The sequence below is a fragment of the Pseudomonas sp. E315 genome, assembly GCF_055406205.1.
The window spans coordinates 115,197-171,610 of record NZ_JBUZPJ010000009.1; the positions used below are offsets into that span (position 1 = coordinate 115,197).

Annotated in this window: 55 protein-coding genes (2 of these 55 cut by a window edge); 22 read left to right on the top strand and 33 right to left on the bottom strand. The window is 57.5% G+C overall.

All coding sequences use genetic code 11. The features are described from left to right. The 3 genes from rsmB to def form a co-directional block, all read right to left on the bottom strand. On the bottom strand, positions 1–32 hold the 5' end (the start) of the coding sequence (gene rsmB / locus ACZRJQ_RS14325) for a 16S rRNA (cytosine(967)-C(5))-methyltransferase RsmB (protein ID WP_463978983.1). The gene continues 1,279 nt to the left of window position 1, outside the view; only the first 32 of its 1,311 coding nucleotides appear in the window; its start codon is at positions 30–32; its stop codon lies beyond the left edge, outside the window. Then, positions 29–979, bottom strand: coding sequence for a methionyl-tRNA formyltransferase (gene fmt, locus ACZRJQ_RS14330; protein WP_463978984.1), 951 nt, complete (start codon positions 977–979; stop codon positions 29–31). Before fmt ends, rsmB begins: the two co-directional genes overlap by 4 nt. Positions 980–1,186: 207 nt before the next feature. After that, positions 1,187–1,693, bottom strand: a complete 507-nt coding sequence (def, locus tag ACZRJQ_RS14335; protein WP_463978985.1) for a peptide deformylase — start codon at positions 1,691–1,693, stop codon at positions 1,187–1,189. A 395-nt stretch (positions 1,694–2,088) separates the two neighbouring features. Between def and dprA the strand changes: the two genes are divergently transcribed. Then, entirely contained in the window at positions 2,089–3,186 is a 1,098-nt protein-coding gene (gene dprA / locus ACZRJQ_RS14340; protein WP_463978986.1) for a DNA-processing protein DprA, read from the top strand. Positions 3,187–3,221: 35 nt separating this feature from the next. Then, positions 3,222–3,779, top strand: a complete 558-nt coding sequence (gene tsaC / locus ACZRJQ_RS14345; RefSeq protein WP_463978987.1) for an L-threonylcarbamoyladenylate synthase type 1 TsaC — start codon at positions 3,222–3,224, stop codon at positions 3,777–3,779. Positions 3,780–3,886: 107 nt separating this feature from the next. On the opposite strand, the gene ACZRJQ_RS14350 is transcribed toward tsaC, so the two are convergent. Further along, on the bottom strand, positions 3,887–4,864 hold the full coding sequence (locus ACZRJQ_RS14350) for an NADPH:quinone reductase (RefSeq protein ID WP_463978988.1): 978 nt from the start codon (positions 4,862–4,864) through the stop codon (positions 3,887–3,889). A 162-nt stretch (positions 4,865–5,026) separates the two neighbouring features. Between ACZRJQ_RS14350 and hemF the strand changes: the two genes are divergently transcribed. Further along, positions 5,027–5,941: an oxygen-dependent coproporphyrinogen oxidase gene (gene hemF, locus ACZRJQ_RS14355; RefSeq protein WP_463978989.1), complete on the top strand. Its 915-nt coding sequence runs from the start codon at positions 5,027–5,029 to the stop codon at positions 5,939–5,941. A 22-nt stretch (positions 5,942–5,963) separates the two neighbouring features. Continuing rightward, positions 5,964–6,785, top strand: coding sequence for a shikimate dehydrogenase (gene aroE, locus ACZRJQ_RS14360; protein WP_463978990.1), 822 nt, complete (start codon positions 5,964–5,966; stop codon positions 6,783–6,785). An 81-nt stretch (positions 6,786–6,866) separates the two neighbouring features. Here aroE and ACZRJQ_RS14365 read toward each other — a convergent pair whose 3' ends face one another. Further along, positions 6,867–8,435, bottom strand: a complete 1,569-nt coding sequence (locus ACZRJQ_RS14365) for a SulP family inorganic anion transporter (protein ID WP_463978991.1) — start codon at positions 8,433–8,435, stop codon at positions 6,867–6,869. A gap of 245 nt (positions 8,436–8,680) precedes the next feature. Here ACZRJQ_RS14365 and ACZRJQ_RS14370 point away from each other — a divergent pair, with 245 nt between their 5' ends. The 4 genes from ACZRJQ_RS14370 to betT all read left to right on the top strand — a co-directional run bounded on the left by ACZRJQ_RS14370 (position 8,681) and on the right by betT (position 13,195). Then, positions 8,681–9,007 carry a DOPA 4,5-dioxygenase family protein gene (locus ACZRJQ_RS14370; RefSeq protein WP_463978992.1) on the top strand — a complete coding sequence of 109 codons (327 nt, stop codon included), beginning with the start codon at positions 8,681–8,683 and terminating at the stop codon, positions 9,005–9,007. Between the two features lie 188 nt (positions 9,008–9,195). Next, entirely contained in the window at positions 9,196–9,915 is a 720-nt protein-coding gene (locus ACZRJQ_RS14375) for a hypothetical protein (protein ID WP_463978993.1), read from the top strand. Positions 9,916–10,062: 147 nt separating this feature from the next. Beyond that, positions 10,063–10,809: a hypothetical protein gene (locus ACZRJQ_RS14380; RefSeq protein ID WP_463978994.1), complete on the top strand. Its 747-nt coding sequence runs from the start codon at positions 10,063–10,065 to the stop codon at positions 10,807–10,809. A gap of 421 nt (positions 10,810–11,230) precedes the next feature. Next, positions 11,231–13,195: a choline transporter BetT gene (gene betT / locus ACZRJQ_RS14385; protein ID WP_463979056.1), complete on the top strand. Its 1,965-nt coding sequence runs from the start codon at positions 11,231–11,233 to the stop codon at positions 13,193–13,195. Positions 13,196–13,436: 241 nt separating this feature from the next. Here the strand turns inward: betT and ACZRJQ_RS14390 are convergent, their stop codons facing one another. The 13 genes from ACZRJQ_RS14390 to ACZRJQ_RS14450 form a co-directional block, all read right to left on the bottom strand. Next, positions 13,437–14,177: an SDR family oxidoreductase gene (locus ACZRJQ_RS14390; protein WP_463978995.1), complete on the bottom strand. Its 741-nt coding sequence runs from the start codon at positions 14,175–14,177 to the stop codon at positions 13,437–13,439. A 144-nt stretch (positions 14,178–14,321) separates the two neighbouring features. Continuing rightward, on the bottom strand, positions 14,322–17,384 hold the full coding sequence (locus ACZRJQ_RS14395; protein WP_463978996.1) for an efflux RND transporter permease subunit: 3,063 nt from the start codon (positions 17,382–17,384) through the stop codon (positions 14,322–14,324). Next, positions 17,381–18,448: an efflux RND transporter periplasmic adaptor subunit gene (locus tag ACZRJQ_RS14400; RefSeq protein ID WP_463978997.1), complete on the bottom strand. Its 1,068-nt coding sequence runs from the start codon at positions 18,446–18,448 to the stop codon at positions 17,381–17,383. Before ACZRJQ_RS14400 ends, ACZRJQ_RS14395 begins: the two co-directional genes overlap by 4 nt. Further along, positions 18,445–19,536 carry an efflux RND transporter periplasmic adaptor subunit gene (locus ACZRJQ_RS14405; protein WP_463978998.1) on the bottom strand — a complete coding sequence of 364 codons (1,092 nt, stop codon included), beginning with the start codon at positions 19,534–19,536 and terminating at the stop codon, positions 18,445–18,447. Before ACZRJQ_RS14405 ends, ACZRJQ_RS14400 begins: the two co-directional genes overlap by 4 nt. A 164-nt stretch (positions 19,537–19,700) precedes the next feature. After that, positions 19,701–20,666, bottom strand: coding sequence for an RHS repeat-associated core domain-containing protein (locus ACZRJQ_RS14410; RefSeq protein ID WP_463978999.1), 966 nt, complete (start codon positions 20,664–20,666; stop codon positions 19,701–19,703). Positions 20,667–20,813: 147 nt separating this feature from the next. Continuing rightward, positions 20,814–21,596 carry a MetQ/NlpA family ABC transporter substrate-binding protein gene (locus ACZRJQ_RS14415; RefSeq protein WP_463979000.1) on the bottom strand — a complete coding sequence of 261 codons (783 nt, stop codon included), beginning with the start codon at positions 21,594–21,596 and terminating at the stop codon, positions 20,814–20,816. Between the two features lie 299 nt (positions 21,597–21,895). Further along, positions 21,896–22,792: a sigma 54-interacting transcriptional regulator gene (locus ACZRJQ_RS14420; RefSeq protein WP_463979001.1), complete on the bottom strand. Its 897-nt coding sequence runs from the start codon at positions 22,790–22,792 to the stop codon at positions 21,896–21,898. A 50-nt stretch (positions 22,793–22,842) separates the two neighbouring features. Further along, on the bottom strand, positions 22,843–23,424 hold the full coding sequence (locus tag ACZRJQ_RS14425; RefSeq protein WP_463979002.1) for an alpha/beta hydrolase: 582 nt from the start codon (positions 23,422–23,424) through the stop codon (positions 22,843–22,845). A gap of 201 nt (positions 23,425–23,625) precedes the next feature. Further along, positions 23,626–24,027: an ExbD/TolR family protein gene (locus ACZRJQ_RS14430; RefSeq protein ID WP_463979003.1), complete on the bottom strand. Its 402-nt coding sequence runs from the start codon at positions 24,025–24,027 to the stop codon at positions 23,626–23,628. A 1-nt stretch (position 24,028) separates the two neighbouring features. Next, the gene (locus tag ACZRJQ_RS14435) at positions 24,029–24,742 is read right to left on the bottom strand and encodes a MotA/TolQ/ExbB proton channel family protein (protein ID WP_463979004.1); all 714 of its coding nucleotides are present in this window, start codon (positions 24,740–24,742) and stop codon (positions 24,029–24,031) included. Between the two features lie 32 nt (positions 24,743–24,774). Beyond that, positions 24,775–25,569: an energy transducer TonB gene (locus ACZRJQ_RS14440; RefSeq protein WP_463979005.1), complete on the bottom strand. Its 795-nt coding sequence runs from the start codon at positions 25,567–25,569 to the stop codon at positions 24,775–24,777. Positions 25,570–25,587: 18 nt separating this feature from the next. Then, positions 25,588–26,931, bottom strand: coding sequence for an aryl-sulfate sulfotransferase (locus ACZRJQ_RS14445; RefSeq protein ID WP_463979006.1), 1,344 nt, complete (start codon positions 26,929–26,931; stop codon positions 25,588–25,590). Positions 26,932–26,950: 19 nt separating this feature from the next. Continuing rightward, positions 26,951–29,323 (bottom strand): TonB-dependent receptor, encoded by a 2,373-nt coding sequence (locus ACZRJQ_RS14450; protein ID WP_463979007.1) that lies wholly within the window; start codon positions 29,321–29,323, stop codon positions 26,951–26,953. A gap of 155 nt (positions 29,324–29,478) precedes the next feature. Between ACZRJQ_RS14450 and ACZRJQ_RS14455 the strand changes: the two genes are divergently transcribed. Beyond that, a complete protein-coding gene (locus tag ACZRJQ_RS14455; RefSeq protein WP_463979008.1) occupies positions 29,479–30,426 on the top strand; it encodes a LysR family transcriptional regulator in 948 nt (315 codons plus the stop codon). Positions 30,427–30,561: 135 nt separating this feature from the next. Beyond that, entirely contained in the window at positions 30,562–32,169 is a 1,608-nt protein-coding gene (locus tag ACZRJQ_RS14460) for an alkaline phosphatase family protein (protein ID WP_463979009.1), read from the top strand. Positions 32,170–32,289: 120 nt separating this feature from the next. Here ACZRJQ_RS14460 and ACZRJQ_RS14465 read toward each other — a convergent pair whose 3' ends face one another. Further along, a complete protein-coding gene (locus ACZRJQ_RS14465) occupies positions 32,290–33,195 on the bottom strand; it encodes a TauD/TfdA dioxygenase family protein (RefSeq protein WP_463979010.1) in 906 nt (301 codons plus the stop codon). A 41-nt stretch (positions 33,196–33,236) separates the two neighbouring features. Beyond that, on the bottom strand, positions 33,237–34,259 hold the full coding sequence (locus ACZRJQ_RS14470) for an ABC transporter substrate-binding protein (RefSeq protein ID WP_463979011.1): 1,023 nt from the start codon (positions 34,257–34,259) through the stop codon (positions 33,237–33,239). Positions 34,260–34,567: 308 nt separating this feature from the next. Between ACZRJQ_RS14470 and ACZRJQ_RS14475 the strand changes: the two genes are divergently transcribed. Further along, complete coding sequence (locus ACZRJQ_RS14475; protein ID WP_463979012.1) at positions 34,568–36,166, top strand: ABC transporter permease; 1,599 nt, start codon at positions 34,568–34,570, stop codon at positions 36,164–36,166. Next, positions 36,163–36,978: an ABC transporter ATP-binding protein gene (locus tag ACZRJQ_RS14480; protein WP_463979013.1), complete on the top strand. Its 816-nt coding sequence runs from the start codon at positions 36,163–36,165 to the stop codon at positions 36,976–36,978. Before ACZRJQ_RS14475 ends, ACZRJQ_RS14480 begins: the two co-directional genes overlap by 4 nt. A gap of 88 nt (positions 36,979–37,066) precedes the next feature. Here ACZRJQ_RS14480 and ACZRJQ_RS14485 read toward each other — a convergent pair whose 3' ends face one another. Continuing rightward, on the bottom strand, positions 37,067–37,711 hold the full coding sequence (locus tag ACZRJQ_RS14485) for an HAD family hydrolase (protein WP_463979014.1): 645 nt from the start codon (positions 37,709–37,711) through the stop codon (positions 37,067–37,069). A gap of 20 nt (positions 37,712–37,731) precedes the next feature. After that, positions 37,732–38,292, bottom strand: coding sequence for a gamma carbonic anhydrase family protein (locus tag ACZRJQ_RS14490; RefSeq protein ID WP_463979015.1), 561 nt, complete (start codon positions 38,290–38,292; stop codon positions 37,732–37,734). A gap of 102 nt (positions 38,293–38,394) precedes the next feature. Here ACZRJQ_RS14490 and prlC point away from each other — a divergent pair, with 102 nt between their 5' ends. Together prlC and ACZRJQ_RS14500 are read left to right on the top strand one after the other, a co-directional pair. Then, on the top strand, positions 38,395–40,446 hold the full coding sequence (prlC, locus tag ACZRJQ_RS14495) for an oligopeptidase A (protein ID WP_463979016.1): 2,052 nt from the start codon (positions 38,395–38,397) through the stop codon (positions 40,444–40,446). Then, a complete protein-coding gene (locus ACZRJQ_RS14500; protein ID WP_463979017.1) occupies positions 40,443–40,721 on the top strand; it encodes a YheV family putative zinc ribbon protein in 279 nt (92 codons plus the stop codon). The genes prlC and ACZRJQ_RS14500 overlap by 4 nt, the downstream gene beginning before the upstream one ends. Positions 40,722–40,775: 54 nt before the next feature. On the opposite strand, the gene ACZRJQ_RS14505 is transcribed toward ACZRJQ_RS14500, so the two are convergent. The 5 genes from ACZRJQ_RS14505 to oscA all read right to left on the bottom strand — a co-directional run bounded on the left by ACZRJQ_RS14505 (position 40,776) and on the right by oscA (position 44,822). After that, entirely contained in the window at positions 40,776–41,756 is a 981-nt protein-coding gene (locus ACZRJQ_RS14505; RefSeq protein WP_463979018.1) for a sulfate/molybdate ABC transporter ATP-binding protein, read from the bottom strand. Between the two features lie 3 nt (positions 41,757–41,759). Beyond that, on the bottom strand, positions 41,760–42,632 hold the full coding sequence (gene cysW, locus ACZRJQ_RS14510) for a sulfate ABC transporter permease subunit CysW (protein WP_463979019.1): 873 nt from the start codon (positions 42,630–42,632) through the stop codon (positions 41,760–41,762). A gap of 13 nt (positions 42,633–42,645) precedes the next feature. Further along, a complete protein-coding gene (gene cysT, locus ACZRJQ_RS14515; protein ID WP_463979020.1) occupies positions 42,646–43,464 on the bottom strand; it encodes a sulfate ABC transporter permease subunit CysT in 819 nt (272 codons plus the stop codon). A 92-nt stretch (positions 43,465–43,556) separates the two neighbouring features. After that, on the bottom strand, positions 43,557–44,570 hold the full coding sequence (locus ACZRJQ_RS14520; protein ID WP_463979021.1) for a sulfate ABC transporter substrate-binding protein: 1,014 nt from the start codon (positions 44,568–44,570) through the stop codon (positions 43,557–43,559). A gap of 69 nt (positions 44,571–44,639) precedes the next feature. Further along, entirely contained in the window at positions 44,640–44,822 is a 183-nt protein-coding gene (gene oscA, locus ACZRJQ_RS14525; RefSeq protein ID WP_463979022.1) for a sulfur starvation response protein OscA, read from the bottom strand. A gap of 440 nt (positions 44,823–45,262) precedes the next feature. Here oscA and ACZRJQ_RS14530 point away from each other — a divergent pair, with 440 nt between their 5' ends. Further along, positions 45,263–45,532 (top strand): TIGR02647 family protein, encoded by a 270-nt coding sequence (locus ACZRJQ_RS14530; RefSeq protein WP_463979023.1) that lies wholly within the window; start codon positions 45,263–45,265, stop codon positions 45,530–45,532. Between the two features lie 183 nt (positions 45,533–45,715). Then, a complete protein-coding gene (locus ACZRJQ_RS14535) occupies positions 45,716–48,565 on the top strand; it encodes a class I adenylate cyclase (RefSeq protein WP_463979024.1) in 2,850 nt (949 codons plus the stop codon). A 3-nt stretch (positions 48,566–48,568) separates the two neighbouring features. Here the strand turns inward: ACZRJQ_RS14535 and rnk are convergent, their stop codons facing one another. The 3 genes from rnk to cyaY form a co-directional block, all read right to left on the bottom strand. Further along, entirely contained in the window at positions 48,569–48,982 is a 414-nt protein-coding gene (rnk, locus tag ACZRJQ_RS14540; RefSeq protein WP_463979025.1) for a nucleoside diphosphate kinase regulator, read from the bottom strand. A gap of 204 nt (positions 48,983–49,186) precedes the next feature. Then, positions 49,187–49,396, bottom strand: a complete 210-nt coding sequence (locus ACZRJQ_RS14545) for a DUF1289 domain-containing protein (protein ID WP_463979026.1) — start codon at positions 49,394–49,396, stop codon at positions 49,187–49,189. 2 nt (positions 49,397–49,398) lie between these two features. Next, positions 49,399–49,731, bottom strand: coding sequence for an iron donor protein CyaY (gene cyaY, locus ACZRJQ_RS14550; protein WP_463979027.1), 333 nt, complete (start codon positions 49,729–49,731; stop codon positions 49,399–49,401). 204 nt (positions 49,732–49,935) lie between these two features. Here cyaY and lptM point away from each other — a divergent pair, with 204 nt between their 5' ends. The 6 genes from lptM to ACZRJQ_RS14580 are packed head-to-tail and all read left to right on the top strand — an operon-like array spanning position 49,936 to position 54,489. Continuing rightward, entirely contained in the window at positions 49,936–50,085 is a 150-nt protein-coding gene (gene lptM, locus ACZRJQ_RS14555) for an LPS translocon maturation chaperone LptM (protein ID WP_463979028.1), read from the top strand. A 9-nt stretch (positions 50,086–50,094) separates the two neighbouring features. Continuing rightward, entirely contained in the window at positions 50,095–51,342 is a 1,248-nt protein-coding gene (gene lysA / locus ACZRJQ_RS14560) for a diaminopimelate decarboxylase (protein WP_463979029.1), read from the top strand. 4 nt (positions 51,343–51,346) lie between these two features. Next, on the top strand, positions 51,347–52,177 hold the full coding sequence (gene dapF, locus ACZRJQ_RS14565) for a diaminopimelate epimerase (protein ID WP_463979030.1): 831 nt from the start codon (positions 51,347–51,349) through the stop codon (positions 52,175–52,177). A gap of 13 nt (positions 52,178–52,190) precedes the next feature. Further along, complete coding sequence (locus tag ACZRJQ_RS14570; protein ID WP_463979031.1) at positions 52,191–52,907, top strand: DUF484 family protein; 717 nt, start codon at positions 52,191–52,193, stop codon at positions 52,905–52,907. Positions 52,908–52,909: 2 nt separating this feature from the next. Then, a complete protein-coding gene (gene xerC / locus ACZRJQ_RS14575; protein WP_463979032.1) occupies positions 52,910–53,806 on the top strand; it encodes a tyrosine recombinase XerC in 897 nt (298 codons plus the stop codon). After that, positions 53,803–54,489 (top strand): HAD family hydrolase, encoded by a 687-nt coding sequence (locus ACZRJQ_RS14580; protein ID WP_463979033.1) that lies wholly within the window; start codon positions 53,803–53,805, stop codon positions 54,487–54,489. Before xerC ends, ACZRJQ_RS14580 begins: the two co-directional genes overlap by 4 nt. 527 nt (positions 54,490–55,016) lie before the next feature. On the opposite strand, the gene sutA is transcribed toward ACZRJQ_RS14580, so the two are convergent. From sutA to ACZRJQ_RS14595, 3 genes are all read right to left on the bottom strand, one after another. After that, positions 55,017–55,340 carry a transcriptional regulator SutA gene (gene sutA / locus ACZRJQ_RS14585; protein ID WP_463979034.1) on the bottom strand — a complete coding sequence of 108 codons (324 nt, stop codon included), beginning with the start codon at positions 55,338–55,340 and terminating at the stop codon, positions 55,017–55,019. 99 nt (positions 55,341–55,439) lie between these two features. After that, on the bottom strand, positions 55,440–55,865 hold the full coding sequence (locus ACZRJQ_RS14590; protein WP_463979035.1) for a secondary thiamine-phosphate synthase enzyme YjbQ: 426 nt from the start codon (positions 55,863–55,865) through the stop codon (positions 55,440–55,442). A gap of 212 nt (positions 55,866–56,077) precedes the next feature. Next, on the bottom strand, positions 56,078–56,414 hold the 3' end of the coding sequence (locus tag ACZRJQ_RS14595) for an ammonium transporter (RefSeq protein ID WP_463979036.1). The gene runs 1,001 nt beyond the window's last position; the window shows 337 of its 1,338 coding nt (coding positions 1,002–1,338); the start codon falls outside the window, past its right edge — the gene reads right to left on this strand; it ends in the stop codon at positions 56,078–56,080.

A 56,414-nucleotide genomic window follows, 5' to 3' on the forward strand; every position in this document is an offset into this window, starting at 1 on the left:
AGTGCCTTGGCGGCGGCCAAACGCGGGTTCATTGGGCGGCGCCCAGAACAGTACCGATGGCAAATTTCTCACGGCGGCTGTTGAAGAAATCACTGAAATTAAGCGCTTTGCCTCCGGGTAATTGAAGGCGCGTCAGACACAACGCGCCTTCGCCGCAGCCGACGATCAGGCCGTCTTTGCTGGCAGCCAAAATGTGCCCCGGAGCGCCTTTGGCGTCGGCCACAGTAGCGGCTAGCACTTTCAACGCTTCGCCATTGAGCGTGCTGTGGCAGATCGGCCAAGGGTTGAAGGCGCGGATCAAGCGCTCCAACTCCACGGCTGGGCGGCTCCAGTCGATGCGTGCTTCGTCTTTGTTCAGCTTGTGGGCATAGGTTGCCAGGCTATCGTCCTGGACTTCGCCTTGCAGCGTGCCAGCGGCCAAACCGGCGATGGCCTCAATCACTGCTGGTGGGCCTAGCTCGGCCAAACGGTCGTGCAAGCTGCCGCCGGTGTCTTCGCCCGTGATGGGGGTGACGGCCTTGAGTAACATGGGGCCGGTGTCCAAACCCGCCTCCATGCGCATCACGGTCACGCCGCTTTCGGTATCGCCCGCTTCAATGGCGCGCTGGATGGGCGCCGCCCCACGCCAGCGTGGCAGCAAGGACGCATGGCTGTTGATGCAGCCCAGGCGTGGAATATCCAGCACCACTTGCGGCAGGATCAGGCCGTAAGCCACCACCACCAGCAAGTCAGGTTTGAGCGCGGCCAGTTCGGCTTGAGCCTCTGGCGCACGCAGGGTTGGCGGCTGCATCACAACAATGTTGTGCTCTAGCGCCAGCTGTTTAACTGGGCTTGGCATCAGCTTTTGCCCGCGCCCGGCCGGACGATCCGGTTGGGTGTAGACCGCAACGATCTCGTAGGGGCTGTCGAGCAGCGCCTTGAGGTGTTCGGCGGCGAATTCGGGGGTGCCAGCAAAGACGATGCGCAATGGCTCAGTCATGGATTACTCACTTGGAATAGGGGGGAGGATGGTCCTGTGAGCCTGTGTGGTCGCTGCCCAGGCACGAAGGCTGCGAATCGGCTGCGTGGCAGCCGTAACCCAGGAGCCATCAATCGGTCAGATACACCGCGTTGTTCTGTTTTGCGACGGCTGCGCCGTCGACTCACCGTGGCCCAGCCTCGCCAGCAACTCCTGGCGCTCTCAGGATCAAGCGTTCTGACGGTGCAGTTTTTCAAGCTTCTTTTTGATCCGGTCACGCTTAAGCGTAGACAGGTAATCGACGAACAGCTTGCCGTTGAGGTGGTCGCATTCGTGCTGAATGCACACAGCCAGCAGGCCTTCGGCGATCATTTCGAAGGGCTTGCCATCACGGTCTAGCGCTTTGATTTTTACGCGCTGCGGGCGGTCAACGTTTTCGTAGTAACCCGGCACAGACAGGCAGCCTTCTTGATACTGGCCCATCTCGTCAGTCAGGGTTTCGAACTCGGGGTTGATAAACACCATCGGTTCGCTGCGGTCTTCGCTCAGGTCCATGACCACGATACGTTTGTGTACGTTGACCTGAGTGGCGGCCAAGCCGATACCCGGTGCTTCGTACATGGTTTCAAACATGTCATCGATCAACTGACGGACTTCGTCGTCCACAACCGCCACGGGCTTGGCGATGGTGCGCAGACGGGAGTCTGGGAATTCGAGGATGTTTAAAATGGCCATAATTTTGATTGATGCACTGTGTGAAAGATTCAAAAACGGTTGGCAGGCGGTCCTGAGGACTCGGGCAACCTGTGCAAAACGTCTCCTTCAGAGAGAACCCGCTCGGGCTCTGGCGTTTCACGCGAACGCACATAATAAAGGGATTCACCCACGGATGAAACGACTAGCTGCCGGGCTGCACGTGCCGTGTGCAGCCATTGCGCGTAGCAGTTTGAAACCAATGGGCGCTGCCTGCGTGAAACCTTGAACTAAGGTTGGGTTTCTACCGGCGATTTCAAGGCCCGACCCGGGCACTCAACTTCACCGGCTTCACTGTTTGCTAAACAACTTGTTAACAGAGTTATCCACAGCTTGTTCCTGTCGTAAAGGTATTGAAACAGATCAAGGATGATCCCATGTCGCTGTCTGATATTTCCCCTGCTGAGCTAGAAGCTCGCCTGCGTTTACATCGTTTGCCTGAGGTTGGGCCGCGGCGTTATTACACGTTGTTTAATGCCTTCGGCTCGGCCAGTTCAGCGCTCAGTGCGCCAGCCAGTGCCTGGAGCGCTCTGGGGCTGCCGGCCGTCTGCGCCCAAGCCCGGCGCAGCCCCGAAGTTCGAGACGGCGCAAGCGCTGCATTGCGCTGGCTTGAGGGCTGCCAGCAACATCTGCTGTTACACGATCAGCACAATTACCCGGCGTTACTGGCCGAACTTGGCGATGCTCCACCGCTGCTATTTGTGGCGGGCAACCCAAATATTCTGGAAAAACCACAGCTGGCTATGGTCGGCAGCCGACGCGCATCAAGGCCGGGGCTGGACACCGCTGCCGCGTTTTCGCGCAGCCTGGCAGGTGCAGGTTTTGTCATTACCAGTGGCTTGGCGCTGGGCGTAGACGGGGCTGCGCATCAGGCGGCATTAGATGTGGGTGGGCTAACCGTCGGGGTGCTGGGCACCGGCCTTGAAAAACTTTATCCACAGCGCCACCGAGGCTTGGCCGAGGCCATGATTGCCAGCGGCAGCGCGGTGGTTTCGGAGTTCCCACTGGATGCTGGCCCCTTGCCCGCCAACTTTCCGCGTCGCAACCGCATCATCAGCGGTTTGTCGCTGGGCGTGCTGGTGGTTGAGGCCAGTGTGGCCAGCGGCTCACTGATTACAGCGCGATTGGCTGCCGAACAGGGCCGCGAGGTGTATGCGATGCCGGGTTCAATCCATCACCCCGGCGCACGGGGCTGTCACCAACTGATTCGCGACGGCGCCACCTTGGTTGAAACCGTTGACCACATTCTTGAGGGGTTGCGAGGGTGGCGCTCGATGCCCTTAACCACGGGCGATTTGTTTACGCCAAGCTGTCATCCATTAGTGCAATTGTTGCAGGCAGCCCCTCACACCAGTGAAGCCTTGGCCAGTGCCAGCGGCTGGGATTTGCCGCCATTGCTCGCCGCCCTGACCGAGCTGGAGCTGGAAGGGCGCGTGGTGTTGGAGGGTGGACGTTGGTTTGCTCGCGCCAGCTAAGTACACTGCGCGCAGCACATATCTGGAGACACTCAATGATCAGCACCTGGCGCGTCCAACAAGCTGCAAGAGCCATTCGCGCAGGCGCGGTGATTGCCTATCCCACGGAAGCTGTTTGGGGTTTGGGCTGCGACCCGTGGGATGAAGACGCGGTCGAACGCTTATTGGCGATCAAGTCGCGACCTGTGGATAAAGGCCTGATTCTGATTGCCGACAACATTCACCAGTTCGACTTTTTGTTTGAAGACTTCCCGCAGGATTGGCTCGACCGCATGGCCAGCACTTGGCCTGGCCCCAATACATGGCTGGTGCCGCATCAAGGTCTGCTGCCGGAATGGATCACCGGTGTTCACGACACCGTGGCCTTGCGTGTGAGCGATCACCCGCAAGTGCGCGAGCTGTGTTCGCTGGTGGGGCCGTTGGTATCGACCTCGGCCAACCCGGCAGGCTTACCGGCTGCGCGTACGCGGTTAAAAGTTGAGCAGTATTTCCGTGGGCAAATTGACCACGTATTGGGCGGTAACCTGGGCGGCCGGAAAAATCCGAGTTTGATTCGTGATTTGGCGACCGGCAAGGTGGTACGCCCGGCCTAAGCGCTTAGTTCTTGTAGGAGCAAGTTTGCTCGCGATGCAGGCAGCGCGGTCTGTGTGAAACATGCGTGACGCATTCGCGAGCAAGCTCACTCCTACAAAGGGCGCCGTTAGGGCAGTAAAATCGTCGAGCCCGTGGTGCGGCGGGACGATAACTCGGTCTGGGCCTTGGCGGCATCACTCAGCGCAAAACGCTGGCTGATATCGACCTTGATATCACCGCTGCGGATCATCCCGAACAACTCGTCAGCCATCTTTTGTAGGCTTTCAGCGTTATTGGCGTAGGTCGCCAGCGTTGGCCGAGTGACGTACAGCGAACCCTTTTGCGACAAGATCCCCAGATTGACCCCCGTCACAGCCCCCGACGCGTTGCCAAAGCTGACCATCAGCCCGCGCGGTGCTACGCAGTCGAGCGAGGTGAGCCAAGTGTCCTTGCCGACCCCGTCGTAGACCACCGGGCACTTTTTGCCGTCAGTCAGCTCCAGTACTCGCTGGGCCACATCTTCGTGGCTGTAATCAATGGTTTCCCATGCACCCAAAGCTTTGGCGTGAGCGGCTTTTTGTGCGGAACTGACGGTGCCGATCAACTTCACGCCCAGCGCTTTGGCCCATTGGCAGGCCAGCGAACCCACACCGCCGGCTGCGGCGTGGAACAGAATGGTTTCTCCCCCTTTGAGTTCATAGGTCTGACGCAGCAAATACTGCACGGTCAGGCCCTTGAGCATTACGGCGGCGGCTTGCTCGAACGAGATGTCGTCCGGCAGTTTCACCACGTTAGCCGCAGGCAGCACATGCAATTGGCTGTAGGCACCCAGCGGCCCTGTGCCGTAAGCGACGCGGTCTCCGACGCTCAGATGGTGCACTTCGCTGCCCACCGCATCGACTACGCCCGCCCCTTCGTTGCCCAGCCCGGAAGGCAGTTCGGGCAGCGGGTACAGGCCACCACGGTAATAGGTATCAATGAAATTCAGACCGATGGCCTGATTGCGTACTCGCACCTGTAATGGGCCCGGCTCGGCGGGTTGGAAGTCCACATACTCAAGTACTTCAGGGCCGCCGTGGGCCCGAAACTGGATACGTTTAGCCATCTGCACTGTCCTCGCTCATTTCACGAAGGCTCCATCCAACGCTTAAGCGTGATCTTCGTCAACTGCGATGAGGTGGAGGGCGGTGTTATGCTAGCGGCCCTTTGCCGCCGGCCCTGCTCAGAACGAAGTGCCGCGTAGCTTTGACCTATTTAAGGTGATGTCATGACTACCCGCACCGAGGCCGTTAAAGCCTACCTGCTCGACCTTCAAGACCGCATTTGCTCTGCTCTGGAAACCGAAGATGGCGGTACGCGCTTCGTTGAAGATGCTTGGGAACGCCCAGCGGGCGGCGGCGGTCGTACCCGCGTGATCGAGAACGGCAACGTAATCGAAAAAGGCGGCGTTAACTTTTCTCACGTGTTCGGCAGCGGCCTGCCACCGTCCGCCAGTGCCCATCGCCCTGAACTGGCGGGCCGTGGGTTTGAAGCATTGGGCGTGTCATTGGTGATTCACCCGCACAACCCGCATGTGCCGACTTCCCACGCTAACGTGCGCTTTTTCATCGCAGAAAAAGAAGGCGAAGAGCCGGTCTGGTGGTTCGGTGGCGGTTTTGACCTCACCCCTTACTATGCCGTTGAAGAAGACTGCGTACACTGGCACCGCATTGCCGAGCAGGCTTGCGCGCCATTTGGTGCTGACGTTTACCCGCGCTACAAAGCCTGGTGTGACACCTATTTCCACATCAAACATCGCAACGAGCCGCGTGGCATCGGCGGCCTGTTCTTTGATGACCTGAACGAGTGGGATTTCGACACCTGTTTTGCCTTCATTCGTGCCATCGGCGATGCGTACATCGACGCCTACTTGCCGATTATTCAGCGCCGCAAAGCCGACGAATACACCGCCAAGCAGCGTGAATTTCAAGAGTTCCGCCGTGGCCGCTACGTTGAGTTCAACCTGGTATACGACCGTGGCACCCTGTTCGGCCTGCAATCTGGCGGTCGCACGGAGTCCATTCTGATGTCGTTGCCGCCGCAAGTGCGCTGGGGCTACGACTGGAAAGCGGAGCCGGGTAGCGAAGAAGCGCGTCTGACCGACTACTTCCTGCAAGACCGCGACTGGTTGGCCAACGCCTGATATTGCTCAAGGAGCTTGCCTGATGGATCGTTACGTCGTTTTCGGTAACCCAATTGCCCATAGCAAGTCGCCGGTGTTGCACCGTCTGTTTGCTGAGCAAACGGGGGAGTCGATGCAGTACGACACCTTGCTCGCCCCGCTGGAAGGTTTTGCGCCGTGTGCGTCGGCGTTTTTTCAGGAGGGGCGCGGGGCTAATGTGACTGTGCCGTTCAAGGAAGACGCTTACCGCTTGGCCAACAGCCTTACCCCCCGGGCGCAAAGGGCTGGCGCAGTCAATACCTTGAGCAAATTGGCGGATGGCAGTTTGCTTGGGGATAACACCGACGGTGCAGGTCTGGTGCGTGATCTGACGGTCAACGCGGGGTTCAGCCTTAAGGGCAAGCGCATTCTGATATTGGGCGCAGGCGGCGCAGTGCGTGGGGCGCTGGAGCCGCTATTGGCCCAAGGCCCGACTTCAGTGACTATCGCCAACCGCACCGTTGAAAAAGCCGAAATGTTGGTTGAGCTGTTCAGCGACTTGGGCCCGGTGGCCGCCAGTGGCTTTGACTGGCTGCGCGAGCCGGTGGATCTGATCATCAATGCCACTTCAGCCAGTTTGGCCGGGGCGTTACCACCGATTGCCAGCAGCCTGATCGAGCCGGGTAAAACCCTGTGCTACGACATGATGTATGGCAAAGAGCCAACGCCGTTTTGCGTCTGGGCCACTGAGCATGGCGCGGGCCAGGTCATGGATGGCTTGGGCATGCTGGCCGAACAGGCCGCAGAAGCGTTTTATCTGTGGCGTGGCGTGCGCCCGGATACGGCACCGGCGCTGGCTGAGTTGCGCAGATTGCTGGCGCAATAACGCGTGTAGGAGCTGACGCAGGCTGCGATTTTTTAAAGAATTAAAAGATCGCAGCCTGCGCCAGCTCCTACGCGATTGTTGTCAGCTTTCGAACGTTATCGGGCAGTTATTCGCGCCTTCCAGTTTGTTCAATTCCTCAATCACTTGTGGCCGCGCCCGACGCAGGGTCAAGCTTCGTCCTAAGCTCTTTAAGCGCCGCGCCTCTTGATGCAGCATCTCAACGCCTGAGTAATCAATGAAGTTGATGTGCTGAGCATCAATCACCACCCGCTGGCCTTGAGTGCGCTGCAAGCGCACTTGCAGGTAGTGGCTGGCACCAAAAAAAATCGAGCCTCCCACCCGTAACACTTCATCATCGCCCTCGCGCCATTGCTGAATACGCGGCCGCGAAGTGCGTTTGAGGTAGAAGAACAGCGAGGCCAGCACCCCGGCGTAAATTGCTGTTTGTAGCTCCAACAACAAGGTCGCGACGCACGTGAGTGCCATCACTGCAAACTCAGCCCGACTGACCCGCCACAGCGCCCGAATGCCCTGTGTGTCCACCAGCCCCCAGCTAATCAATAAAATGCTGCCCGCCATTGCCGGGATCGGAATGTGAGCAATCAACGCCGCTGCGCTCACGGCAAACAGTGCCACCCACAAAGCGGAAAACACACCGGCCAGAGGCGACTGCGCGCCAGCCTCATAACTGAGCCCCGAACGCGTAAATGAACCCGAGGACACATACCCGGAAAACAGCGCGCCCACCATGTTGGAGAGACCTTGAGCGCGGATCTCCTGATTGGCGTTGAGCATTTGCTGCGAACGTGTCGCTAACGAGCGCGCAATCGACAAACTGGTCACCAGGCCCAGCATGCCCACGGCCACAGCGCTGGGCAGCAGCCGCAACACGGTTTCGATATTCATCGACAGAGGGCTAAAAGGTGGCAAACGCCCTACAAACGATTGCACCAACTGCACGTGGGCAAAGGTTTGGGGCATCAGCCAAACCAGAAGGCTGGCCACCACGAGCGTAATCAACAGAGTTGGCCAGCGCGGCCGCCAGAGCTTGAGGAGCGCCCCGGCCAGTAATGTGCCAGCGGCTAATGTCAACGATGCCGGGTCAAAATCGCGTACATGGCTAAGCAAGGCCATCAGGCTGTCCAGGGCCGTGGCTTTGCCCGGCGCCTCAATACCCAGCACATTGGGCAACTGGCCCAGCGCGATAACCACCGCCGCGCCGAGGGTGAAACCGAGCACCACCGAGTGCGAGACAAAATTGGCCAACGCGCCAAATTTCAGCATCCCGAGCAGCCACTGAAACACCCCGGCTAGAAATGTCAGCAACAGAATCAGGCCGATGTAATCCTGACTGCCGGGCACTGCCAGCGGGCTGACACTGGCAAACAGCACAATTGAAATCGCAGCCGTCGGACCGCAAATCAAATGCCACGACGAGCCCCAAAGGCAGGCAATGATGACGGGCACAATCGCCGCATACAGGCCGTACTCAGGAGGCAGCCCGGCGATGAGCGCATAAGCGATAGACTGCGGCAGCGCCAGCACCGCCCCGCTCAGCCCCACCAGAGCATCACGCCCAACGCTGGCGCGTGTTTGTTTGGGGAGCCAGTTTAAAAATGGCAGGATGTCACGGCAGTTGGGCCGGGCCATAAGGTTCTCATCCAGATGGGATGTTGGCAGAGTGCTGTTTTAGCGGGTTGGGTGCAAGGGTGAGCTGGCTCGCTTGCTTTTCGCAGCAGTTGCCGCAGGCTACGTTCGGTTGTGAAGCAATCGTAAATTCCGAGTCTTCGATTTATCTGAACAAAATTCGATAACCCTGTTGCGAGGACTTCGCCATCGGGCGCAGCTTTCGCCAGCGGCTACAGGTTGATATTGGCTGACTTCCAAGAGGCTTTATGCAACGGATCAAGGGCTATCACGCTCACGTATATTTCGACGCCACCACCCTCGCCCGAGCGCGAGCACTGTGTGAACAGGCTGCGCAATTATTTGGCGTGCGCATGGGCCGCGTGCATGAGCGCCCGGTAGGCCCGCACCCGGACTGGAGCTGCCAACTGGCCTTCGGCCCCGAACTGATCGGCGTGGTCTTGCCGTGGCTGGCGCTCAATCGCAATGGGCTGGTGGTGTTTATGCACCCAGAGACAGGCGATGACCTGCTGGATCACACCGACCATGCGATCTGGATGGGCGCGATTCGGCCGTTGAATTTGAGTGTGTTCTAAAAGCGGTAGCAGGCTGTTACGTTCGTATTTTTGTAACTATTAATTTAGATCAGGAAGCGTCCGACATTAGTTTGGGCAGCTTCTGCATGGTTATATTTCTATACGACGCCTAGAGTTTAATTAAATACAGCCATTAACTTTTTAGTCGCACCGCGTTTTGCCGGTGTATGAGAAGGTCAATCAGTTTTATGTTCATGCTCTTTTTTTCACTGTTTTATATCTACGTGGTGGCAATGATAACTAAAGCCATTGTGGTATTTATGTGGCCTTTTTTAGTTGCCTATACGTATATCCTGACTATGGAGTATAAAACCTATCCCGTGATATGTGGAGCGTTGTCAGGTGTTAAGTTAAACGTTTCAGAGGCCTATATTACTTCTTGGCTGAATTTTGGAGGTGGACGTTATTTAGAAAAAGACTCTTCCCTTTATAGGGCGGCATGTGAAGTTGATTTTACACACCTCAGCTTGGATCTTTTTTGGCCTGGCATGCAACATGCCTATACTTTAAAGACGAGGCCGGGTTATATGAATATATCGTTGGCACCTAGTCCTGTTCGTGGAAAAGATGCTGCGCTTTGGGTGGATACTGTAATCAAATTGAGCCACGTTGGTGATAACCAGCGCGATAAATTTGATATGTCTCTGGGACTTTATTATGAGCTGCACGCAGAGACTATAGGCCGGGCCGAAAGCAGAACCCTTTATTGGACTGCTGTGGAGTCGCCGGAACAGGTGATCATTGGCTGTCGTATTTCTGCGAGTGGTAAACCTTACTCCTGCCAGCAACAATGGTTGAATGACAGCATTGGGTCGATTGTCAGTGTTAGCTACGAATCCGTTTTGAAAAAAGAGTGGAGGCAAATAAAAAATGATATTGATCGTTTTATTGACGGTCTCAAGAAATAAAGAATAAACGTATGGAAAGGACGCTAAATTATCAAGATATACATGCTGCAATGCTAATTTTGAGAGAAACAGAGCCGGGCGTTATGTATCGATACATGGCAAGCTATGGTTATAACTATTCTGCCTTGGTACTGGGTATTGAATTTCATGAAGGCGACAGCCACCGTTAACGGGCACCCCGTTGATGACATCAAAATCAATAATATTTTGCATGCTATGGCCAGCGAATATATTAAGGCTCTTGCTTCGCAAACGAATGGTAGAGCCATTACGGTCGCGCGGGATATAAATTACAAGGAAGCGTGGGGTTTTCATAATAATGTATTCAAAAAAGCAGGTTGCAGGCCTGATGCGTGGACACTTAATTCAGTCTTTAGCGTATTACCTGCGGCTGACTCTGACGCTTACTGGAAAAAAGTTTTAGCCTCGGCGGGCAATACACAGGCAGAGTTTGAATTGGCAGTTAATACGTATGTGCTAATGCGCATGGTCCAACTCACAGGATCGAAGTCGTCACAACACATGGCTCAGGGCTGGTTGGATCGTATTGAGTCTATTGAAACTGCCCGAGTAGTTGTTGACTTTGGAAGAGCCAAACTGGAGAAAAATATCGAGGCCTTATTTAAAGATCTTTCGGACTATTTCAAGGGGCTTTCAAGATCCGTACTCGGCCAACCGGGCCCTCAATCCAATTTTCCGAGCCCAGCTCCAACGCCTTCTCCCCGCAGGACTGCGCCGGTCAAAGCTCCCCTTGCTCCCATAGCTGCACCTTCACCTCCTGCCCGGCACAGTAAAAGGCGTCGCAGAGGAGGACGTCCACCCACGACTGCTGGCGGATACAACAATGGCGGACATTACGGTGGTAGTGGGGATCGACTGAAAATTGATCCTTGAACCCTGATTAGATGAAATGAGCGGGCGTGAGTTAGAGCGCCGTTTTACCAACGTTTTACTTTATGCAGTCGGGATTTTCGGGGCAGATGGATATTTTTTTTCACGGCCCTGTTCGCTTACGCGATCATCAGACGTCAACCGCCTGATAGCCCCACGCTATAACGGCTGAACGATGATCATGGCCATGTGTCATACCTTGCCATGAGCTAACGTATGACACGTGAAGCCAAGGGTAGCGATTAGTTCTAAAAGGCCATCCATGTTTAACTTGAATGCTCGTTCAAGTTAAAGCGGTAGTCCGCTGCCCGCTCACACAAGGAGGCTTACCTTTGCCGAGTCCGTTTTTTTTAACCTCGTTTTACCTCTATAAGGTGCACATCCGATGAGTGTACCCATCACGTCTGAGACGTCTGTGATCCGCATGAACCCGCCGGTGTTTTACTTTGCCGCTGCGTTCATTCTGATCTTTGGCCTGGTGGTTATTTCCATGCCCGCTGCGGCTGGTGAATGGCTGCTGGCCGCACAAAACTGGGCGGCCAATACGGTCGGCTGGTACTACATGTTAGCGATGACCCTGTATCTGATCTTCGTGGTCGTCACCGCCTTGTCTGGTTACGGCAAGATCAAGCTCGGTGCCGACCACGACGAACCCGAGTTCAGTTACCTGTCCTGGGCGGGCATGCTGTTCGCCGCAGGGATCAGCATCACGCTATTTTTCTTTTGTGTTTCCGAACCCCTCACCCACATGCTCGCCCCGCCTCAAGGCGAGGCTGGTACGTCAGAGGCTGCGCGCCAAGGCATGCAGTTGCTGTTCTTGCACTGGGGCCTGCATGGCTGGGGTGTGTTTGCGTTTGTTGGCATGGCGCTGGCGTATTTTGCGTATCGCCATAATTTGCCGCTGGCGCTGCGTTCGGCGCTGTACCCGCTCATTGGTAAACGCATCAACGGCCCTATCGGCTACGCGGTGGATGGCTTTGGCATCATCGCCACCGTGTTTGGTTTGGGCGCTGACATGGGCTTTGGGGTGTTGCACCTCAACTCCGGGCTTGATTACCTGTTTGGCTTGCCGCACACCCAATGGGTGCAGGTGGGGTTGATCACCCTGATGATGGGCGCTGCGATTCTGGTGGCCATCGCCGGTGTGGATAAGGGCGTGCGGGTGATGTCTGACATCAACATGCTGCTGGCCTGTGCGCTGCTGTTGTTTGTGTTGTTCGCAGGGCCGACTCAACATTTGCTCAACACGTTGGTGCAGAACATCGGTGACTATCTGGGCGCACTGCCGACCAAGAGTTTCGATGTGTACGCCTATGACAAGCCAAGCGACTGGCTGGGCGGCTGGACCGTGTTCTATTGGGCCTGGTGGATCGCATGGTCGCCGTTCGTGGGCCTGTTTATTGCGCGCATCTCCCGTGGCCGTACCATTCGCGAGTTCGTGTTCGGCGTGCTGTTGATTCCGCTGGGCTTCACCTTGGCGTGGATGTCGATTTTCGGCAACAGCGCCATCGACCAAGTGCTCAACCACGGCATGGTTGCCCTTGGCCAGTCGGCCATCGACGACCCGTCGCGCACACTGTACCTGCTGCTCGAAACCTACCCGTGGAGCCGAACCGTGATTGCGGTAACGGTGTTCATCAGCTTTGTGTTCTTCGTGACCTCGGCTGACTCGGGCACGGTGGTGCTGTCGACGCTCTCGGCGCGCGGCAACAACGCCGATGAAGACGGCCCGAAATGGCTGCGCGTGTTCTGGGGGGCGATGACAGCGCTGATCACCAGTGCGCTGCTGTTCTCGGGCAGCATTGATGCGCTCAAGTCGGCGGTGGTGCTCACCTCGCTGCCCTTCTCGCTGATTTTGCTGTTGATGATGTGGGGCCTGCACAAAGCGTTCTACCTGGAGTCGCAGAAGCAAATCGCGCAGATGCACTCGCTGGCACCTGTATCGGCATCTCGCCGTGGGCGTGGCGGCTGGCGTCAGCGCTTGAGCCAGGCTGTGCACTTCCCGTCCCGTGATGAGGTGTACCGCTTTATGGACACCACCGTGCGCCCGGCGATTGAAGAAGTGAGTGCGGTGTTCCTTGAAAAAGGGCTCAACGTCGTCACCCAGCCAGACCCGGCCAACGACAACGTGAGCCTGGAAATCGGCCACGGCGAAGAGCACCCGTTTATCTATCAGGTGCAAATGCGTGGTTACTTCACGCCGTCCTTCGCCCGTGGTGGTTTTGGCAAAAAAGAGCAACTGCGTAACCGCCGTTACTACCGTGCTGAAGTGCATTTGGCCGAAGGCAGTCAGGACTACGACCTGACGGGCTACACCAAAGATCAAATCATCAACGACATCCTCGACCAGTACGAGCGCCATTTGCAGTTCTTGCACTTGGTGCGGTGATCGAGAAAGCGGTGGCTCGGGCAGTGCGTATTGCCTGAGTCATCGTTTTTTTGAAACGGGCAAATACCCCCGCAAGAGCTGGCGCTGCTGTGTATCAGCCATACGCGGACGCTACGCGCCCGATCGCAGTTTTCGTGCCTCGACAACGACTACAGAGCGGGTTAGCGGCACACCCTTGTGTAGGCGCTGCCGAAGGCTGCGATCGGCTGCGCAGCAGTCGCAGAATCAGGCACTGCAATGTTTAAACCAAACCTCCGTTTGCTCGCAAAACCTGCCCGTTGACCCAGTCTGCCGCAGGGCTGACCAGAAACGAGACGATGTTGGCGATGTCTTGCGGCTGGCCCAGACGTTCCAGTGGCGGCATTTTGGCGAAATTCTGGATTTGTTCTTCGGTCTTGCCTTGCATGAACAACTCTGTTGCCACCGGCCCCGGTGCCACCGCGTTGACAGTGATTTTCCGGCCGCGTAACTCTTTGGCAAACACTTGGGTCAGCGATTCAACGGCAGCCTTACTGGCGATGTACACCGCGTAACCCGGCAAATTCAGGCCCACAGTACTGCTCGAAAAGTTGACGATACGGCCACCGCTGTTCAGGCGAGTGGCTGCCTCGCGCAGGGTGTTGAACGTGCCACGGGTGTTGATATTGAATGTTTGATCAAACAGCTCATCGCTGTGTTGCGCCAGAGGCAACACTTTGAGCACACCTGCGTTATTGATCAACACATCGGGCGCGCCCAGATGCTGTTCGGTTTCATCGAACAAACGTTTCACGTCAGCAGCGTTGGCTACATCGGCTTGTACGGCAATGGCCTGATGCCCGGCCTGACGTAGTTCTGCAACCAATGCGCAGGCTTCGCTGGCGCTGCTGGCGTAGTTAATGACGACGGCAAAACCCTCACCTGCCAGTTGTTTAGCAATCACGGCACCAATACCGCGTGAAGCGCCAGTAATGATGGCGACTTTAGGTTGGGAAGCACTCACGGCAACACTCCTCAAATGGGTTAGGTGTGGGGCTAAATCATAGGCGTGTTTGAGCCGTCGAATAATGAAGAAACCCCCGCTGGCGCCCAATGCTGCTCACTTAAGTGAGCAGCATTGGCACTGGCGGCGGCTGCGGGTCAGTGATCAAGCATGCGCTGGCGGCGCGTCTTTGCTTTCTTTGATCTTGTACCAAGCCACGTAGAGTGCTGGCAGGAACAGCAGCGTGAGCAAGGTGGCCGAGATGATGCCACCAATCATGGCGTAGGCCATTGGCCCCCAGAACACGTCACGCGCAATGGGGATCATGCCCAAACTCGCAGCCGCAGCCGTCAGCAGGATTGGCCGACGGCGGTGTTCAGTGGCTTGCACCACTGCGTGCCACGGGTCGAAACCATCGCGCTCGTATTGGTCGATCTGGGTCACCAAAATCACCGAGTTACGCACGATGATGCCCACCAGCGCCAAAATCCCCAAAATCGCCACAAAGCCCATTGGCGTGCCGGTTGGCACCAGGGCCAGTACCACGCCGATCAAGCCGAGCGGCGCCACGCTGACCACCAAAAACATCTTCTGCACACTTTGCAGTTGGATCATCAAGAACGTGGCCATCAAAAACAGCATCAACGGCACGACCTTGGCGATTGGGCCTTGGGCCTTGGCGCTTTGCTCCACGGTGCCGCCAGTTGCCAGCGTGTAGCCCTGCGGCAGGCTTTCAGCAAACTTGTCGATCTCGGGTTTGAGTTGCGTCACCAAGTCGGTCGGTTGCATCGAACCGCGCACGGAGGCCTTGAGGGTCAGTGTCGGAATCCGGTCACGGCTCCAGATCAACGGCTGCTCCAGCTCGTAACGCACTGTGGCAAAGGCCAGCAGCGGAATCGACGTCCCGCTTGGCGTGGTGATTTGCAGGTTGAGCAGGGTCTCGGGGGTGCCGCGCTCACTGCCGATGGCCCGCCCGATGATGTTGATCAGGTAGATGTCGTCCTTGACCTGACTGACCGCTGCCCCGCTGACGATGCTGTTCATCATGTGGGCTATGTCTTCAGAAGACAGCCCAAACTGGCGGGCCTTGTCCTGAGCAATGTCGATGCGCAGCACTTTGCCCGGTTCGTTCCAGTTGAAGATGGTCTCGCCGACGTTGGGGTTGGCGTCGAGCACCGAGGCCAAGTCCAGTGAGTATTTGCGCACCAGATCAATGTTTTTGCCGCTAACTCGATATTGCAGCGGTTGGCCTACAGGCGGCCCCAGTTCGAGCGTGTGCACGAAACTGCCGACTCCGACATAGTCTTCGCGCAGGCGTTTTTGCAGGCGTTCGATCAATACATCGCGGCTCTCAAGGCCGGTGCTGACGATCACCAACTGAGCGTAGAACGGGTTTTGCAGTTGCTGGTCGAGCGGCAGGTAGAAACGAATCGCACCCTCTCCGATGTACGAACTCCAGCGCACGATGTCCGGGTCGCCTTTAAGCGACTCTTCAAAACGCTGGGTGACTTTGAGGGTTTCCTGAATGGATGCGTTTTGCGGCAGGTTCAAATCCACCAAAATTTCGGGTCGGTCTGAGGCCGGGAAGAACTGGTTTTGCACCAGCCCCATGCCGAATATCGACAGCACAAACATTAGCACCGTGACGCCAATCGTCCACCAACGGTTGCGCATGCACCACAGCAGGCCAGTGTCGAAGGCTTGAGCCAGACGGCCCGGTTTCTCGGGTTTGGGTTTGACCTTGGCGCTGAGGATGTGCACGCCCAGTACTGGCGCAAACAGCACCGCCACCACCCACGACACAATCATCGCCACGGCAATCACCGCGAACAACGTAAAGGTGTATTCCCCCGCCGAACTGCTGTTCAGGCCGATGGGCACAAAGCCGGCCACGGTCACTAACGTGCCGGTGAGCATCGGAAAGGCTGTGGAGTGGTAGGCGAAGGTCGCCGCCTGCTCCTTGGTTTCGCCCAATTCGAGCCGCGTGATCATGACCTCCACCGTGATCATCGCGTCGTCCACCAGCAAGCCCAGCGCGATGATCAGCGCGCCCAGCGACACACGCTGCATGGCGATGCCAGTGAACTCCATGAACACGAAAACCAGCGCCAGCACCAACGGGATCGAGATCGCCACCACCAGACCTGCGCGCAGGCCCAAGCTGATAAAACTCACGGCCAGCACGATGATGACTGCTTCAAACAACGCGCTGGTGAAGCCGCCCACGGCCACTTCAACCACTTGCGCCTGATTGGACACCATGTGTACATCAACCCCGACCGGTAGTTGGGCGGTGAGGTCGTCGATGCGTTGTTGCAGTTGTTTGCCAAACTCTTGAATGTTGCCGCCGTCGATCATGGCAATCGCCAGGCCAATGGCGGGCTTGCCATTGAAATGGAACATGGGCGCTGCCGGGTCGACGTACCCGCGGGTGATTTCAGCGATATCCGCCAATCGGTAGAAGCGGTCGTTGACCCGCAGGTTCACTGCTTCCAGATCTTCAACATTCTGGAACTGCCCCGAGGTGCGCACCGACATGCGTTCGGGGCCTGCTTCAATGACGCCCGCTGGCGTTACGGCGTTTTGCGCTTGCAGGCTTTGGAGTACGTGCTGCTGATCGAGGCCCAGTGCAGCCAGTTTGCGGGTCGAGAAGTTCAGGTAAAAAGTTTCGTCCTGCTCACCAATGGTCGTGACCTTGCCGCGATTGGGCACATCACGGATGCCCGTGCGCACTTGCTCTACGTAGTCGCGCAGTTGGCGCATGGTGAAGCCATCGCCGGTAAAGGCAAAGATAGTGCCGTACACATCGCCGAACTCATCGTCGAACCCCGGGCCCTGGATGCCCTGCGGGAAATCGCCGCGAATGTCGCCGATTTTTTTGCGTACTTCGTACCAGATATTAGGGATGGCATCGGCTTTGGTGGTGTCTTTCAGAAACACGAAAACCGTGGACTCGCCGGGCCGCGTATAACTCTGCACGTAGTCGAGCGAGTCCAGCTCTTCGAGCTTTTTCTCGATGCGATCGGTGATTTGCAGCCGTGTTTCATCGACCGTAGCGCCGGGCCATCGGGTCTGGATGACCATCGTTTTGATGGCGAAGGACGGGTCTTCAGCGCGGCCCAGATTGATGTATGAAAAAATCCCGGCGACCACTGCGACAAACATCAAATACCAGACAAACGACTGATGTTTCAGAGCCCACTCGGACAGGTTGAACTTCCCATTCATTGCGAGCTTTCCTTATCGAGTCTGACTTTTTGTCCGGGGGTGAGGCTGTTAACCCCTGCGCTGACCACGTAATCGCCCGCTTTCAAGCCGCCTGCCAGCAGTGCGTTTTTTGCATCACGGCGCAGTACGCTCACGTCTCGCGGGCTGACGGTGTCGGCTTGTAGGTCGACCACCCAGACGCGGGTATGGCCGTCGGCTTCTTGCACGGCCGTCAGCGGTAATTCGAAGTGCTCAGCAATGGGGCTACTGACTGTCACGCTGACCGAGCTGCCGAGGCGGAACGCGGGCGGGGTTTGATCCAGCGTCAGGCGAGTACGGCGGGTACGTGTGGCGCTGTCAGCTTGTGGGGCGATTTCACGCACACGGGCGCTGGTGTGGATGTTTGGGTCGAGCTGCCCCGCCACGCGAAACACAATGCCCTTGGGCAGTGCTTCGGCCAGCGGCCCCGGCAGATCAATTACCGCTTCTTTGATTTCAGGGCGCGCCAGCGTGACCACTTCTTCGCCAACGCTCACCACCTGCCCGGCCTCGGCCTTCCAATCGGTGATCACTGCATCATGGTCGGCGCGCAGGTTGCAGTAACTGAGTTGGTCTTGGGCTTGATTGACCGCTGCGACCGCTTGTTGCATCGAAGCGGCGGTGGTTTTCAGATCGGCCTGCGCGGTGTCCAGCTGTGCTTGCGCGCCCACGCCGCGGTTAAACAGCTCTTGTTGGCGGCGAGCATTGGCCTGGGCATTGATCAATTGCGCTTGCACCTTGGCCAGATCACCTTGGGCTGCGCGCAGGTTGTTTTGTTGGTCGGTCGGGTCGAGGTTGGCCAGAATATCGCCTTGCTTCACCACCGCGCCGACATCGTAATGCCGGCGTACGATCCGGCCTGGCACGCGAAAGCCCAGCGTGCTTTCGTAACGTGCTTCGATGCTGCCAGCAAAACGCCCCAAGCTTTCTGAGAACTCGGGTTGGGCCACCACATACAGCACTGGGCGAGTCGGCTCGGGAGGGACTTTTTCAGAGCAGCCCACCAGCCACGCGGCGGCTAAAGGTACGATCCACAAGTGCTTCATAGCTGTGCCCCCTGTGCTGGGGAGGGGGCGATTTCGACCTTCATGCCGGGGTGCAACAACTGCCCGCCTGCGACCACGACGTTTTCTCCGTCCTTGAGCCCTTCGCTGACGATCACGCTGCCCGTGAGGTAGCGCCCGACCTTGACTCGCTGCAGCCGCACGTTGTTTTTCTCATCGGCCACCCACACAGCGGGCTCGCTGATGTCTTTGGTCAAGGCTGACCACGGCAGTTCAATGCTGCGACTGGCAGGCGGGGTGAGGTTGACGGTAACAATCGAACCCAAATCCATGCCCTTGGGCAGCGTGTCCAGTTGCACTTTGATTTGCAGGGTGCCGCTCTGTGCCGACACGGTAGGAGTGATTTCGCGGATCTGGCCGTTGACCTTGACTGTCGGGTCGCTCAGCAACGTGACTTGCACCGTTGGGTCTTTGGGCGGCTCGATAAACAGCGACTCGTACACGTTAAATACCGCGTCGCGGGCGCCATCACGGGCCAGGGTAAATATGGGCATGGTGGCCTGCACCACTTGGCCGACCTCAGCCTGACGGGCCGTGATAACCCCCGGCGCTTCGGCCTCAAGGTTGCTGTAACTCAATTGCTCGCGGGCATTGGCCAATTGCGCTTGTGCGGCGGCCAACGCACTTTGTGCGCTCAACTGAGCGGCGTTGGCGGCATCGTATTCACTTTGGCTGGTGTAGCCCTTGGGCAGCAGCTTTTGCTGGCGAATAAAGGCGGCGCGGGTTTGCACCACTTGGGCTTGTTGCGCATTGACGCTGGCCTGAGCCGTTTGGACCTGAATTTTCAGGTCTTTTGGGTCCAGCCGCGCCAGTACTTGATGGGCTTGAATGTGATCGCCCACATCGACCTTACGCTCGATAATCTTGCCGCCTACCCGAAAGGACAGCTGGGTTTCGACCCGGGCCTGAATATCACCGCTCAGTTGAATCGGCGGCGCAAATTCGCGCGTATTAACTTGCTGTACATAAACCCGAGGGGACAAAGGCTCTGTGGGGCCTTTGTTGTCGCAAGCGGTCAGGAGCGCCAACAGGCTCAAGCCCAAAACACACTTCATTCGTGGACCAGCCATGCAGGCTCCTTTGCGTGATGCTGACTTAGCGTGACGATACGACTGATAGCGTAGAACAGGGTTCCGTGTCTGTGGAACTCAATACGCACTTACTCGTATTCGACTCTGTAGTCGATGGAGCGGGTTGTACAAAGAGGGGGGCGGTTGGCTTGGAGGTATGAGTATTAGAGCCTAGTACTTTCAATATCTTCACGTTGCCCGGATCGGATAGCTTTGCTTTTAGCAGCCTTTTTCAAAGCCGCTTCAGCTTTTGCAGCTGTTTTAGCTTTTGCAAAGTCCTTTGCCCTTGCTTTCATAACCTTCCAAGAGAGCTTTGTCGAAATTAAATTGCTCATACCACCTAATAGAGCTATGGACATATTTGCGTACATCAGCCCCTTGTTGATGGCGTCATCTTCAGCTTTAGGCACGCTATTACGAATGGTGGTAAAAGTACTCGCGGTGAACATTAGTGCGGTTCCGACAAATTTTGTAAGCTCCGCCGCAGTGTAAAAATTTTTGTAAACCGCAATGAGGGATTGCACAGTTGGTGTTGAGGGGAGAACAGCAGAAAAGGATATGACTAGGCTAATAGTTGTGAGCACTGTAGGGATATCTAGAAAATCGAGAAAAGCTCTCCCGCTAGGATCCACCTTATTTATCGGGTCTCCCCCGCAATACGCATACGCATTTAACCCGCCTTTACCAAACGGGCTTAAACGGTCATGGCTGTTAAACCGCATTAACACCGGGTTATACGCACGATGACCATTGCCTAATAAATAGTGCCCGGTTAGCCGGTCAGCATGCTCGCCATTAAAACCCAGCAAACTACCAAGCCCACTTTGAGCACGATGATGACCATATGCGTCATAGGCCTGAGCTCGAGCGTCTGTAGCATTGATGCTGTGCAACACGCTTCGCGGCTGGTCGGTGGCCAGTAGTGCCGTTTGCCCCTGAAACTGCTTTTCAGCCAGCAGTTGATTGCCGTATTGAAACACCGAGTGTGGCACTGACCCTTGCAACTCGGTGGTCAAGTGTTCGCGGTTGTAAAACCGCTGGGTTGGTACTAACGGATTGGTGCGGGTGCCAACCAGCCTATCTAAAGGGTCATACAGATAAGTTTTGATCAATCTATCGGGGTTAGGCATCGGTCTGACTCTTTGCAGCAAAGAGATTTAGCGTCCATCTGCTAGCAAGATTTGCCAACCTGTCAGATCTACTAGGTATTGGTTGAGCCCAATAAAAAACGCCGACGCTTTAATAGCCGTCGGCGTTTTTGGTGGGCTGGCGCGAGATCAGAACGCTGGCAGCACTGCACCGTTGTATCTTTTCGCGATGAAGGCTTTGACTTCTGGGCTGGTCAGGGCATTGGCCAGCTTTTGGATGGCGTCGCTGTCTTTGTTGTCCGGGCGTGCCACCAGGAAGTTCACGTAGGGCGAATCAGCACCTTCAATGATCAGCGCATCAGTGGCCGGGTTCAGGCCCGCTTCCAGCGCGTAGTTGGTGTTGATCATGTCCAGATCAACTTGATCCAGCACCCGTGGCAGCATCGCAGATTCAAGCTCTTTGAACTTGAAGTTGTGCGGGTTCTTGGCGATGTCTTTTGGGGTAGAAACAGCGTTGGCTGGGTCTTTGAGTTCAATCAGCCCAGCCTTATGCAGCAGGATCAACGCACGGCCGCTGTTGCTGCCTTCGTTGGGGATGGCGATGGTTGCGCCGTTTTTGAGCTCTGACAGGTTTTTAACTTTTTTCGAGTAACCACCAAAGGGTTCAACGTGAACGCCTTTCACGGTCACCAAGTCGGTTTTTTTGCCTTTGTTGAAGCTTTCGAGGTATGGCAGGGTCTGGAAGTAGTTGGCGTCCAGACGTTTCTCGGCCACTTGCACGTTCGGTTGCACGTAGTCGGTGAAGACTTTGATTTCCAGATCCACGCCTTGTTTGGCGAGGGTCGGTTTGATCAGCTCAAGGATTTCGGCGTGGGGAATCGGGGTCGCAGCCACCAACAGTTTCTCGCCAGCCTGTGCCAGGCCTGCCGTCAAAGCAGCCGCCAATGCGGTAAACAACAGAACCTTTTTCATGCAATGCCCCTAAGTGTGTGCCCGTTCATATGACGGTTTTATTTGGAAGACGGAGCGGACAATACCGAGATTCTTTATTCCCGAACAATAATATTTATTCAGCTTCTTATTCCATTTTGTTCGCTTGCGATTGCACAGATGGACGTTGTAGGAGCTGCCGCAGGCTGCGAACGATTGCGAAGCGATCGTAAAACTTGCCGAAGCAGTCTGACCGAAATACGGCGCAGCCTGACTTTGCGACGGCTACGCCGCGGGGCGTAGCCTCGCATTACTCGTCAACGGCTACAGAGGGTTTTAGGTTATGCAAGCAAGCGTTTGAGGGCCGCCAGTTCTTGCTCTGTCGCGCCTTTTATAAACAGCTCAATCTGGCTCAACGCATCCGGCAGGTTCAAATGCTCGGGCAGGATTTCCTCACCAGTGCTCACCAGCAATGCAAAGTGAATGACGTTTTCAAGCTCGCGGGTGTTGCCCGGCCAACTGTGGCGCTCCAAAACTCGTTGGGCGCTGTGGCTGATCAGCGGCACCGGCAAGTTGAGGCGCTGGCTGTAAATGCCTAAAAAGTATTCCGCCAGCGACAAGATATCCCCTGGTCGTTCGCGCAATGCGGGCAAGTCCAGCCGCCCTTCGCTCAAGTAGTGATAAAGCCGCTCGTGAAACTTGCCCGCACTTACCGCCTGTGCCAAGTCGATGCTGGTGGCGGCCACCAGCCGCACATCCACTGGGCTGGGCTGGTGAGCACCAACACGGGTGACTTCGTGGGTTTCCAGCGCAGCCAGCAGCTTGGTCTGAATCGCCAGCGGCAAGTCGCCGATTTCGTCCAGATATAACGTGCCGCCATTGGCTGAACCGAACCATCCGGCGCGGCTGCTGGCTGAACTGCTGTGGGCGCCGGGGGCGTAACCGAACAACTCGGCGTCGGCATACGTCGGGCTGATAGCCCCGCAGTTCACTGACACAAACAAGCCAGTACGGTCGCTGGCGCGGTGAATATGGCGGGCCAGTAGCTCTTTGCCGCTGCCGGTTTCGCCGCGAATGAGCACCGGCAACGCAAGGGGCGCCAGCAGTTCCAGGTCATTGCGCAGTTGCCGCGAACGCGAGTCGACAAACACCAGCGCTTTGGCGCGAATGCTCAGGGGGCTTTTTTCAGCGTCGGGAAAGGTCAGCAGCGGCTGACCAAAAGTTTCATGCAGGCTCATGGCAGGCTCCCGCCCGCCGCCGAAGGGTGGGCGCGGGCGTTACAGAAAATTCAGGCGCGACGTAGTGCACCTTGTTCAATACGGTTTTGCAGGCGATATAAAAATGCGAAGCCTTGCTCCCAGCGCTGATGCCCGGACTTGACGTTGATGTGTCCGGCGCCGCTGATAATTGCGACCTCGGCGCCCCATTGTTGAGCAAACTCCATCGCCCGTGGCGCGCTGACAGCGGCGTCGTTGTCAGAGCTGACGATATGGCTCGGGAACGGCAGCGTGTGAGACGGGATGGGCGCAAAGTTACGCAGGGCAGGCGCACAGGCTGGCCGTTCAACATCGGCTGGGGCCACCAGCAACGCGCCTCGCACTTGGCTCAATAAGCTGTCGGGCGCGCGTTCAGCCCAATGCGCGACGGTGATGCAGCCCAGGCTGTGGGCAATCAAAATCACCGGTGTGCTGTCGGCAGCAATGGCTTCGGCTAACGCGGCGATCCAATCTTCGCGGCGTGGTGTGAGCCAGTCGGCCTGCTCCACACGGGCACTGTTCGGCAAGCTGTTTTGCCAGTGGGTTTGCCAATGATCGTCGGACGAACCTTGCCAGCCCGGCACTATCAAATAGCGAATCGACTCGTTGCCCATAGGTGTGCGCCTCCTGCTGTGTGTGCGTTACGGGGTCAGTATAGGGACGGTTTTTAGATTCACTAAGGAATAAGAAGCTATTTGTTTATAACCAAAATTCTTTTTCGCAATCATTAATACCTTCTCGCTGAAGCGGCCGAAGGCTGCGATCTTTTGATCTGAAGATCGCAGCCACGCCAACGCCCGCGACGCTTGCAGCCTTCAACGCGCCGTTATCACCGACACTTTGGTGATCCCCGCCCGCTCAATCGAAGCCATCGCTCGCGCCACTTCGCCGTAGTTCACCCCTTCATCGGCTTGCAATTGCACGCGCACGTCAGGGTCTTTGGCCTTGGCCCCTTGCAGGTTGAATTCCAACAAGGCGGGCTCTACCGGGTCTTTGTTGATGAACAGCTTGCCGGCGCCGTCGATGCTGACCACCAGCGGGTCTTTTTGCAGCGCCGGGGCCACGGCATCGGTCTTGGGCAGGCTGATCGGGATGGCGTTGGTCAGCATCGGCGTGGTGACGATAAACACCACCAGCAACACCAGCATCACGTCCACCAGCGGCGTGATGTTCATTTCGCTCAGCACTTCATCGCTGTCTTGGGTTGAAAAAGACATATCAGGAGGCCTCTTTCACGTTTTGCGGCGCGAGCTTGCGCCCGGCCGGGTGGATCAGCACGCGGAACGAACTCTTCTGCGCCAGGCTGTAAAAGTCATGGGCGAAGTCGTCAAGGTCGGCCACGGTGAGCTTCAGACGGCGCAGTAAGTAGTTGTAAACCAGCACCGCAGGCACCGCGACGGCAATCCCCACACCCGTTGCCACCAGTGCCGCGCCAATGGGCCCTGCGACTGTTTCAAGGCTCGCAGACCCCGCAGCGCTGATGCCTTTTAAGGCTTCCATAATCCCCCATACCGTGCCGAACAAACCCACGAACGGCGATGTGCTGCCGATACTGGCCAGAATCGCCAAACCGCTTTCCAGTGAGCGCCGTTCGCGCACGATTTGCTGGCGCAGTGCGCGCTCCAAGCGGTCTTGATGATTAATTGCGTGGCTCAGATCGCTGGCGGGGGTGGCTTCACCGACCTGAATCGCCGCATAACCGGCTTGTGCCACGCGGGCTGCTGCGCCGGGGTAGGTTTCGCTCAGCTCGGCAGCGGCGTCCAGGCTGGATGCTGCCCAAAAATGCTTATGAAACGTGCGGTCCTGGGCTTTAAGCCGTGCGAACTGCCCGCCCTTGAGCAATGCCAAGCCCCAGGTTGCCAACGAAAAAATCACCAGCAGCCAAATCACTGCGCTCTCAATGGATGCGAGGGGAGATGCCAATACGGTCATGGTCTGTGCTCTCTATAAAAGTGGGTTCGCCATTAATGAATCTTGAAATCAATCGGTACGCTGACCCAGCCCACCTGCGCGACATCGCCCTGTTTGGCGGGCACAAAACTCCAGCGCTTTACGGCTTGCAGTGCGGCGTCATCGAGTTGTTGGCGGCCACTGGTTTTCTGGAGTTGAATCTCCCCCGGCTTGCCGTTGGCCAACACCTGCACCCGCAGCAACACTGTGCCCTCCCAGCCTTTGCGCAGGGCTAACGCCGGGTACTCGGGTGCCGGGTTTTTCAGGTAACCGGCGTTTGCAGATGCAGGCGTAACCGGCGCGGGAGCCGGGGGCGCAGGTGCAGTTGGTGGTGCCACGGGCTGCGGTGCTGCGGGCGCCGGAGTTGCGGGTTGTGGCACCGGTTTTGGTGTTGGCTTGGGCACCGGCTTGGGTTTGGGTTTGGGCACTGGTTTGGGGGGTGGCGGTTTGGTGGCCAATTCGTCTTCGACAGGAGGCGGCGGCTCGACCACAGGTTCAACGGGCGCCGGGGGCGGCGGCTCGACCTGCGGCGGGGCCGGTTGCGAAAACTCGATCGTCATCGGTGGTACTTCGGGCGGCACAATTGGCAACACAGGCGTGGGGTGCTGACTTATCCACAACAGCACCCCGCCGTGCAGCAACAACGCCACAATCGCCAGCGCCAGCACTTCGCGGCGGCGCAATACCGAAGTCGGCGCCCGCTGTAAGCGCAACTGTCCCAGCGGCAACCGATACGGGCGACCCAGGTTTAACAACTCGGCACTGGAGACCGATTGCCAGCTCTGTTCGGCGGTCTGGACATTGGCCATAGTCTGGCTCCTGCGCGCTTAGCGACTGGCGTTGGTGGGTTGCAGCGCGGCGTTGGGCGCGATCACCGCCGTTTGCGAACGCGGCGTGCCCTGCGGCACCCAGTCGTAGCTCACCGGCAATGCGCGATAAACCCAATTGCTGATGGCTTCGCTACCCGGCGCCTTGCCTTGATACGGGCTTACGTACTCCCACACGTTTTCACCTTTGGCCGTGACCTGAAAAAACCGCCCGTTCATGCCTTCATCAATCAGCGTATTGCCGTTGGGCAAGCGCCGGGCGCTGCTGATAAACGAGCTGTAAAAAGCCCAACCCGGTTGTTTGGAATCAGCTGCGGTGTATTGCCATACGATGTGCCCGGTTTGAGGATCGATTTCCAAAACCCGAGATCCGCTCACCAACCCCAACGTTGCCGAGGGGTAGCCAGCCGAACCCTGGTTATCGAACACCAGCACATTGCCTGCACCGGGCAGCCCGGCCGGGATGATGTGCGCATCATGCTGACCCACAAACTGATCCACCGGGCGCGGCAGGGTTTGGCTGGTTTTGGGGTTGATAACAGGCAGGTTAGGGCCCAGCGTCCACACGACCTTGCCGCTGGCTTTGTCGATGATTGCGATGAAGTTGGCGTTGCGCGAGTCAATCAGCAGGTTGTCGGGGTTGAAGCGTTTATCCCCCGCATCGAACCACTTGTTCGGCCCCACCACGCTCAGATTGTTGATGTGCAGGTAATCGGGGTTTTCGGTGGCGTGTACCAGCTTCAGTTGCTCAGGCGTGAAGCCGAACTCGTTCAAGTGCTCGGACGCCAACCACTGCCACTTCACCTCACCTTGGGGGCTGACTTCATAGATGGCGTCGTCAATCACTTGCGGCACTTTGAAACCGGCCACTGGATGCACCTTGTTGGCCAGCACCAGCGTGTTACCGTTGCTTAAGCGGCGCTGGTCGTGATGCTGTTGCGCGGCGCCGCCGGGGGCTTTGTCGCCCCACTGCCACAGCACCTTGCCGTTCCAGTCCAGTTCGCCGACGCTCTGATTGCCCAGCCCGTTGCCCGCCGAACCCAGGGGGCCGGGTGCCTTGTCGCTGAGTTGCAGCAGCACTCGGCCGCGCTCGCCACCCACCAGTTGAGGGTCGATGATGGCCGACGGAAACCCGGCCTGCGGCCAGCGTTTGACCTCGTTGCCGTTCATGTCGATCAAGTGCGTTTGCTTATCGGCACCGCTGAAAATCACGTATTGGTTGTAGGCCTTGGCCGGGTCGTAGCGCGTGACGCCTGTGGGGTAAACACTTGGCGCGGCGCCAGCGATGGCGCTGAACAGGCTGCTGGCAATCAGCAGCGACAAAACAGGTTTAGTGCGTTGCATGGTGAGCTTCCTGAGTCAGTTAAAAGTCGTAACGGCCTGTCACACCCAGCGTCCGAGGCGTGCCGAGCAGGCCTTCATAGCCGCCGTTGCCAGCGCTCCACAGGGTTGTGTAATAGGTTTTGTCGAAGGCGTTTTTCAGCCACAGCGAGACGTCCCACTGGCCTTGATGGAAGTCACCGCGCAGGCCTGTGGATAAGTTGACCACTGCGTAACTGGGGATCTGCGCGTAGTCAGAATCCTCGACCGTGCCCACCGCTTTGGAGCGGAACGCGTAGCTGGCCGTGACGTACTCTTCGAGGCTGTCAGTGAGGTTCCACTTGTATTCGCCGTTGGCGTTGGCGATCCATTTAGAGGCGCCGACCACTTGGTGCCCGCTCAAGTCACACGACGCTGGCGCGCCTGGTTGCAGGCTGACTTCGGGTGGGCATGGCGCATCTTTGTACGAGAGATAACGCACATCGTTGTAGGAACCGTTGATGTTGAGCGTCAGCCCACGTATTGGGATCAGTGTGCTTTCGAACTCTGCCCCGCGTGAGCGCACTGAGCCCGCATTGGTCAGGTATTGCGCGCGGGTGGCGTCGTCATAAGCGGTGGTTTGGTAACCGTTGACCTGAGTCCAAAACAGGTTGGCGTTGAGCTGCAGGCGGCGATCCCACAGCGTGCTTTTCAAGCCCAACTCAACGTTGTTGGCACGTTCGGCCCCAATCAACAGCGAGTCGGCCCCGGCAGTGGGCGCCGAACCGACGGTCAGGTTGACCCCGCCAGACTTCTCGCCGTGGCTCAGGGTGGCGTAACCCAGCAGGTTGTCGTTGAAGTGATAACTGAGGTTCAACAGGCCCGAGGGACTGGTGCTGTATTGGTTTAAATCGCCTGAGTCATAAGCGCCAACCCGCGTCTGACGCGCATTGGCGGCGGCCCCGGAGACGTTGGCACCACCCACAGGATCATCACGGGTTACCCACGCGCTTTTCTCTTCATAAGTGCCACGCACGCCGGCGGTGAAATCCAGTTGTGGGGTCAGGTGCCAAGTGCCTTGGGCGAACAGCGCAAAACTGTTGGTCTCGATATGGCCTTTGCCCAGCGTGCTGACATTGGCCAGCGCGCCTGCTGGCGTGCCGTTCCAGATATCGGCCTTGGGGCCGTAACGGTTGAAGGACTTGTTGTCCAAGTCAGAGCCGAAGTAATACGCGCCCACCACGTAATCGAAGTCCCCGCCTGTTGGTGAGGCGAGTCGAAATTCTTGCGACCACTGTTTGTCTTTCACCGACACCCCAGCGTCGTAGGCCACGGGCACATCCAGCCCGTCATCGTTGCGCGGGGTGAAATCCCACCAGCGGTAGGAACTGACGGAGGTCAACGTGAAGTCGTTGGGCAGCGTCCAATTGGCCTCCACCGAGGTGCCGCCTTGAAACACTGTGACCGCTTGCTGACTGTCGAGATTGACCTTGCGATGCGAGCCGTCTACCAGCGTCGCCCCCACTGCTGCTGCGCGGGCTTCGTAGCGATTAACCCCGTTGATGGTCGGCCCGGTGCTGAACAGCGTGCGGGTGCCAGCGCTGGAATCCTCTTCGTTGTAATCACCGATCCAGCGCAGGTTGAAGTTTTCATTGGGTTTGTACAGCAACTGCCCGCGAAAGCCCTCGCGAGAGCCGCCGTTAAGCTTGTTGCCATCGAACTCGTTTTTGATATCGCCATCGCTGCGGGTGCGATACGCCGAAAAGCGCCCGGCCAACTCATCGGAGAGTGGGCCTGAAATCGTCCCTTTGGTTTGGAAATAACCGTCCTCGCCCACCGATGTTTCAATGCTGCGCTCAGGGGTAAAGGTGGGCGCGCGGGTGGTGATGTTAATCACCCCGGCCGTGGTGTTTTTGCCGAACAAGGTGCCTTGCGGGCCGCGCAAGACATCCAGTTGCTCAATGTCCATCAGATCGAACACGGCCATGCCCGGACGCCCGAGATACACGTTGTCGATGTACAACCCGACGCTGCCTTCCAGGCCATCACTGGCCGGGTTATTGCCCAACCCGCGAATCGACACGCTGGACTGGCGAGCGTGCATGTAGGCCACGTTCACGCTGGGCACCAGTTGCTGCAAATCCTGAATGCGATAAATGCGCTGGGTTTCCAGCGTTTGGCCGCTGATCACACTCATGGGCGTGGGCACGTTTTGTGCGCTTTCTTCACGCCGCCGAGCGGTCACGGTCACGGTTTGCAACTGGCTGCCCTCGGCTTGGGCCGGGGTGGCGTTGGTCGCTGGCGTGGCGTCCGCTGCCGGGGTTTGATCCGCCGCATAGGCCATCGAACCTGTGGCACACCCCGCCATAAACAGCGCCAGCGGCAGGCGTTTTAAGCGCCTTAAAGGTAACGGCAGGGCGAGATGGGACGGGCTCATTGGCGGCTCCTGAGGGGCGAAATACACAATCCTGCATATTCCTAAAAGTTATTTGTTTATGTTTTGACAGATATTTACTGCATAAGAGATTGCCTTTATAAGGAACCGACCTAATGCATAGCCAATGCATTTCCCGGATATTTTTGATGTGAAAAATGCATATCGACCTGCGCCAACTTCGACATTTCATTGCCCTCGCCGAGCAGCGCAGCTTTGTTGCGGGTGCGCAGGCGGTAAACCTTTCGCAATCGGCGTTTAGCCGCAGCATTCAGGCGCTCGAACACAGCGTGGGTTGCCCGCTGGTCGATCGCGGGCGCAAAGACCTGGCCCCCACCAAACAAGGCCAGGTGCTGCTCGAACATGCGCGGCGGCTGGTCAGTGGGGCGCGGCAAATGGCCAACGAGATCAGCCAGTTCAATGGGCTGGAGGCGGGTGAACTGCAATTTGGCTGCGGCCCGGCGCCAGCATCCGGGCTGGTGCCGCGCGCAATAGGGCGTTTTATTGGGCGTTACCCCAAGGCGCGGGTGCATTTTCAGGTGGACGACTGGCAAAGCTTGAGCAAGCGCCTGTTGAACGAAGAGTTTGAGTTTTTCGTGGCCGATACCCGCAACTTCGAAGCCGACCCGGCCTACGTCACCCAACGACTGCGCCCGCGCAAATGGTATTTTTGCTGCCGCGCGGGGCACCCGCTGGCCAATCGAAGCAGCGTCAGCGCCGCCGAACTGCTGAGTTACCCACAGGCCGTCACGATTCGCCCGCCCAACCTGCGCAAAGTGTTGGTGCAACTCAGTGGTCGCCCGGACTACGCGCCCAACGTTGAATGCGAAAGCCCGTTCAGCCTCATGAGCGTGGTACTCAACAGTGACGCCATTGGTATTTGTGGTGCTTACAGCGACGTTTTTTTGTACGCCAAAGGCGATTTAGTGCGCTTGCACGTGGACGAACTGGGCCAAGACCAGGACGCGCTCTACACCCGCTACGGCATCGTCAGCCGCGCCGCTGTGCGCCTGTCGCCATTGGCCCAAGCCATGATCGAACAGATCAAAGAGCTGGATAACAGCGACGACCACGACGTGTGCGGGCTAGAGAACTTCGCGATTTAACGCGTTGCTGCAATTACAACGCGTAGGTTGTTTTAGGCATGCGCGCGGTGCATCAAAACCATTCGCCAAATGCGCTTGTCGCTGAGGCCGTGCTCGTCCGAAATCGGTCACCTGTCTTAATAAAGGTGAACCCTCATGTCGCAGCTTCAACCGGTTAAAAACGTGCTGTACATCATGTGCGATCAACTGCGTCGCGATTACTTGTCGTGCTACGGCCACCCGCATTTGCACACGCCTAATATCGACCGCTTGGCGGCGGCAGGCGTGCGCTTCAGCCGGGCGTATACCCAAGGCACGATTTGCGGGCCATCGCGTATGTCGGCCTATACCGGGCGTTATGTCAGCAGTCATCAGGTGGCCTGGAACGCCGTGCCGCTGCCGCTGGAAGAGCTGACCTTGGGTGATTACTTACGCCCCCACGGGATTCGAACTGCGCTGGTGGGTAAAACCCACGCCACAGCAAACGTCGATGCCTTGCAGCGTTTGGCCATCGACCCGGACAGTCAGCAGGCTGAAATTTTCAATGAAGTGGGGTTTGAAGCCTACGCTCGCCACGACGGTATTTACCCGGATAGCCCGCTGTTTGATGACAAGCGCGATGCCGCGCCCTATACCCATTACCTGCGCGACTTGGGTTATGACGGCGCCAACCCGTGGCACGACTGGGCCAACGCGGGCGCTGGGGCCAATGGCGAGGTGCTGAGCGGCTGGCACATGCGCAACGCTCATCTGCCCGCTCGGGTGCAGGAGCAGCACTCAGAAACGGTGTTCACCACTGACCGCGCCATCGACTTCATTCAGGAGCAGGGTGAGCAGCCGTGGTGCCTGCATTTGTCGTACATCAAACCGCACTGGCCTTACATCGCCCCGGCGCCGTATCACGCGTTGTATGGCAGCGAACACGTGTTGGCCCCGATTCTCCCGATCAAGGCCAGCGATCACCCGGTGTACAACGCGTTTCGTCAGCACGAAGAGAGCCAGAACTTCTCCCGTGATGAAGTGCGCTTGAACGTGATCCCGACCTACATGGGGCTGATCAAACAGGTGGACGATCAGTTGGGGCGTTTGTTTGATCTGCTGCAAAGCACTGGCCGTTGGGATGACACGCTGATTGTGTTCACCAGCGACCACGGCGACTTTTTGGGTGATCACTTTTTAGGCGAAAAGGAGTTTTTGCTGGAGCCCGCCGTGGGGGTGCCGCTGATTGTGCGCGACCCGCGTGCCGCCGCGGATGCCACCCGGGGCACCGTGGATGAGCGCCTGGCAGAAACCATTGACGCCCTGCCGACCTTTTTGCAGGCGCTGGGTGTGAGCGGGGCTGAGCATCGGTTGGAGGGGCGCTCATTGATCCCGTTGTTGCATGGGCAAAACCCGGCGTGGCGCGAGTATGCGATCAGCGAATACGACTACGCATTTCAGGCTCCGGCCCGTGAGCGTTTGGGCCAAGCGATTGATCGCTGCCGCATGACGATGGTGCGCAGTGAGCGCTGGAAGTATCTGGCGTATGACGGCTTTGGGGCGCAGTTGTTTGATTTGCACAATGACCCGCAGGAGTTAAATGACCTTGGCGCAGACCCGGCTTACGCGGCGGTGCGCGAGCAGCATGCGGGGTATTTGTTTGATTGGCTGCGCGGGTTGAAGCGCCGTACCACCATTAGCCATCAAGAGGTGGATCGTCGGGCGGAGAGTTTTCGCTATGGCGAACCCGAGACCGAGAAAGTGGTGCAGATCGGGGTGTGGTGAAAACGTGTTGTCGCTGCCGCAGGTTGCGATGGGCCGCTTAGCGGCCCTTTTGTAGATGAAGGCCCTAATGAGGGCCTTCTCGCAGCATGCGGTAGCGACTACAGGGGTGAGTTGGGTTTCTTACGCGCCTTTGGTGGTTTGGCTGCGGTGCCCTTGGACGCTCACGGGCACATCGCCCTGCAAGGTGACGCGGCGCACGATGCGGTCTTGGGTGCCGTAGTCGTCGATGGCGTAATGCTGGGTCGAGCGGTTGTCCCAGATCGCCACGTCGCCAGTGTTCCAGCGCCAGCGAACGGTGTTTTCCAAGCGTGTAACGTGGCTTTGCAGCAGGTTGAACAGGTGCGCCGAGTCGGCCTGTGAATAGCCTTTGATGCGTTTCACGAAATGCCCCAGCACCAAACTTTTCTCACCGCTCTCAGGGTGGACGCGCACCACGGGGTGCTCTGTTTCATACACCGTGGACGTAAACACTTTGCGATAGCGCTCGAGCTTTTCAGCAGAAACATCCGGTTTGGCGCTGGCGTAGTCGTATTCGTTGCTGTGAACAGCCCATAGGTTGTCCGCCAGTGCCTGTAAATCTGCTGGCAGTTTGGCATAAGCCGTGGCGGTGTTGGCCCACACCGTGTCGCCGCCAGAGGCTGGCGACAACACTGAACGCAGCACCGAAGCCTTTGGGTAGGCATCAACAAAGGTGACGTCGGTGTGCCACGAGTTGGCGCGCTGGCCTTGGGCGCCGTCCAGCTCCATCAAATACTGGGTGCCGTCACGCACAGGCACTGTCGGGTGAGCAATGGGCTCGCCCAACAGGTGCGCGAAGGCTTCTTGGCTTTGGTCGTCGAGGTGGGTCTGGTTACGGAAAAAGATCACCTTGTGGGTCAGCAGCGCCTGTTGAATGGCTTCGACAGTGCTGGCGTCCAGCTCTCCAGAGAGTTTTATCCCACGGATTTCAGCGCCAATGCGCCCCGCTACCGGGTGGATTTCAAGGGCAGTTACGTCAGGTTTAACAGCTAATGCGGCAGTGCTCATTGTAGGAACCTCATCGTGTTTGACGGTTTTGGGGCAAAGGGTTAGCGGGTTGCAGCCGCCAGCGGGGGTGCAACCCACTCGCTGACTTGGAACGGTTTACGGATCAGCCGCTGTTGCGCGGCCAGCGCTACGGAGTCTTGCAGGGCGGCGAGGAACACCGGGTCCAGTTGCGAGGGGAAAACTTCGCTAAAGGTTTGGTCTCTGAGGTCTTGCTCAAGAATCTGAGGCGGGTAGCTGGCCAGCCCAGACACCAGTTGGATGTAGGCCTGCTTGTTGGCGTCGTTGGTCAGCCATTGCACCGCTTGTTCTTGGGCGTTGAGCAGTTTGGCCACGGCTTGCGGGTGGGCGTCGACAAAGGCGCCAGAGGCCACCAGTACGCTTTGGATGCTACCGGCGTTGTTCAGGTCTTTGGTGGTCAACGGGATTTCGGCCAAGCCTTTGGCTTGCAGGGCGCTTAAGTTGGAGCCACCCCACGAGGCGTCGATTTGTTTGGCGGCCAGTGCGGCTACGGCGGCGTTGAAGTCCAGGTTGATGACTTTCAGGTCTTTTTCGCTCAGGCCCACACTGGCCAATGCCGCGTCGAATGACAGTTGGGTCGCGGTGCCGCGAAACAGGCCCACGCGTTTGCCTTTGAGGTCTTGCAGGGTTTTGATCCCCGAGCCCGGCACCACGGCCAAATACTGTTTGTTGCCACGGGCCGCCGCACTCAGCAGGCGGGTGTCCAAGCCATTGGCCTTGCCGATGATGGCAGCCAGATCCCCAAGGTAGGCGAAGTCCACCTGACCGTTGGCGAAGGCTTCGTTGATCACCGGGCCCGCCCCTTTGAAGTATTTCCAGTCGATGGTCACGCCTTCATCAGCGAAGGCTTTTTCCAGCAGTTGCTGGCTGCGCAACACATCGCTGATCCCACCACCGCTGTGTTGGTTGCCAGCGCTCAGGTCGGGCACGGCAATGCGGATTTGTGTGAGTGGGTCGGCGTTCGCCAGCAGAGGCAAGTAACCCAGCAAACTAACCAGTGCAGGGGCGGCAAGGCGGCGTAAAGCGCGTTTGAAAGGGATCGACATGGGTGCAGCTCCTGAAGGCGGCGGGCGTTGAGGAGCAAAAAGTAGGCATAAGTTTTTTTGATCAATAAATACTAAGAGTTCACAACTTAGTAACTAAAAGGAATAAGCGTTATAGCCTGCGGCTGTTGGCCCGGTATGCATGAGTCGCACTGAAAATATTCATTTAATGCATTGGAAGCGCGAACAAAGACACGCCATAAAGGACAGTCCTTATCTCTGATAGGCAGAGGTAATGAAGATTAATAGATCAAACGAGCATATAAAAAAGCCGTTTTTTTCGCCCGCACAGCCGACAACGGAGGTCTGCGATGACCAAAGCTTCGCTGCTCAATTTGCCCTTGGTCGCTCCGTCGCCAGGGCTGAAGGTTTGGTTACCGACACTCAGTCAGCGGTTATTGCCGTGGCTGTTGCCGGTCAGCCTGCTGGCACTGTGGTGGCTGGCCAGTCGAAATCTGTGGATGAGCGAACAAATATTGCCCGCGCCCTCGTTGGTGTGGCAAAGCGCGCTGGAACTGGGCTCAGGTGAGTTGTGGAGCCATTTGGCGATCAGCATGCAGCGGTTGTGTGTGGGGCTGCTGGCAGGGGTGACGCTGGGGGCGCTGTTGGGCGCCACCTTGGGTTTGAGTCGTCGCGCTGAGCGGTGGGTGCTGCCCACGTTCAGTGCCTTGGCGCAAATTCCGACGCTGGCGTGGATCCCGCTGTTTATGGTGTTTTTCGGCATCGGCGAAGTGCTCAAGCTGGTGGTGTTGATCAAGGCCATCGTGGTGCCCGTGACGCTGCACACGTTGGTGGGCGTGCGTGATGCGCAACCCAAACTGCGCGAAGCGGCGCAGGTGTTACGTTTGCCGCTGCACCTTCAACTGAGCCGCTTGGTTATTCCTGCCGCCCTGCCCGGGTTTATGTCTGGGGTGCGATTAGCATTAGCCACTGGCTGGACTTCGCTGTTGGCGGTGGAATTGCTGGCCTCCAGCGAAGGTATCGGCTACCTGATGGTGTATGCGCGGCAGCTATTCATGCTCGATATCGTGTTTGTGTGCATCGTGGTGATTGGTGTGATGGGGGTGGCGATGGATCGCGGCATTGGTTGGCTGGATAAAAAGCTGGTGCATTGGCCCCATGCTGCCACCGCACAACTGACCCGTGGCCCGCGTTACAACGGCTGGCAGCGTGTGCAATCGTGGTGGCTGCCGCTGGCGTTGTTTGGCCTGTGGCAAGTGTCGGTTGAGCTGCAATGGGTTGATCCGCAGATTTTGATCAGCCCGCTGGCGGTGTTGCAGAGCACTTGGCTGGGTTTGGCCGATGGCAGTTTGTCCACCGCGTTAGGTTTGAGCCTTAAGCGCACCCTTGGTGGCTTGCTGTTGGGTGGGGGTCTTGGATTTGGCTTTGGCGTGTTGCTGGGTTTGTCGCGTATCAGCGAGCGCCTGCTGGGGCCGAGCCTGTCGGCACTGCGCCAAATTGCGATTTTTGCGTGGGTGCCTTTGCTCACGGCATGGTTTGGCCTGGGCGAGTTGTCGAAGTGGGTGTTCGTCGCCCTGGCTGCTTTTTTTCCGATGTTTATTGCCACGCAGCGCAGCGTGGCCAACCTCTCGCCGCAGCTGCGCGAGGCGGCGCAGGTGATGCGTTTGAACCTGTGGCAGCGCTTGCGCTTGCTGGTATTGCCGGGCGCAGCACCGGGGATTTTCGCCGGGCTGCGTCTGAGCTTGATCTACGCATGGTTGGGCACCATCGGCGCGGAATATTTCATGCCGTCCAATGGCGGCATCGGCAGCGTGATGATTGGTGCGCAACAACTGCTGCGCATGGACACCCTCTTCAGCGGCATGCTGTTGGTGGGCTTGACGGGCGCCGCCCTGAACGTGATTGGCCAAACCCTTGAAACTCGCGCAACTCGCTGGAGGCACGCATGAATGCACCTATCGTCAGTTTTAATCAGGTGGGCAAATCCTTTGAAGTGGATGGCCTGGAGTTGGAGGCGATTCGCGACTTTAACTTGCAGATTGCCGAGGGTGAATTTGTGGCCATCGTTGGTTCCAGTGGCTGCGGAAAATCCACCTTGCTGCGCTTGTTGGTGGGGCTAGACACTGAATTTCGCGGCGCCATTGAAGTGGACGGCAAGGCCGTCAGCGGCGTGGGCAGCGAGCGCGGCATTGTGTTTCAGGAGCACCGCCTGTTTCCGTGGTTGAGCGTTGCCGACAACATCGGGCTGGGGCTGGTCAACGAAGGGCTGAGCCCGGCAGAGCGCCAACAACGGGTGGCAGCGTTTATTGAGTTGGTGGGCCTGAACGACTTTGCGCGCGCCTTTCCGCATCAGCTGTCGGGCGGCATGGCGCAACGGGTGGCGATTGCTCGCGGGTTGGTGGCCAGCCCACGGATTTTGCTACTGGACGAACCCTTTGGCGCGTTGGATGCGCTCACTCGCCAGCAAATGCAGGACGAACTGCTGTCGATTCGGGCGCGAGCCAAAATCACCACGGTGCTGGTGACCCACGATGTTGAAGAAGCGATTTTCTTGGCTGACCGCGTGGTGGTGCTGGAGCCACGTCCGGGGCGGATCAAACAAGTGGTCAACATCAACTTGCCGCACCCGCGGCAGCGCAGCAGTTTTGAGTTTCATCAACTGCGTGAAGAGCTGCTGCATGAGCTGACCAGCGACGATCACTATCAGCCGGTGGTGCCTGTGCAGGTGCGTGATGTGCCGTTGGCGTTTATTGCGGTGTGATGGCAAATGAGCCCGTGGGCGCTGCTGAAGGCTGCGATCTTTTAATGATCAAACCATCGCAGCCTTCGGCAGCTCCCACAGCAATCGCTTACAAAAACGCTTGATGCAGCTCAGTCAGCGTTTGGAAGTGGTACTTGGGCGCGAATGAGTTCAGCTCTTCAAAACTGCCAAAGCCATAGCCCACGGCTGCGGCATCCAGGCCGTTATCGCGTGCGCCGATCAGGTCGTGTTTGCGGTCGCCGATCATCAGGGTGTGTGCCGGGTTCAACCCTTGCTCAGCCATTAAGTGGCGAATCAGCTCAACCTTGTTGGTGCGGGTGCCGTCCAGTTCGCTGCCGTAGATCACCTTGAAGTGCTTGGCGAAGTCAAAGTGTCGGGCGATTTCACGCGCATAGACCTGCGGCTTTGAGGTGGCGATAAACAGTTGGCGCCCCTGCCCCACGAGGTCTTCGAGCAGCGGCGTTACGCCTTGGAACACTTCGTTTTCATACAGGCCGGTTACCGCAAAGCGCTCGCGGTAAAACCCCATTGCTTCCCACGCCTTGGCTTCGTCAAAGCCGTAAGTGGCCATAAACGCTTGCAGCAATGGCGGGCCGATGAAGTGCTCAAGCTTGGTCAGATCAGGTTCGTCGATGCCCATTTTGCTCAGGCCATATTGGATCGAACGGGTGATGCCTTCTCGTGGGTCGGTCAGGGTGCCGTCGAGGTCGAACAATACGTTTTGATAATCCATGCAAGGCTCCTAAGCCGTGATCAATAAGAGTCGCAAACCGGCTGGTGATAGCCTTCGGCCAAGTGTTGATCCTTAAGTTTTACGTAGTTGCCAGCGCTGTAGGTGAAGAAGGCCTTTTCCTTTTCGCTCAACTCGCGCACTTGTTTGACCGGGCTGCCGACATACAGAAAGCCGCTGGCCAAACGCTTGCCCGGTGGCACCAGGCTGCCCGCACCGACGATTACGTCGTCTTCAATCACGGCGCCGTCCATCACAATACTGCCCATGCCGATCAAGATGCGGTTGCCGACTGTACAGCCATGTAGCATCACTTTGTGGGCGATGGTCACGTCGTCGCCGATCAACAGCGGGAAGCCATCTGGGTTGAAGGGGCCAGCATGGGTGATGTGCAGCACGCAGCCGTCCTGCACGCTGGTGCGCGCACCGATGCGGATGCGGTGCATGTCGCCACGAATAACGGTCAACGGCCAAACGGAGCTGTCGGCGCCGATCTGGACATCGCCGATCACCACCGCCGAGCGATCGACAAAGGCACGCTCGCCTAAAGTGGGTGTGTGCTGCTGGAACGGACGAATGGACACAAATAGCTTCCTTCTTTAGCAGTGATAGGGCGTTGCAGTGCTGCGGTCTGCGGCGATTGTAATTAAGATGGCCCAATGTTTCTTTAAGCCAAGGTGCTAAACGTGAGCGAGAACAACCCTCTATTGCAGCCGTATGACCTGCCGCCGTTCTCGGCGATTCGTCCTGAGCACGTACAGCCGGCCATTGAACAGATCCTCGCCGACAACCGAGCGGGCATTCAAAAAATTCTGAAAGACCAAGGCCAGAACCCGACGTGGGCTGGCTTGGTGTTGGCGATGGATGAGCTGAACGACCGACTGGGCGCGGCCTGGAGCCCGGTCAGCCACCTTAATGCGGTGTGCAACAGCAGTGAACTGCGTGAAGCCTACGAGGCGTGTTTGCCTGCATTGAGCGCCTACTCGACCGAAATGGGCCAGAACCGCGAGTTGTTTCAGGCTTTTGAGGCTTTGGCCCACAGCCCGCAAGTGGCTGATTTTGACCAAGCGCAAAAAACCATTCTTGAGCACTCGCTGCGTGACTTCCGCCTGTCGGGTATCGACCTGCCGCCGGCTGAACAAAAGCGTTACGCCGAAGTGCAGAGCAAATTGTCGGAGCTGGGCAGCAAGTTCTCCAACCAGTTGTTGGACGCCACTCAAGCCTGGACCAAGCACATCACTGACGAAGCTGCGCTGGCAGGCCTGACCGATTCGGCCAAGGCCCAAATGGCCGCAGCCGCCCAAGCCAAAGGCCTCGACGGCTGGCTGATCAGCCTGGAATTTCCGAGCTACTACCCGGTGATGACTTACGCCCAAGACCGCGCCCTGCGCGAAGAAGTCTACGCCGCGTACTGCACTCGTGCGTCGGACCAAGGCCCGAATGCCGGCTCGTTCGACAACGGCCCGGTGATGGAAGAAATTCTCGATCTGCGTCAGGAACTGGCCAAGCTGCTGGGTTTTGGCAGCTTTGCCGAGTTGAGCCTGGCCACCAAAATGGCCGAAACACCGGATCAAGTGCTGACCTTTCTGCGTGATTTGGCCAAGCGCAGCAAGCCGTTTGCTGAGCGTGACCTTGAGCAACTGCAAGCCTACGCCGCCGAACAAGGCTGCACTGAACTGAAAAGCTGGGACAGCGGCTTCTTTGGCGAGAAGCTGCGCGAACAGCGCTACAGCGTGTCTCAAGAAACACTGCGCGCTTACTTCCCGATCGACACCGTGTTGAAAGGCCTGTTTGACATCGTGCACACGCTGTACGGCATCGACATTGTTGAAATTAAAGGTTTCGACACGTGGCACGCGGACGTGCGTCTGTTTGAAATCAAAGAAAACGGCCAGCACATTGGGCGGTTCTTCTTCGACCTGTACGCCCGCGCCAACAAGCGTGGCGGCGCATGGATGGACGGCGCCCGCGACCGCCGCCGCACTGCTGCGGGCACACTGCAAAGCCCGGTTGCCAACCTTGTGTGCAACTTCACCCCGGCCGTTGCGGGCAAGCCTGCGCTGCTGACCCATGATGAAGTGACCACGTTGTTCCACGAATTCGGTCACGGTTTGCACCACATGCTGACCGAGATTGAACACGTTGGCGTGTCGGGCATCAACGGCGTGGCGTGGGATGCAGTCGAGTTGCCGAGCCAGTTCATGGAAAACTGGTGCTGGGAGCCTGAAGGCTTGGCACTGATTTCCAGCCACTACGAAACCGGCGAAGCCCTGCCAAAAGACCTGCTGGACAAGATGCTGGCGGCTAAAAACTTCCAGTCCGGCCTGATGATGGTTCGCCAGTTGGAGTTCTCGTTGTTCGATTTCGAACTGCATGCCACCCACGGCGATGGTCGCAGCGTTGCGCAAGTGCTTGAAGGCATTCGCGACGAAGTGTCGGTGATGCGCCCACCGGCCTACAACCGCTTCCCTAACAGCTTTGCGCACATCTTCGCCGGTGGTTACGCAGCGGGTTACTACAGCTACAAATGGGCTGAAGTGCTGTCGGCTGACGCGTTCTCGCGTTTTGAAGAAGAAGGCGTGTTCAACCCGCACACCGGCAAGGCATTCCGTCAGGCGATTCTGGCCCGTGGTGGCTCGTTGGCACCGATGGAGCTGTTCAAGGATTTCCGTGGCCGTGAGCCATCGATTGACGCACTGTTGCGCCACAGCGGCCTGACCGAGGACGCAGCAGCATGAGTGACGCACCCGTGAATGTGACCAAAAAACGCTTTATCGCCGGGGCTGTTTGCCCGGCGTGCAGCGAGCCCGACAAACTGATGATGTGGAACGAAGACGACGTACCGCATCGCGAATGCGTGGCCTGCGGCTACTCGGACACCCTGAACGAGCAAGGCTTGTCGGTGCCCAAGGAGTTGGGCACGCGAGTGAACACTTCCGCGCTGAAAAAAGCACCGGATGCCCACGTGCAAACAGTGCAGTTCTTCCCTAATCCCAAGCTGAAAAAGCCTTAAAGCAACATGCCTGTCGTCGCTGCCGCAGCCTGCGGCAGCGACGACAGATGTGGTTTACGCCTTCTGCCACACCTTGGGTTTGAAGAACAAGGTCTCGCCACGGGCCAGCTCAGTCAGGCTGTCGTGGTCTTTGACCACTTCCACTTCGATCAACTCGCTTTGACCTTCGACTTTTAGCGTCACGCGGGTGGTTGCACCCAATGGGCGAATGTCGCGCACTTGAGCGGCGTGGTGATCTTCGAGTTCATGACGCGACAGCGACACTTCGTGTGGGCGAAACAGCACGTGCTGATCTTCGCCGATGTGCAGGCGGTTGGAGTCGCCCAAGAAGTGGTACACAAAGTCGCTGGCCGGGTTTTCGTACACGTCTCCCGGTGAGCCGATTTGCTCGATCACACCTTTGTTCATGACCACGATGCGGTCAGCGACTTCCATCGCTTCTTCTTGGTCGTGGGTCACGAACACGGAGGTCAGGTTGATGTCTTCGTGCAGGCGCGCCAACCAGCGGCGCAGTTCTTTACGTACCTTGGCGTCCAGTGCGCCGAATGGTTCGTCCAGCAGCAGCACTTTAGGTTCTACCGCCAAGGCGCGGGCCAGAGCGATACGCTGGCGCTGACCACCGGACAGTTGCTCCGGGTAGCGATCTGACAGCCAGTCCAGTTGCACCATGTTCAGCAGTTCGTGGACTTTCTCCGCGATGCGGGTCTCGCTTGGGCGTTCTTTTTTCGGCTTCATGCGCAGGCCGAAGGCAACGTTGTCGAAGACGGTCATGTGGCGGAACAGCGCGTAGTGCTGGAACACGAAACCGACGTTGCGATCACGCACATCGTGGCCGGACACGTCTTCGCCGTGGAACACGATGCTGCCTTCGTCCGGGGTTTCGAGGCCTGCGATGATGCGCAACAACGTGGTTTTACCGCAGCCCGACGGGCCGAGCAGGGCAACCAGTTCGCCGCTGTGAATGTCCAGGTTAATGCTGTTCAGCGCTTTGAAGGCGTTGAAGTTCTTGCTGACGTTACGGACTTCGATCGACATGGTTTATTCCTCCGCGGCGCTGGCGCGCAGGCGGTTAATACGGGATTCGCTCCACTGCTTGAGCAGCAGGATGAAGAGCGCCAGGATCAGCAACAGGGTGGCCACAGCGAAGGCGGCGACGTGGTTGTATTCGTTGTAGAGGATCTCGACGTGCAGCGGCAGGGTGTTGGTCACCCCGCGAATGTGCCCGGACACCACCGACACCGCGCCAAACTCGCCCATCGCTCGCGCAGTACACAGCACCACGCCGTAAATCAGGCCCCATTTGATGTTGGGCACCGTGACGTGCCAGAACATCTGCCAGCCGTTGGCGCCCAGCAACCGGGCGGCCTCTTCTTCTTGAGTGCCCTGCTCTTGCATCAGCGGGATCAACTCACGGGCCACGAACGGCACGGTAACGAAGATGGTGGCCAGCACAATGCCCGGCAGCGCGAAGACGATCTGGATGTCATGGTCTTGCAGCCATTCGCCGAAGAAACCCTGTGCGCCAAACATCAGCACGTAGACCAGACCGGCGATGACCGGCGATACCGAGAACGGCAAGTCGATCAGCGTCACCAGAATGCTCTTGCCGCGAAAGCTGTATTTGCTCACGCACCATGCCGCGCTGACGCCAAAGACCACGTTGAGCGGCACTGAAATCACGACCGCGATGATGGTCAGCTTGAGGGCCGACAGCGCATCGGGTTCCAGAATGGCGTCGAAGAACGTGCCCAGCCCCATTTTCAAGCCTTGGGACACGACGATCAGTAAGGGCAGCAACAAAAATAGAGTAAAAAACAACCAGCCGAAGCCGATCAGCAGGCGTCGCGACAGCGGGCTGCCCCGGCGTGCAGCGTTGGCAACTGATGAGGCGCTTGGTGTTGAGTTAGACATGGTCAGGCCTCCTTCACGGTTTTTCGATGCGGCGCTGAATCAGATTGATCAGCAGCAGCAAAATGAAGGAAACCACCAGCATCATCACGCCAATGGCCGTGGCGCCGGTGTAGTCGTATTGGTCCAACTTGACCATGATCAGCAGTGGCAAAATTTCGGTTTTCATCGGCATGTTACCCGCGATGAAAATTACTGAGCCGTACTCGCCAACACCGCGGGCAAAGGCCAAAGCGAAACCCGTCAACCAAGCGGGCAACAGCGCGGGCACCAGAATGTGGCGGAACACTTGCAGGGGCTTGGCGCCCAGGCAGGCGGCGGCTTCTTCGATTTCACGCGGGATGTCGGCCAGCACAGGTTGCACGGTACGCACCACAAACGGCAGCGTGACGAACGTCAGCGCCAGAGTGATACCCATTGGGGTGTAGGCAATTTTGAACCCCAGATCAGCGGCGAACTGACCGATCCAGCCGTTAGGCGCGTAAAGCGCAGTCAGCGCAATACCGGCCACAGCCGTGGGCAGCGCGAAGGGCAAGTCGATCATCGCGTCGATCACCTTGCGCCCCGGGAAGGTGTAACGCACCAGCACCCAGGCCAACACAGTACCAATCACACCATTGATCAGCGCGGCAATGAAGGCGGTGCCGAAGCTCAGCTTGAGCGCAGCCAGAACGCGAGGCGCGGTAATGATTGCCCAGAACTGGTCCCAGGTCAGTTGAGCGGCATGCACGAACATGGCCGCCAGCGGAATGAGCACAATCAGGCTGAGATACACCAAGGTGTAGCCCAGTGTCAGCCCGAAGCCGGGTATGACGGGGGAGATACGACGCGACATAAAAGTCCTTGTTTAACGCACGAAGCCCGCAAACCAATTGCGGGCTTTATGTTCTAGCTTTAAGCGAGGCCTAAAGGCCCGCCCCACTCAGGTTATTGCGCCTGATAGATCTGGTCGAACACGCCACCGTCATTGAAGAATTTCGGTTGCGCAGTTTTCCAGCCGCCGAAGTCTTTGTCGATAGTCACTAAGTCCAGCTTCGGAAACTGTTGTGCGTATTTGGCTGCTACTTTTTCGTCACGCGGGCGGTAGAAGTTTTTGGCCGCGATTTCTTGTCCGGCCGGGCTGTACAGGTGTTCGAGGTACGCTTTGGCGATCTCGGCGTTACCTTTTTTGTCGGCATTTTTGTCGACGACGGCAACTGGAGGCTCGGCCAGAATCGACAACGAAGGCACAACGATGTCGAACTTGTCAGCGCCGCCATCTTCTTTCAGTGCCAGAAACGCTTCGTTTTCCCAGGCCAGCAGCACGTCGCCTTGGCCGTTGTTAACGAAGGTAATGGTTGAGCCGCGTGCGCCAGTGTCCAGTACCGGTACGTGTTTGAACAAGGTTTGTACGTATTCTTTGGCTTTGGCTTCGTCGCCGCCGTTGGCTTTGAGACCGTAGGCGTAGGCCGCGAGGAAGTTCCAACGAGCGCCGCCGCTGGTTTTGGGGTTAGGCGTAATAACGGAGACGCCGTCTTTAGTCAGGTCGCCCCAGTCCTTGATGCCTTTTGGGTTGCCCTTGCGCACCAGAAACACGATGGTCGACGTGTAGGGGGTGCTGGCGTCGGGTAGGCGGGTTTGCCAGTTTTCAGGCAAGGAGCCTTTGCTCAATTTGGCGATTTCGTCGATGTCACCGGCCAGTGCCAGGGTTACGACGTCAGCGCGCAGACCATCAATAACGCCGCGAGCCTGTTTGCCCGAACCGCCGTGGGACTGCTGGATTTTGACCGTGTCGCTCGGGTGGCTTTGTTTCCAGAAATTGCTGAACTCAGCGTTGTAATCTTGATACAGCTCGCGAGTTGGATCGTAGGAAACGTTGAGTAATTCGTAATCTTTGGCCACAGCGGAGCCAGCAAAAATGGCACTGGCCAGCGCGGCCAAAGCGTAACGGCGTAGGGACATAGGTGAGGCTCCAAAGCGTGTGTTTTTAGTTTTTATAAGCGCACTCAGGCGAGTGCGCGGGCAGTGAGATCAGCTGGATTTTTGGCCAGGGTTCTGCAAACGAAATTTTTCTTTGCGTTCGATCTGAACCACTTGAGCGTTGTGAACGGTGATTTCCACAGCACCAAAGCGCAGGTCTCGGAGCGCGCTCTGGATTTCCCGCAGAATGGTGGCTTCGTCCTGGCCGTCAACGCTACGCAGAGATGCGCTCATGGTGTTGCTCCTGAAAGGTGAGGTGCCGATGGTGTGCTGGCGTGAGGGCAATAGTAGTGAGGCGCGATTATTCTTAAAAATACTATTTAAGAATGTTTATATAACCGAAATCACATTCGGCCTCGCCTCTCAATAGTCGCTGCCGAGGAACGAAGGTTGCGCTGGGTGGCAAATCAGGCGGTTGAGTGGGTCAGGAGTCATGAGTTATCAGGCTTAGGGACGGCTTAGTAATGACTTGCAACCTTTGCCCTACAGCGACAACCACAAGTTTTGCGGCGCAAACGAATACCCGGACTACACTCCCATTGCCTCGTCTGAATATTGGCGCGAGGCTGGTACGACACGCAGCTTTGTAAAGGTAGGAACTGTCACTGGACAGTCGGCGCGAGTGGGCTCACCTTAGGCGTGCTGTCGTCTTTCCCTGAAAGTATGGAGTCCTTATGTCGTTTACCCCCGAGTTGGTTGCCGAACTGGAAGTCCTTGCACAATTTAGTTTGGACAGTTCCCAAGAGGGCCTGAAAGTCCATCAAGATGCTGACAAAGCGCTGATTGCTGCAACTAAGCGCCTACATGAGAAGGACCTTATTTCCCAACCCGATGGTGGCTATCTCACGAGCCTGGGTCGTGATGCTGTAGAGCATGTTCAAACGCTACTGACCATTTTGACCACTAAGCCGCTTGTAGCCGTCAAATTGGCAGAGCTTGCCTGACAGTCTGTTCATGCCCACGGGATCGACCTTAGAAGAATGATTCCGCGGGCACACTTGTTTCTGAAGTAAAAAATCTGACGTCAAAAACACATTCGTTCTAAGGCTTTTACGCCTGCCGCTGTAGACTCCCTCTTACGTTGCCACCCTTCTCTTTCTCGCTTAGCGAGCCGGTTTGAGTTTGATATGACACGCACTCAGGAAATTCGCCCCAATCTGAATGAAGGCATCGACCGACAGGTGCTCACTCAATTGCGTGGGCGTTTTCTGAGCGTCAATCAGGGTCGTCTGGCCCGTGCGATGGAAGGCCTGACGCCCCGTCAGCAAACCGTGCTGAGCCTGCTGGCGCTGTTTTTTCATGTGAATCACCCGTTGTTGCCTGGGTATGTCTCGGGCAGCACCCCGGCTGGCGTTGCAGGCTATGAGCCCGATGGGCCAACCTTGATTGAAGCCCAGCGCCTGACTCGATCCTTTTCTTACAAAGCCCGCACGCCCAGTGCGCAACAGCCCATTCATGGGCTGTTTTTAATGGGCAGCCTTGGCACCTTGGCCCAGACCGATCAAAGCGATATGGACGTGTGGATTTGTCACGGCCCGGATTTGGGTGAGGCGGCGCTCGAAGAGTTGCGCAAAAAATGCCAACTGTTGGAAGTTTGGGCGGCGGGTTTGGGGGCCGATGCGCATTTCTTTTTGATCGACGCGCAGCGCTTTGCACAAGGCGAACGCGATGCACGATTGAGCACCGATGATTGCGGCACCACTCAGCATTATTTGTTGCTTGATGAGTTTTATCGCACCGCGATCTGGCTCGCCGGGCGCACGCCCATGTGGTGGTGGGTGCCTGCGTATGAAGAGGCCAACTACGTCGAGTTCACCCACACGTTACTGTCCAAGCGCTTTATTCGGGCAGACGAGGCCGTTGATCTTGGGCACTTAGCGCGCATTCCCCCAGGCGAATTTGTTGGCGCCGGGCTGTGGCAGTTGTTCAAGGGCATTGAGTCGCCCTACAAATCGGTACTCAAGCTGCTGTTGATTGAGGTGTACGCCAGCGAGCATCCACAGGTGAAGTGCCTGAGCTTGCGCTTCAAGCATGCGGTGTACGCCAATCAGTTGGACCTTGATGAGTTGGACCCGTATGTCGTGGTGTATCGGCGCATTGAGCAGTACCTCAACGCCCGTGGCGATGTGGAGCGCTTGGAGTTGGTACGCCGCAGTTTGTATTTGAAGGTCAATCGCAAGTTGACCGGCAACATGGCGCAACGGGGTACGCAGTGGCAGCGCCAGTTGCTGGAGCGCTTGGCCGCTGAATGGGGTTGGGATGAGCGCCAGTTGGCGTGGCTCGACAGTCGCCCGCAATGGAAGGCCGAACAGGCGCTTCACGAGCGCCGGGCGTTAGTTCATGAGCTCAATTACAGCTATCGGTTTTTAAGCCAGTTCGCCCGCAATGAGCAGGCCTTGGGGCTGACCAGCAAGCGCGACTTGAATGTGCTGGGCCGGCGTTTGTATGCGGCCTTTGAACGCAAGGCGGGCAAGGTCGATCACATCAACCCCGGCATTGCGCCCAATCTGGCGCAAGACCTGCTGACGCTGGTGCATTCACCTAACAAGAAAGCGCCGGGCGAGTTTCATTGGGGCATTTACCCCGGCAATTTGGCGGTACACGAATGGGAGCACACGCCTGCGATCAAGCGTTGCCCGGCACTGCTTGAGTTGTTGACCTGGTGCCATCGTAACGGGGTGATCGACAGCAGCACACGGCTGGCGCTCAACCCCGGGAGCACGGACGTCACAGAGTTTGAGTTATTCAACCTGCTCGGTTGTGTGCAGCAATTGATCCCCTTGCCGCTGGCCGTGGTTGAGGAAACCCAGCTGTTGCGCCCCAGTGTGGCGGCGCAGGTGCTGATTGTGGTCAACGTTGGCATTGACCCGCTCAAGCATCACCGCGACCTGAACATTCTGATGACTACCGAGCGCACGGATTCGCTGAGCTACGCGGGAGTGCGGGAAAATCTGGTGCTGACGCTTGATCAGGTCACGCTTAATAGCTGGAACGAAGTCATCGTCACCCGTTTTGACGGCGAGCATGCGTTGTTCGACGGCCTGGCGGACTACCTCAATGCACAGCCGATTGGGCGTGAGCCCGCGCAGTTGAAGGTGCGTTGTTTGTGCCATAACCGCGCGCAATTTATCGCCCGTCGGGTCGAAGGCGTATTCAATACCGCGCAAGCGTTGCGGTTGAGCGCTCAACCGGTGAGCTATCTGGTTCAGGTTGAGCAGCGTTTTCATGTGCTGGAGCTGGCCGGCGGCGACGTGAAGCATGTGGCGCTGGCGGACGTGTGGGCGTTGCAGCGCTATTTGGCCCAGAGCGTGGCGCTTTACAGAACATTGCACTTGGACTCGATGGCGCTGGCTGAGCACGAGTTGGGTTTGATTTTGCCCAAAGGCAAGCCCGGCGCGATTCAGGTCTTTTATCGCCTTAATGACAACGTGGCTGAACTGACCGTGCTTGATGAGCGCAACGTGCTGTGGCAGCAATCGTTGCCCTTTCACGACGAGACAAGCCTGTTGGTGCCGCTGCAACGCTTTGTGCAGGCGTTACAGTTTCGCCGCGAAGCCTGTCAGTCGCTGGAAGAAGACCCGGCGAGTCAGGCATTGGAGGTGTTGTATTACCAAGTGTTGCCGTCAGGCGCGGGGCGTGCGCGCAGCGTTGAACCTCGGCTAGCGCCTCAGGCTGTCGGCAGCAGCGTTTACTACGAGGTGCAGGCGATTATTGGCAAGGGCGCACATGGCGGTCAGCAGGTGACGCTGTATTGCAATCAGCGCGAATTTTGCCAAATGGACTATGGCGATCAGTTGTATGCGGCGGTAGCGCGGGAAATTATCGGGCAGCGCCGCGAGGTCGAGCGCTACCGCTGTTACATCACTGATCTGGATTTATCGGGGCTGTTGGGCGAAAGCCACAGCCCGAGCCATCTTTACCTGCGCTACAAAGCGGATTTGGAGCAGGCGCTCAACGAGGCGCTGGCGCAGGTCTGAGGCTTAAAGGTCGAAATTATCCGCGGCTTCTGGCTGATACTCAACTTCCAGCAGTTCAAGTTTGAGCGTCTTGCCGCCCGGCGCTGGCCAGTTGATGTGTTGGCCAGCTTGCAGGCCCAGCAGCGCGCTGCCGACGGGGGCCAAAATTGAAATCTTACCTTCGTCTGCGTTGGCGTCTTTTGGGTACACCAGTGTCAGGTGGTAATCCTTGCCGCTGCTTTGTTCGCGGCAATGAACACGCGAGTTCATGGTGACAACACCAGCAGGCACTTCTTTGTGGCTGACGATAGTTTCAGCACGATCAAGTTCTTTTTGCAGCGCAATAACGCCTGGCAACGAATCGTCGAGGGTTTCGATCAGCCTCTCCAGGCGTTGAACGTCCAGGAGAGTGAGGATGATGGAGGGTGAAGTGGTCATGACCTGGCAGACTCCTTTTTTCTGCACGAAAAAGCAAAACCCCGCCAGAAAATGGCGGGGTTTTGACCAACCTCGTTAGTGCGAGGCGAACCCGGACACTACCACAGCAAAATAAATACACAAGCCACCCACCTGTGCGGGCGCTGGCGTAGCCTGCGATTTTTGCCTGTGCAGCGAACAAAAAATCGTAGGCTTGGCCCGCGCTTACACGGGCCGTCTTAGTTGGGCTTGTTCACAAATCATGCGGCGCCGTTGGTCGTCTGCCGAGCGCCACTCGCGGATGTCTTCGACATGCCGAAAGCAGCCCAGGCAGACTTTTTGCTCATCCAGCCGACACGTGCTGATGCAGGGCGACGGCACTGCCGGGCTGACGTTGCTGTACAGCGGTTTAGCGGGTTTTGCAGGCACAGTCACAATCAGATCTCTTCAAATTCCAGCTCGGCGCCAGCATGTTCCTTGGTAAAACGTTCAACCATTTCACTTAGCAGCTCGTCGCTTTTATCGCACTTCCACGTGCTGCGTTTTTCATCGTAGTCAAAGTGAAAGCCACCACTGGGGGCGGCGAGCCAGAGTTGAAGCAGTGGTGCTTGGCGGCTGAAAATCAGCGCTTTGCCATTCTCAAACTTGACCGTCAGGATGCCGGTCGAATTTTCCACATCTACATCCAGATCACTGTTGTCGAAGATGTCTTCCAGGTTTTCCTGGGTGGCATCGACCAGATCGTGAAAACGGGCTTCAGTCAAACTCATGGTGGAACCTCGTAGGTATCTAGTCATGCTCGGAACTCGCAAGATACGGGCGCTCCAGGCCGATTGCAAACCCCAACCGACCTGTAACTCACTCACAAGCGATTATCCCGACGGGCACTCTCGCTCAAGCCCTTTGCTGCATAGGCAAGCCGGTAGGCGCTCGGTATACTCGGGCGCAATTAATGCTTTTCAAAGGATTTCGCCATGAAGCGCCTGATCTCTTCTATTGCTGCGCTCGTCGCGGTTGCTTGCCTTGTTTCTGCCTGTGGTCAAAAAGGTCCGCTGTATCTGCCCGATGACAGCAAATCCCCTGAAGACCAAGCGAAGTCGTCGCAATCGCACAAGCACCAATAAGGGAACACCATGGACGCTTTTAACTACCGGGACGGTGAGCTGTTTGCCGAAGGTGTAGCGCTTACGGCCATCGCCGAGCGTTTTGGTACACCGACTTACGTCTATTCCCGGGCGCACATCGAGGCGCAATACAACGCTTACGCTGACGCACTCAATGGCATGCCGCATTTGGTGTGCTTTGCGGTCAAGGCCAACTCCAACCTGGGTGTGCTCAATGTCTTGGCGCGTTTGGGCGCTGGTTTTGACATTGTGTCCCGTGGTGAGCTGGAGCGCGTGCTGGCGGCTGGCGGCTCTGCTGACAAAATCGTGTTTTCGGGCGTCGGCAAGACCCGCGATGACATGCGTCGCGCGCTGGAAGTGGGCGTTCATTGTTTTAACGTCGAGTCCACTGACGAGCTGGAACGCCTGCAAGTGGTTGCCGCCGAGCTGGGCGTTCGTGCGCCGATCTCTCTGCGGGTTAACCCGGACGTTGATGCGGGCACTCACCCGTACATCTCCACCGGCCTCAAAGAGAACAAATTCGGTATCGCCATCGCTGATGCTGAAGACGTTTACATTCGCGCCGCTCAGTTGCCCAACCTTGAAGTGGTGGGCGTTGATTGCCATATCGGCTCGCAACTGACCACGCTTGAACCCTTTATCGATGCCCTCGACCGCCTGCTGGCGCTGATCGATCGCCTGAGCGATTGCGGCATTTACCTGCGCCACATCGACCTCGGTGGCGGCCTGGGTGTGCGTTATCGCGATGAAGAGCCGCCTTTGGCCGGTGATTACATCAAAGCAGTGCGTGAGCGTATTGATGGCCGTGATCTGGCGCTGGTGTTCGAGCCGGGTCGTTTTATCGTGGCCAACGCGGGCGTGCTGCTGACTCAGGTTGAGTACCTCAAGCACACTGAACACAAAGACTTCGCCATCGTTGATGCGGCGATGAATGACCTGATTCGCCCGGCGCTGTACCAAGCCTGGATGGACGTGACGGCGGTTCGCCCGCGTGACACCCAAGCCCGTGCCTACGACATCGTTGGGCCGATCTGCGAAACCGGTGACTTTCTGGCCAAGGACCGCCAACTGGCCCTGGCTGAAGGCGACTTGCTGGCGGTGCACTCGGCCGGTGCTTACGGCTTTGTCATGAGTTCGAACTACAACACCCGTGGTCGTGCCGCCGAAATTCTGGTGGATGGCGATCAAGCGTTTGAAGTGCGCCGTCGTGAGACCGTGGCTGAGTTGTTCGCTGGCGAAAGCCTGCTGCCGGAGTGATCTCATGTTGCTGCGTTTTACCAAAATGCACGGCCTGGGCAACGACTTCATGGTTCTCGACCTGGTCAGCCAGCACGCGCATATTCTGCCCAAGCACGCCAAACAATGGGGTGATCGGCATACGGGCGTTGGCTTTGATCAATTATTGATCGTTGAAGCGCCGAGCAATCCAGAGGTGGATTTCCGGTATCGGATTTTCAACTCTGATGGCTCTGAAGTGGAGCAATGCGGCAATGGAGCGCGTTGTTTTGCGCGCTTTGTGCTTGATAAGCGCTTAACCACCAAACGCCAGATCAAGGTCGAAACAAAAAGCGGCATTATTGAGCTGAACGTGCGCAATGATGGGCAGATCAGCGTCGATATGGGCTCGCCGCGTTTGGTGCCTGCCGAGATCCCGTTTGTAGCCGACGCGCAAGCGTTGAGCTACGAACTGGACGTTGACGGCCAGCGCGTCGAGTTGGCCGCCGTCTCGATGGGCAACCCGCATGCGGTGTTGCGCGTAGAGGACATCAATGCGGCGCCGGTGCATGAACTGGGGCCAAAAATTGAGCATCACCCGCGCTTTCCGGCACGGGTCAACGTTGGCTTTATTCACGTTATCGATCGGCATCGAGCGCAACTGCGCGTGTGGGAGCGCGGAGCCGGGGAAACCCAGGCCTGCGGTACTGGCGCTTGCGCCGCAGCAGTGGCTGCCATCAGTCAGGGCTGGATGAGTTCGCCAGTAACGCTGGATCTGCCCGGTGGTCGTTTGACCATTGAGTGGGAAGGCCCTGGTCATTCTGTGATCATGACTGGCCCGGCGATGCGTGTTTACGAAGGACAAGTCCGTTTATGAGTGAGCGCAACCGATGAGCGACCAGCCACAGTCTTCAGATCTCCAAGACCCTGTTGAAAGCCCTGAGGCTGCGGCCGTGGCGGCGTATCTACAAGCGCACCCCCACTTCTTCAGCCAGCGCGATGAGTTGCTGTTGTCCATGCAGGTGCCTCACCAGCGAGGCGATACCGTGTCGCTGGTGGAGCGCCAATTGGAGCTGCTGCGCAGTCGCAACATCGAGATGCGCCATCGCTTGTCGCAATTGATGGACGTTGCCCGCGATAACGACCGTCTGTTTGAAAAAACCCGTCGCCTTAACCTCGCCTTGATGGACGCCACCAGCCTTGAAGAGTTGGTGATTGCCGTCGAAGACAGCTTGCGTCAGGACTTTCAGGTGCCGTTCGTGAGCCTGGTGCTGTTTGGGGATAACTCGATGCCCGTTGGACGCTGGGTTAACAGCGCCGATGCTCAACGTGCCCTTGGCGGTTTGTTGAGCGAAGGTAAAGCGGTCAGCGGCAGCTTGCGCGAGCATGAGTTGGACTTTTTGTTTGGCGAAGAGCAGCGCAAACAGATTGGATCGACCGCCGTTGTGGCGCTGAACCATCTGGGCTTGCACGGTGTTTTGGCTGTCGCCAGCCGTGATCCACAGCATTACAAAAGCTCGGTCGGCACGCTGTTTCTCAGCTATATCGCTGAGGTACTGGGCCGCGTGTTGCCACGCTTCACCAACGCCCTGCGCTCGGTGCGTTAAGCGTGGAACGACAACTGGACGCTTACTGCACTCACTTGCGCAGTGAGCGCCAAGTGTCACCTCACACCCTTGAAGCCTACCGCCGAGACCTGAACAAGGTGTTGGCGTTTTGCGTTAAAGAATCAATCCCCAGCTGGGGTGCGCTGGACATTCAGCGGCTGCGTCAGTTGGTGTCGCGCTTGCATCAGCAAGGCCAGTCTTCACGCAGCATTGCGCGGTTGCTCTCAGCGGTACGTGGGCTTTATCACTACCTCAATCGCGAAGGCCTGTGCGATCACGACCCGGCCAATGGCTTGGCACCGCCCAAAGGCGAACGCCGACTGCCTAAAACGCTGGACACCGACCGCGCCCTGCAATTGCTTGAGGGGGGGGTGGAAGACGACTTTTTGGCCTTGCGTGACCAAGCCATTCTGGAGTTGTTCTACTCCTCGGGGTTGCGGCTGTCAGAGCTGACCGGGCTCAACCTTGAGCAGATGGACTTGGCCGATGGGTTGGTTCAAGTGCTGGGCAAGGGCAGCAAAACGCGCGTGCTGCCCGTGGGTAAAAAGGCCCGTGATGCTTTGCAAGCATGGTTGCCGTTACGGCTGCTGGCTAATCCTGAAGACGATGCGGTCTTCATCAGCCAGCAAGGCCGCCGCTTGGGGCCGCGAGCGATTCAAGTACGGGTTAAAGCCGCAGGTGAGCGTGAGTTGGGGCAAAACCTGCACCCGCACATGTTGCGCCATTCATTCGCCAGTCATTTGTTAGAGTCCTCTCAAGATTTGCGCGCGGTACAAGAGCTGCTTGGGCATGCCGACATCAAAACCACGCAAATCTATACCCATCTGGACTTCCAGCATCTGGCAGCGGTTTACGACAGCGCCCACCCACGGGCCAAACGCAGTAAGGGCAGTGAATGAGCATTGAGCTGATTACCTTCGATCTGGATGACACGTTGTGGGACACCGCGCCGGTGATCGTTCGGGCTGAGTCTGTGTTGCGCGAGTGGTTGATCGCTAACGCACCCAAAGTGGGCGCGTTAGACGTGGCGCACTTTCAGGCGATTCGCCAGCAAGTGTTGAGTGAAAGCCCGCAGTTGAAACACCGGATCAGCGCGTTGCGTCGTCGCGTGCTGTTGCAGGTTATTCAGGACGCAGGCCATGCTGATGCCGCGTTGTTAGCTGACGAGGCATTTGAGGTGTTCATTGAAGCGCGGCATGCGCTAGAGGTGTTCCCACAGGCAGAGTCTGTTTTGACCACGCTGGCCAGCGATTACGCGCTGGGCGTAGTGACCAATGGCAACGCCGATGTGCGACGCATTGGTTTGGGGCATCACTTTCGTTTTGTGTTGTGTGCCGAGGATATTGGTATCGCCAAACCGGATGCGCGCCTGTTTCATGAAGCCTTGGCGCGGGGTGGCGTAGCCGCGAGTGCGGCGGTGCATATTGGCGATCATCCTGGCGATGACATTGCGGGCGCACAGCAGGCAGGCTTGCGTGCGGTCTGGTTCAACCCGGGCGGCAAACGCTGGGACGGTGATAAAGCGCCAGATGCCGAAATTGGGTGCTTGAGTGAGTTGCCAATGGTGCTCAAGCATCTGTAATCGCGCGTAAACACCTCTTGTTTCAGGCGCCCCACAGCGCCTGATTCTACGACTGCTGCGCAGCCGATCGCAGCCTGCGTACCTTGTCAGCTCCTACAGGGTTTGCGGTTAACTCGGCTTTTGTAGGCGCTGCCGAAGGCTGCGATCTGTTCGAGCGCAAGTCCATAGACTGCAACGCAGCCGATGAAGCTCCTACAGGTTTTGAGGTTAACTCGGCTTTTGTAGGCGCTAGCGAAGGCTGCGATCTGTTCGAGCGCAAGTCCATAGACTGCAACGCAGCCGATGAAGCTCCTACAGGGTTTGCGGTTAACTCGGCTTTTGTAGGAGCTGCCGAAGGCTGCGATCTGTCCGAGCGCAAGTCCATAGACTGCAACGCAGTCGATGAAGCTCCTACAGGGTTTGCGGTTAACTCGGCTTTTGTAGGAGCTGCCGAAGGCTGCGATCTGTTGATCTTCAAAGTACGCAGCCCTACGGGTGCAAAAAAGCCCGCAGCGACGGCGGGCTTTTTCTTCAAGCTAACAGCACCCTTAGATAGGGCGGCTGCCGTACTTGTTGTCGGGCTTCTTGGGTGGGTCTGCCACCACGTTAGCCTCAACTTCCTGCACCTTGCCGCCTTTGGACAAGAATTCTTCCATTGCGCGGGCCAGAGCATCACGCTCTTTGTTTTTGGCTTCTACGCTAGGCAGGTCATCAACTGATACCGCTGCCTTGGATTTGCCTTTGGAAACGGGGACCGGTGCATCATCGCCATCGTCGTCAGCTACATCGTCCGCTGCCGCTTCAAGGCCTTCTTCAGCTTCGTCCTCGTCACCTACTTCGAGTTCGTCGTTTTCCAGATCGTCGTCGCTCATGTTGTACCCCATGACTTACGTAAAGCAGATTAGTTATAGACCAGTTGCGTTCACTGTCGAACGTCGCTGGTGAAAAAGTAGCCAGGGGTTACCCGTGGCTTACGCCTGTTCACCGTATAAGGTGGCGAGGACTTTACGAGCACCGCCATGATCACGGTGCTCGCCCAAATAAACACCTTGCCAGGTGCCCACTGCCAGTTGCCCTGCCGTTACCGGCAATGTTAGCTGGCAGCCCAGTACGCTGGCTTTGAAGTGCGCCGGGAGATCGTCCTCGCCTTCGTCGTTATGTTCATACTCAAGTGCCCCTTGCGGTGCCAGTTGGTTGAAAAAACGCTCGAAGTCGCGACGAACTGCCGGGTCGGCGTTCTCGTTGATGGTCAACGAGGCCGAGGTATGTTGAAGCCATAAATGCAGCAGACCCACCCGGCATGCCTTCAGCTCAGGCAAACCGGCGAGTAACTCGTGCGTTACCAGATGAAAGCCCCGGGGTTTGGCCCGCAAGGTAATCAGTGTCTGTTGCCACATACCGTTCTCCGCCTTCGGGGCGCATTCTAGCGTGCTCAAGAAAAAAACAAAGCGCCTAATAGTCGAGTTGCGCTGTAAGTCTTCGTCCTACTCTTGAGCGTAGAGCTGATCGTGGTTCAAAGCTGTAGGAAAAAACACTTTTTCGCTGTGAACAACGCCACATTACAGGCAAAAAAAAGTCCGGCAAGCCGGACTTTTTTCTTCGCGCCGGGTTACAGGTTGTAACCGCGCTCGTTGTGTTGCGCCAGATCGAGGCCGACCGCTTCTTCTTCTTCAGTCACACGCAGACCCATGACGGCGTCCAGTACTTTGAGAATGACGAAGGTCACAATCGCGGTGTAAATCACAGTGAAACCGACACCTTTGCACTGAATCCAGACTTGGGTCGCAATGTCAGTCACGGTGCCGAAACCGCCGAGTGCCGGGGCTGCGAAAACACCCGTGAGGATGGCGCCGACGATGCCGCCAATACCGTGAACACCAAAGGCGTCCAGCGAGTCGTCATAGCCCAGCTTGCGCTTAAGGCTGGTGGCGCAGAAGAAGCAGATT

Excerpts from the sequence above, each read along its gene's own strand:
- ACZRJQ_RS14500 (WP_463979017.1), top strand. The coding sequence starts at position 40,443 with ATGAGTGACGCACCCGTGAATGTGACCAAAAAACGCTTTATCGCCGGG.
- ACZRJQ_RS14400 (WP_463978997.1), bottom strand. The coding sequence starts at position 18,448 with ATGAAGCACTTGTGGATCGTACCTTTAGCCGCCGCGTGGCTGGTGGGC.
- cysW (WP_463979019.1), bottom strand. The coding sequence starts at position 42,632 with ATGTCTAACTCAACACCAAGCGCCTCATCAGTTGCCAACGCTGCACGC.
- ACZRJQ_RS14465 (WP_463979010.1), bottom strand. The coding sequence starts at position 33,195 with ATGAGCACTGCCGCATTAGCTGTTAAACCTGACGTAACTGCCCTTGAA.
- ACZRJQ_RS14445 (WP_463979006.1), bottom strand. The coding sequence starts at position 26,931 with ATGCAACGCACTAAACCTGTTTTGTCGCTGCTGATTGCCAGCAGCCTG.
- aroE (WP_463978990.1), top strand. The coding sequence starts at position 5,964 with ATGGATCGTTACGTCGTTTTCGGTAACCCAATTGCCCATAGCAAGTCG.
- ACZRJQ_RS14520 (WP_463979021.1), bottom strand. The coding sequence starts at position 44,570 with ATGTCCCTACGCCGTTACGCTTTGGCCGCGCTGGCCAGTGCCATTTTT.
- ACZRJQ_RS14475 (WP_463979012.1), top strand. The coding sequence starts at position 34,568 with ATGACCAAAGCTTCGCTGCTCAATTTGCCCTTGGTCGCTCCGTCGCCA.
- ACZRJQ_RS14505 (WP_463979018.1), bottom strand. The coding sequence starts at position 41,756 with ATGTCGATCGAAGTCCGTAACGTCAGCAAGAACTTCAACGCCTTCAAA.
- ACZRJQ_RS14370 (WP_463978992.1), top strand. The coding sequence starts at position 8,681 with ATGCAACGGATCAAGGGCTATCACGCTCACGTATATTTCGACGCCACC.
- fmt (WP_463978984.1), bottom strand. The coding sequence starts at position 979 with ATGACTGAGCCATTGCGCATCGTCTTTGCTGGCACCCCCGAATTCGCC.
- ACZRJQ_RS14455 (WP_463979008.1), top strand. The coding sequence starts at position 29,479 with ATGCATATCGACCTGCGCCAACTTCGACATTTCATTGCCCTCGCCGAG.
- ACZRJQ_RS14420 (WP_463979001.1), bottom strand. The coding sequence starts at position 22,792 with ATGAGCCTGCATGAAACTTTTGGTCAGCCGCTGCTGACCTTTCCCGAC.
- dapF (WP_463979030.1), top strand. The coding sequence starts at position 51,347 with ATGTTGCTGCGTTTTACCAAAATGCACGGCCTGGGCAACGACTTCATG.
- betT (WP_463979056.1), top strand. The coding sequence starts at position 11,231 with ATGAACCCGCCGGTGTTTTACTTTGCCGCTGCGTTCATTCTGATCTTT.
- oscA (WP_463979022.1), bottom strand. The coding sequence starts at position 44,822 with ATGAGCGCATCTCTGCGTAGCGTTGACGGCCAGGACGAAGCCACCATT.
- ACZRJQ_RS14590 (WP_463979035.1), bottom strand. The coding sequence starts at position 55,865 with ATGTGGCAACAGACACTGATTACCTTGCGGGCCAAACCCCGGGGCTTT.
- def (WP_463978985.1), bottom strand. The coding sequence starts at position 1,693 with ATGGCCATTTTAAACATCCTCGAATTCCCAGACTCCCGTCTGCGCACC.
- ACZRJQ_RS14380 (WP_463978994.1), top strand. The coding sequence starts at position 10,063 with ATGAAGGCGACAGCCACCGTTAACGGGCACCCCGTTGATGACATCAAA.
- ACZRJQ_RS14430 (WP_463979003.1), bottom strand. The coding sequence starts at position 24,027 with ATGTCTTTTTCAACCCAAGACAGCGATGAAGTGCTGAGCGAAATGAAC.
- ACZRJQ_RS14450 (WP_463979007.1), bottom strand. The coding sequence starts at position 29,323 with ATGAGCCCGTCCCATCTCGCCCTGCCGTTACCTTTAAGGCGCTTAAAA.
- ACZRJQ_RS14570 (WP_463979031.1), top strand. The coding sequence starts at position 52,191 with ATGAGCGACCAGCCACAGTCTTCAGATCTCCAAGACCCTGTTGAAAGC.
- hemF (WP_463978989.1), top strand. The coding sequence starts at position 5,027 with ATGACTACCCGCACCGAGGCCGTTAAAGCCTACCTGCTCGACCTTCAA.
- ACZRJQ_RS14440 (WP_463979005.1), bottom strand. The coding sequence starts at position 25,569 with ATGGCCAATGTCCAGACCGCCGAACAGAGCTGGCAATCGGTCTCCAGT.
- lysA (WP_463979029.1), top strand. The coding sequence starts at position 50,095 with ATGGACGCTTTTAACTACCGGGACGGTGAGCTGTTTGCCGAAGGTGTA.
- ACZRJQ_RS14375 (WP_463978993.1), top strand. The coding sequence starts at position 9,196 with ATGTTCATGCTCTTTTTTTCACTGTTTTATATCTACGTGGTGGCAATG.
- ACZRJQ_RS14395 (WP_463978996.1), bottom strand. The coding sequence starts at position 17,384 with ATGAATGGGAAGTTCAACCTGTCCGAGTGGGCTCTGAAACATCAGTCG.
- ACZRJQ_RS14535 (WP_463979024.1), top strand. The coding sequence starts at position 45,716 with ATGACACGCACTCAGGAAATTCGCCCCAATCTGAATGAAGGCATCGAC.
- cyaY (WP_463979027.1), bottom strand. The coding sequence starts at position 49,731 with ATGAGTTTGACTGAAGCCCGTTTTCACGATCTGGTCGATGCCACCCAG.
- lptM (WP_463979028.1), top strand. The coding sequence starts at position 49,936 with ATGAAGCGCCTGATCTCTTCTATTGCTGCGCTCGTCGCGGTTGCTTGC.
- ACZRJQ_RS14580 (WP_463979033.1), top strand. The coding sequence starts at position 53,803 with ATGAGCATTGAGCTGATTACCTTCGATCTGGATGACACGTTGTGGGAC.
- ACZRJQ_RS14485 (WP_463979014.1), bottom strand. The coding sequence starts at position 37,711 with ATGGATTATCAAAACGTATTGTTCGACCTCGACGGCACCCTGACCGAC.
- tsaC (WP_463978987.1), top strand. The coding sequence starts at position 3,222 with ATGATCAGCACCTGGCGCGTCCAACAAGCTGCAAGAGCCATTCGCGCA.
- ACZRJQ_RS14415 (WP_463979000.1), bottom strand. The coding sequence starts at position 21,596 with ATGAAAAAGGTTCTGTTGTTTACCGCATTGGCGGCTGCTTTGACGGCA.
- ACZRJQ_RS14405 (WP_463978998.1), bottom strand. The coding sequence starts at position 19,536 with ATGGCTGGTCCACGAATGAAGTGTGTTTTGGGCTTGAGCCTGTTGGCG.
- ACZRJQ_RS14530 (WP_463979023.1), top strand. The coding sequence starts at position 45,263 with ATGTCGTTTACCCCCGAGTTGGTTGCCGAACTGGAAGTCCTTGCACAA.
- ACZRJQ_RS14410 (WP_463978999.1), bottom strand. The coding sequence starts at position 20,666 with ATGCCTAACCCCGATAGATTGATCAAAACTTATCTGTATGACCCTTTA.
- ACZRJQ_RS14480 (WP_463979013.1), top strand. The coding sequence starts at position 36,163 with ATGAATGCACCTATCGTCAGTTTTAATCAGGTGGGCAAATCCTTTGAA.
- ACZRJQ_RS14365 (WP_463978991.1), bottom strand. The coding sequence starts at position 8,435 with ATGGCCCGGCCCAACTGCCGTGACATCCTGCCATTTTTAAACTGGCTC.
- cysT (WP_463979020.1), bottom strand. The coding sequence starts at position 43,464 with ATGTCGCGTCGTATCTCCCCCGTCATACCCGGCTTCGGGCTGACACTG.
- ACZRJQ_RS14460 (WP_463979009.1), top strand. The coding sequence starts at position 30,562 with ATGTCGCAGCTTCAACCGGTTAAAAACGTGCTGTACATCATGTGCGAT.
- sutA (WP_463979034.1), bottom strand. The coding sequence starts at position 55,340 with ATGAGCGACGACGATCTGGAAAACGACGAACTCGAAGTAGGTGACGAG.
- ACZRJQ_RS14435 (WP_463979004.1), bottom strand. The coding sequence starts at position 24,742 with ATGACCGTATTGGCATCTCCCCTCGCATCCATTGAGAGCGCAGTGATT.
- rnk (WP_463979025.1), bottom strand. The coding sequence starts at position 48,982 with ATGACCACTTCACCCTCCATCATCCTCACTCTCCTGGACGTTCAACGC.
- ACZRJQ_RS14470 (WP_463979011.1), bottom strand. The coding sequence starts at position 34,259 with ATGTCGATCCCTTTCAAACGCGCTTTACGCCGCCTTGCCGCCCCTGCA.
- ACZRJQ_RS14425 (WP_463979002.1), bottom strand. The coding sequence starts at position 23,424 with ATGGGCAACGAGTCGATTCGCTATTTGATAGTGCCGGGCTGGCAAGGT.
- dprA (WP_463978986.1), top strand. The coding sequence starts at position 2,089 with ATGTCGCTGTCTGATATTTCCCCTGCTGAGCTAGAAGCTCGCCTGCGT.
- ACZRJQ_RS14350 (WP_463978988.1), bottom strand. The coding sequence starts at position 4,864 with ATGGCTAAACGTATCCAGTTTCGGGCCCACGGCGGCCCTGAAGTACTT.